At 60.7% G+C, this 57,671-nt stretch carries 51 protein-coding genes (1 of these 51 running past the window's edge); 24 read left to right on the forward strand and 27 right to left on the reverse strand.

Going from position 1 to position 57,671, the window contains the following annotated elements; all coding sequences use genetic code 11:
• Position 1: 1 nt before the first annotated feature.
• Positions 2–1,513, reverse strand: a complete 1,512-nt coding sequence (locus tag IG168_RS03105) for a dipeptidase (RefSeq protein ID WP_319024647.1) — start codon at positions 1,511–1,513, stop codon at positions 2–4.
• A 177-nt stretch (positions 1,514–1,690) separates the two neighbouring features.
• On the opposite strand from IG168_RS03105, the gene IG168_RS03110 reads away from it, so the two are divergent.
• The 3 genes from IG168_RS03110 (at position 1,691) to IG168_RS03120 (ending at position 3,792) form a co-directional block, all read left to right on the forward strand.
• Positions 1,691–2,362, forward strand: coding sequence for a hypothetical protein (locus IG168_RS03110; RefSeq protein WP_193161695.1), 672 nt, complete (start codon positions 1,691–1,693; stop codon positions 2,360–2,362).
• A 267-nt stretch (positions 2,363–2,629) separates the two neighbouring features.
• Positions 2,630–3,214, forward strand: a complete 585-nt coding sequence (locus tag IG168_RS03115; RefSeq protein ID WP_193161696.1) for a cytochrome b — start codon at positions 2,630–2,632, stop codon at positions 3,212–3,214.
• A gap of 11 nt (positions 3,215–3,225) precedes the next feature.
• Positions 3,226–3,792 (forward strand): YceI family protein, encoded by a 567-nt coding sequence (locus tag IG168_RS03120; protein WP_193161697.1) that lies wholly within the window; start codon positions 3,226–3,228, stop codon positions 3,790–3,792.
• Between the two features lie 81 nt (positions 3,793–3,873).
• On the opposite strand, the gene IG168_RS03125 is transcribed toward IG168_RS03120, so the two are convergent.
• From IG168_RS03125 to ectA, 6 genes are all read right to left on the reverse strand, one after another.
• Entirely contained in the window at positions 3,874–5,292 is a 1,419-nt protein-coding gene (locus tag IG168_RS03125) for a sodium/proline symporter (protein ID WP_193161698.1), read from the reverse strand.
• 75 nt (positions 5,293–5,367) lie between these two features.
• Complete coding sequence (locus IG168_RS03130) at positions 5,368–6,297, reverse strand: tetratricopeptide repeat protein (RefSeq protein ID WP_193161699.1); 930 nt, start codon at positions 6,295–6,297, stop codon at positions 5,368–5,370.
• Positions 6,285–7,730 carry an aspartate kinase gene (locus IG168_RS03135; RefSeq protein WP_193161700.1) on the reverse strand — a complete coding sequence of 482 codons (1,446 nt, stop codon included), beginning with the start codon at positions 7,728–7,730 and terminating at the stop codon, positions 6,285–6,287. The genes IG168_RS03130 and IG168_RS03135 overlap by 13 nt, the downstream gene beginning before the upstream one ends.
• A gap of 77 nt (positions 7,731–7,807) precedes the next feature.
• Complete coding sequence (locus IG168_RS03140) at positions 7,808–8,209, reverse strand: ectoine synthase (RefSeq protein ID WP_193161701.1); 402 nt, start codon at positions 8,207–8,209, stop codon at positions 7,808–7,810.
• 54 nt (positions 8,210–8,263) lie between these two features.
• Positions 8,264–9,604, reverse strand: a complete 1,341-nt coding sequence (ectB, locus tag IG168_RS03145; RefSeq protein WP_193161702.1) for a diaminobutyrate--2-oxoglutarate transaminase — start codon at positions 9,602–9,604, stop codon at positions 8,264–8,266.
• Between the two features lie 55 nt (positions 9,605–9,659).
• Complete coding sequence (gene ectA, locus IG168_RS03150) at positions 9,660–10,259, reverse strand: diaminobutyrate acetyltransferase (protein ID WP_226876487.1); 600 nt, start codon at positions 10,257–10,259, stop codon at positions 9,660–9,662.
• Between the two features lie 348 nt (positions 10,260–10,607).
• On the opposite strand from ectA, the gene IG168_RS03155 reads away from it, so the two are divergent.
• The 4 genes from IG168_RS03155 to IG168_RS03170 all read left to right on the forward strand — a co-directional run bounded on the left by IG168_RS03155 (position 10,608) and on the right by IG168_RS03170 (position 17,949).
• On the forward strand, positions 10,608–11,126 hold the full coding sequence (locus IG168_RS03155) for a MarR family winged helix-turn-helix transcriptional regulator (RefSeq protein ID WP_193161783.1): 519 nt from the start codon (positions 10,608–10,610) through the stop codon (positions 11,124–11,126).
• Between the two features lie 484 nt (positions 11,127–11,610).
• Positions 11,611–12,597: an FHA domain-containing protein gene (locus tag IG168_RS03160; protein ID WP_226876488.1), complete on the forward strand. Its 987-nt coding sequence runs from the start codon at positions 11,611–11,613 to the stop codon at positions 12,595–12,597.
• 100 nt (positions 12,598–12,697) lie between these two features.
• Positions 12,698–15,292, forward strand: a complete 2,595-nt coding sequence (locus IG168_RS03165; protein ID WP_193161704.1) for a serine/threonine-protein kinase — start codon at positions 12,698–12,700, stop codon at positions 15,290–15,292.
• 101 nt (positions 15,293–15,393) lie between these two features.
• On the forward strand, positions 15,394–17,949 hold the full coding sequence (locus IG168_RS03170) for a serine/threonine-protein kinase (RefSeq protein ID WP_193161705.1): 2,556 nt from the start codon (positions 15,394–15,396) through the stop codon (positions 17,947–17,949).
• Here IG168_RS03170 and IG168_RS03175 read toward each other — a convergent pair whose 3' ends face one another.
• Positions 17,950–18,447, reverse strand: coding sequence for a hypothetical protein (locus tag IG168_RS03175; RefSeq protein ID WP_193161706.1), 498 nt, complete (start codon positions 18,445–18,447; stop codon positions 17,950–17,952). It abuts the gene before it with no gap.
• Between the two features lie 618 nt (positions 18,448–19,065).
• On the opposite strand from IG168_RS03175, the gene IG168_RS03180 reads away from it, so the two are divergent.
• From IG168_RS03180 to IG168_RS03205, 6 genes are all read left to right on the forward strand, one after another.
• Positions 19,066–20,847: a trans-sulfuration enzyme family protein gene (locus IG168_RS03180; protein WP_193161707.1), complete on the forward strand. Its 1,782-nt coding sequence runs from the start codon at positions 19,066–19,068 to the stop codon at positions 20,845–20,847.
• A gap of 237 nt (positions 20,848–21,084) precedes the next feature.
• On the forward strand, positions 21,085–22,401 hold the full coding sequence (locus IG168_RS03185) for a S1C family serine protease (RefSeq protein ID WP_193161708.1): 1,317 nt from the start codon (positions 21,085–21,087) through the stop codon (positions 22,399–22,401).
• Entirely contained in the window at positions 22,392–23,468 is a 1,077-nt protein-coding gene (locus tag IG168_RS03190) for an FHA domain-containing protein (protein ID WP_193161709.1), read from the forward strand. Before IG168_RS03185 ends, IG168_RS03190 begins: the two co-directional genes overlap by 10 nt.
• Positions 23,465–24,568 (forward strand): histidinol-phosphate transaminase, encoded by a 1,104-nt coding sequence (gene hisC / locus IG168_RS03195; RefSeq protein WP_193161710.1) that lies wholly within the window; start codon positions 23,465–23,467, stop codon positions 24,566–24,568. Before IG168_RS03190 ends, hisC begins: the two co-directional genes overlap by 4 nt.
• A gap of 29 nt (positions 24,569–24,597) precedes the next feature.
• Positions 24,598–25,500: a penicillin-insensitive murein endopeptidase gene (gene mepA / locus IG168_RS03200; RefSeq protein ID WP_193161711.1), complete on the forward strand. Its 903-nt coding sequence runs from the start codon at positions 24,598–24,600 to the stop codon at positions 25,498–25,500.
• On the forward strand, positions 25,497–26,483 hold the full coding sequence (locus tag IG168_RS03205; protein ID WP_193161712.1) for a D-alanine--D-alanine ligase: 987 nt from the start codon (positions 25,497–25,499) through the stop codon (positions 26,481–26,483). Before mepA ends, IG168_RS03205 begins: the two co-directional genes overlap by 4 nt.
• 59 nt (positions 26,484–26,542) lie before the next feature.
• Here the strand turns inward: IG168_RS03205 and IG168_RS03210 are convergent, their stop codons facing one another.
• Both IG168_RS03210 and IG168_RS03215 read right to left on the reverse strand, forming a co-directional pair.
• The gene (locus tag IG168_RS03210; protein ID WP_193161713.1) at positions 26,543–27,115 is read right to left on the reverse strand and encodes an HNH endonuclease; all 573 of its coding nucleotides are present in this window, start codon (positions 27,113–27,115) and stop codon (positions 26,543–26,545) included.
• Positions 27,115–27,261 carry a hypothetical protein gene (locus IG168_RS03215; protein WP_193161714.1) on the reverse strand — a complete coding sequence of 49 codons (147 nt, stop codon included), beginning with the start codon at positions 27,259–27,261 and terminating at the stop codon, positions 27,115–27,117. Before IG168_RS03215 ends, IG168_RS03210 begins: the two co-directional genes overlap by 1 nt.
• A 933-nt stretch (positions 27,262–28,194) precedes the next feature.
• Here IG168_RS03215 and IG168_RS03220 point away from each other — a divergent pair.
• The 5 genes from IG168_RS03220 (at position 28,195) to IG168_RS03240 (ending at position 35,146) form a co-directional block, all read left to right on the forward strand.
• Complete coding sequence (locus tag IG168_RS03220; RefSeq protein ID WP_319024648.1) at positions 28,195–29,712, forward strand: PQQ-dependent sugar dehydrogenase; 1,518 nt, start codon at positions 28,195–28,197, stop codon at positions 29,710–29,712.
• Positions 29,713–29,800: 88 nt separating this feature from the next.
• Entirely contained in the window at positions 29,801–30,055 is a 255-nt protein-coding gene (xseB, locus tag IG168_RS03225) for an exodeoxyribonuclease VII small subunit (RefSeq protein WP_193161715.1), read from the forward strand.
• A 14-nt stretch (positions 30,056–30,069) separates the two neighbouring features.
• A complete protein-coding gene (locus IG168_RS03230) occupies positions 30,070–30,963 on the forward strand; it encodes a polyprenyl synthetase family protein (protein WP_193161786.1) in 894 nt (297 codons plus the stop codon).
• Between the two features lie 189 nt (positions 30,964–31,152).
• Positions 31,153–33,069, forward strand: a complete 1,917-nt coding sequence (dxs, locus tag IG168_RS03235; RefSeq protein WP_193161716.1) for a 1-deoxy-D-xylulose-5-phosphate synthase — start codon at positions 31,153–31,155, stop codon at positions 33,067–33,069.
• A gap of 205 nt (positions 33,070–33,274) precedes the next feature.
• The gene (locus IG168_RS03240) at positions 33,275–35,146 is read left to right on the forward strand and encodes a DUF885 domain-containing protein (protein ID WP_193161717.1); all 1,872 of its coding nucleotides are present in this window, start codon (positions 33,275–33,277) and stop codon (positions 35,144–35,146) included.
• A gap of 126 nt (positions 35,147–35,272) precedes the next feature.
• Here the strand turns inward: IG168_RS03240 and rsgA are convergent, their stop codons facing one another.
• Complete coding sequence (rsgA, locus tag IG168_RS03245) at positions 35,273–36,409, reverse strand: ribosome small subunit-dependent GTPase A (protein WP_226876489.1); 1,137 nt, start codon at positions 36,407–36,409, stop codon at positions 35,273–35,275.
• Between the two features lie 685 nt (positions 36,410–37,094).
• Between rsgA and pulA the strand changes: the two genes are divergently transcribed.
• Both pulA and IG168_RS03255 read left to right on the forward strand, forming a co-directional pair.
• Positions 37,095–40,433 (forward strand): pullulanase-type alpha-1,6-glucosidase, encoded by a 3,339-nt coding sequence (gene pulA / locus IG168_RS03250; protein ID WP_193161718.1) that lies wholly within the window; start codon positions 37,095–37,097, stop codon positions 40,431–40,433.
• A gap of 309 nt (positions 40,434–40,742) precedes the next feature.
• The gene (locus IG168_RS03255) at positions 40,743–41,798 is read left to right on the forward strand and encodes an L-dopachrome tautomerase-related protein (RefSeq protein ID WP_193161719.1); all 1,056 of its coding nucleotides are present in this window, start codon (positions 40,743–40,745) and stop codon (positions 41,796–41,798) included.
• A gap of 117 nt (positions 41,799–41,915) precedes the next feature.
• Here IG168_RS03255 and ribA read toward each other — a convergent pair whose 3' ends face one another.
• The 13 genes from ribA to IG168_RS03320 form a co-directional block, all read right to left on the reverse strand.
• Entirely contained in the window at positions 41,916–42,530 is a 615-nt protein-coding gene (gene ribA / locus IG168_RS03260; protein ID WP_193161720.1) for a GTP cyclohydrolase II, read from the reverse strand.
• 56 nt (positions 42,531–42,586) lie between these two features.
• Positions 42,587–43,219, reverse strand: a complete 633-nt coding sequence (locus tag IG168_RS03265) for a retropepsin-like aspartic protease family protein (RefSeq protein WP_193161721.1) — start codon at positions 43,217–43,219, stop codon at positions 42,587–42,589.
• A gap of 24 nt (positions 43,220–43,243) precedes the next feature.
• On the reverse strand, positions 43,244–43,723 hold the full coding sequence (locus IG168_RS03270; protein WP_193161722.1) for a phosphatidylglycerophosphatase A family protein: 480 nt from the start codon (positions 43,721–43,723) through the stop codon (positions 43,244–43,246).
• Positions 43,724–43,762: 39 nt separating this feature from the next.
• Positions 43,763–44,713, reverse strand: coding sequence for a thiamine-phosphate kinase (gene thiL, locus IG168_RS03275; RefSeq protein WP_193161723.1), 951 nt, complete (start codon positions 44,711–44,713; stop codon positions 43,763–43,765).
• A gap of 8 nt (positions 44,714–44,721) precedes the next feature.
• Positions 44,722–45,162, reverse strand: a complete 441-nt coding sequence (gene nusB, locus IG168_RS03280) for a transcription antitermination factor NusB (protein ID WP_193161724.1) — start codon at positions 45,160–45,162, stop codon at positions 44,722–44,724.
• A 72-nt stretch (positions 45,163–45,234) separates the two neighbouring features.
• Positions 45,235–45,705, reverse strand: a complete 471-nt coding sequence (gene ribH / locus IG168_RS03285) for a 6,7-dimethyl-8-ribityllumazine synthase (RefSeq protein WP_193161725.1) — start codon at positions 45,703–45,705, stop codon at positions 45,235–45,237.
• 13 nt (positions 45,706–45,718) lie between these two features.
• Positions 45,719–46,834, reverse strand: coding sequence for a bifunctional 3,4-dihydroxy-2-butanone-4-phosphate synthase/GTP cyclohydrolase II (ribBA, locus tag IG168_RS03290; protein ID WP_193161726.1), 1,116 nt, complete (start codon positions 46,832–46,834; stop codon positions 45,719–45,721).
• Positions 46,835–46,978: 144 nt separating this feature from the next.
• On the reverse strand, positions 46,979–47,641 hold the full coding sequence (locus IG168_RS03295; protein ID WP_193161727.1) for a riboflavin synthase: 663 nt from the start codon (positions 47,639–47,641) through the stop codon (positions 46,979–46,981).
• 11 nt (positions 47,642–47,652) lie between these two features.
• Entirely contained in the window at positions 47,653–48,783 is a 1,131-nt protein-coding gene (gene ribD / locus IG168_RS03300) for a bifunctional diaminohydroxyphosphoribosylaminopyrimidine deaminase/5-amino-6-(5-phosphoribosylamino)uracil reductase RibD (protein ID WP_193161791.1), read from the reverse strand.
• Positions 48,783–49,250, reverse strand: a complete 468-nt coding sequence (gene nrdR / locus IG168_RS03305) for a transcriptional regulator NrdR (RefSeq protein WP_193161728.1) — start codon at positions 49,248–49,250, stop codon at positions 48,783–48,785. The genes ribD and nrdR overlap by 1 nt, the downstream gene beginning before the upstream one ends.
• Before the next feature lie 94 nt (positions 49,251–49,344).
• Positions 49,345–50,442: an extracellular solute-binding protein gene (locus IG168_RS03310; protein WP_193161729.1), complete on the reverse strand. Its 1,098-nt coding sequence runs from the start codon at positions 50,440–50,442 to the stop codon at positions 49,345–49,347.
• Positions 50,443–50,757: 315 nt separating this feature from the next.
• On the reverse strand, positions 50,758–52,023 hold the full coding sequence (glyA, locus tag IG168_RS03315; RefSeq protein ID WP_193161730.1) for a serine hydroxymethyltransferase: 1,266 nt from the start codon (positions 52,021–52,023) through the stop codon (positions 50,758–50,760).
• A 191-nt stretch (positions 52,024–52,214) separates the two neighbouring features.
• Positions 52,215–52,694, reverse strand: coding sequence for an outer membrane beta-barrel protein (locus IG168_RS03320; protein ID WP_193161731.1), 480 nt, complete (start codon positions 52,692–52,694; stop codon positions 52,215–52,217).
• 342 nt (positions 52,695–53,036) lie between these two features.
• On the opposite strand from IG168_RS03320, the gene IG168_RS03325 reads away from it, so the two are divergent.
• The 3 genes from IG168_RS03325 (at position 53,037) to IG168_RS03335 (ending at position 54,708) form a co-directional block, all read left to right on the forward strand.
• A complete protein-coding gene (locus tag IG168_RS03325) occupies positions 53,037–53,435 on the forward strand; it encodes a hypothetical protein (protein ID WP_193161732.1) in 399 nt (132 codons plus the stop codon).
• Between the two features lie 210 nt (positions 53,436–53,645).
• The gene (locus IG168_RS03330; protein WP_193161733.1) at positions 53,646–54,218 is read left to right on the forward strand and encodes a hemerythrin domain-containing protein; all 573 of its coding nucleotides are present in this window, start codon (positions 53,646–53,648) and stop codon (positions 54,216–54,218) included.
• Positions 54,219–54,252: 34 nt separating this feature from the next.
• On the forward strand, positions 54,253–54,708 hold the full coding sequence (locus tag IG168_RS03335; protein ID WP_193161734.1) for a SpoIIAA family protein: 456 nt from the start codon (positions 54,253–54,255) through the stop codon (positions 54,706–54,708).
• A gap of 22 nt (positions 54,709–54,730) precedes the next feature.
• On the opposite strand, the gene fnr is transcribed toward IG168_RS03335, so the two are convergent.
• Together fnr and hemN are read right to left on the reverse strand one after the other, a co-directional pair.
• On the reverse strand, positions 54,731–55,471 hold the full coding sequence (gene fnr / locus IG168_RS03340; RefSeq protein ID WP_193161735.1) for a fumarate/nitrate reduction transcriptional regulator Fnr: 741 nt from the start codon (positions 55,469–55,471) through the stop codon (positions 54,731–54,733).
• A gap of 69 nt (positions 55,472–55,540) precedes the next feature.
• Positions 55,541–56,917, reverse strand: coding sequence for an oxygen-independent coproporphyrinogen III oxidase (hemN, locus tag IG168_RS03345; RefSeq protein WP_193161736.1), 1,377 nt, complete (start codon positions 56,915–56,917; stop codon positions 55,541–55,543).
• A gap of 126 nt (positions 56,918–57,043) precedes the next feature.
• Here hemN and IG168_RS03350 point away from each other — a divergent pair, with 126 nt between their 5' ends.
• Positions 57,044–57,259 (forward strand): hypothetical protein, encoded by a 216-nt coding sequence (locus tag IG168_RS03350; RefSeq protein ID WP_193161737.1) that lies wholly within the window; start codon positions 57,044–57,046, stop codon positions 57,257–57,259.
• Positions 57,260–57,270: 11 nt separating this feature from the next.
• Here the strand turns inward: IG168_RS03350 and mmsB are convergent, their stop codons facing one another.
• Positions 57,271–57,671, reverse strand: partial view of a 3-hydroxyisobutyrate dehydrogenase gene (gene mmsB, locus IG168_RS03355; RefSeq protein WP_193161738.1) — the 3' portion only. It continues 499 nt past the right edge of the window; 401 of the gene's 900 nt are visible here — the last part of the coding sequence; the start codon falls outside the window, past its right edge; its stop codon occupies positions 57,271–57,273.

Raw genomic sequence — 57,671 nt, forward strand, 5'->3', positions numbered from 1 at the left:
CTTACAGGTTGCCAATCTCGATCATCGCCGCAGTGTACATCTTCAGGTTCAGGCGCAGCTGATCGGCAGTGATGAACTCGTGCTCCGAGTGACCGGTATAGGCCTTGTCCGGCATGGAAGGCCCAAAGCTCACGGCATTCGGCAGCAGCTTGGCATTGGTGGAACCGCCGATGGCCACCGGACCCGCATCTTTAATACCGGTAAAGTGGCGGAACACGTCCAGCAGCGGCTCAACATGCTGCGCATTTTCCACGCGGTAGGGATCGCCGAGATCCACGCCGACATCGGCCAGTTCAATACCGGATTTCTTCTGCCAGTCACCGATGGCGGTGCGAATCTGCTTGTCCAGGCGAATAGCGCTCTTGCCGGTGGGGCGGCGCAGGTTCAGGTGAGTGGTGAGCCCCTTGTCGCCGGCCTTGACCATGGTGAGCGCCGCAGTCATCGGGCCCATAAAGTCGTCGCTGTAGGCGATATCGCCGTACTGCTCGGCGAGGATTCCGGTGCCGACCAGGTCGTTGATGTAGCGAACGGTGGCCCCGGCGGCGTTGGCCGGCCACTGGTGCACACTGAGGGCATCCGCCAGGTAGGCGATGGCATTGATGCCGTTTTGCGGCTCGGAACTGTGCGTGGCCACACCGTGCGCGGTGATTTCCAGCTTGCCGTCAGCCTCGCTGAAGTCGTACGTCACTTTCGGGTGAGTCGCAGCACGGGCGCGGATCGCCTTCACCAGTTCCGGGGTCGGGTTGACGAGGGTCGCATGGGCCTCGTCCGGCACCTGGCTGCGGAAATAGCCGCCGTGGAAGTCACTCAGGTAGGGCGCAGCCTGGTTCGCGACCGGGGCCTCGGCAAAGGTCGCGCGCACTTCGCTCCAGCCCTTCTCCGCGGTCACCACCGGGTAATCGGCGTCGATGGTGATGTTGTAGGCGGGCATTTCGTAATCTTTGAGGAAGGCCTTCAGCGGGCCCCAGTCGGACTCCTCGGCGAGATACACGATCAGCTCGATGCGCCGTTTCATGGGCACACCGCGGTCCTTGATCGCCTTCATCGCGTAGAGCGCCGTCGCAATCGGGCTCTTGTCGTCCTCGCTACCGCGGGCGATCAGCTTGCCCGGCTCGCTGTCCCGATCCAGCTCGAACGGGCTCTTTTTCCACTTGGCAGGGTTGGCCGGTTGCACATCGCCGTGGGTGACAATACCCATTTTCTCTTTCGAGTCACCGAGGGCGACGATCACCACATAGCCGTGATCCTGGAATTCCAGCCCCAGCTCGTCTGCCTTGTCGTGCAGCGCCTGCTTGAAACCGGTGAATTCCGGGTTTTTCTCCAGTGGCAGGTCCTTGCTGGCGACAGTCTTGAATTGCACCAGTTCGGCCAGCGTATCGGTCATCGCTGCCTCGTAGTGATCCACGGCGTATTGCGCGGTCTTGTCGGCAGCCGGCGATACATCGGCCGTGGCCGCCAGCGGGCACAGGAGCAGCGGAGCGGCAATCCGCGCGAGATTGGAACGGAATTTCACAGGTAACCCCATCGTTCGGAAAAAGACGCATTGTACCCGTGTACGGGCGCCAAATCCCCCCTTGCGCGTCGCACTGACCGGCGCCTGCGGCCAGTCGTGAGCCTCCCGCCAACTGCTACTATTGAAACGAACAGCCGTACAAGATTTGAATTGAATATCCGGTAGTCGGGAATTGCCATGGCCACGTCGCTTGCCAAACCCTTTCACCGCCGACAGTGGTTGAGCGTAGAACAGGCCGTCAGCCACCTCAGTGCAGTCACCGAAGAACCGCTCACCAGCGGGGATCTGGCCGACCTGGCGGAATCCTACCAGCTGGACCTCTACTGGTACCGGCCCGGCCAGCAGCTCGCCTACGTCGGTCGGCCGGAAACCCGCGAACTGAGCCAGCCCATGCGCCTGTGCGCGGAGAATCACAGCGACTGGCGTGCGATCGTCAACATCCTGCGCCACCGCCCTGCCCTGCCCGCCTACGAACAGGACACCCCATTACTGGAAGACAGCGAGGGCGACCGCCTGCGTATCACCTTTGACAACCGCCAGCGCCCGGAACCGTTCAGCAGCCGCTGGTACCCGAACTTTGCAGAACTGGTGCTCAAGCGCAGCGAACTCGAGCAGTTGGAACCCCAACTGTTCTCGGCGCAGGAGGGCGACGGCGAAATGGATTCCCACCTGCTGCTGAACGTAATCTGGCAACTGGAACAGCTGACCCTGGACAGTCTCGAACCCCGCCACAGCCCCGGCTGGCTCGCCGAGCAGTTGGCCCAGCGCTCGGACGCCCTCGATCGCGGCGCCCTCGAACGGGTACTGGCGGCCGCCGAACGCGAAAGCGTACGCGGCACACCACATTGAGAAGCCCGTCACAAACTCTCCTACTGCATTGACCCCGCCCTGCCAACGTCATTAGCGATCCTGCTAATTTTTTACTTACGACATCCATGTCGCTCGCCCCTGCGGGGCGCCTTCGGCGCGGAAATTAGCGATCCTGCTAATTTTTCGATACGTTGCCCCAGTTATTTGCGCTATTCGCTTTTCGCAAAGTTTTTATAATCCGAGTCATTGGACAGTGCGCCCGATAATTACAGCCACTGTTACAAAAAATAACCCTGGGGGAACCGAATGTCGGTCCGCGGCAGCAAAACACAATATGGATGGCTGGCGATTGTCCTGCACTGGCTGATGGCGCCGGCTATTATCGGCCTGTTTTTTCTCGGCTGGTGGATGCGCAGCCTGACCTATTACGATGCCTGGTACCGCGAAGGGCCGATTCTGCACAAGAGCATTGGCATATTGTTGCTGGCCGTTCTGCTGGTACGGTTGCTGTGGAAACTGATGGACCGAAGCCCGGCGGCAGAAGCCGGCACGCCGCGCTGGCAGGCACTGGCGGCGCGACTGACCCATGTCGCACTCTATGCGCTGCTGCTGGTCATCATGACTTCCGGCTACCTGATTTCCACGGCGGACGGACGGCCGATCGAAGTGTTCGACTGGTTCAGTGTGCCCGCCACTATTCAGGGCATCGTCCACCAGGAAGATATCGCCGGCCAGGTACACAAGTTTCTCGCCTGGAGCCTGATGGCCCTGGTGTCGCTGCACGCACTGGCGGCGCTGAAGCATCATTTTATCGACCGGGATGCAACGCTGCGCAGAATGCTCGGACTCGCCCCAAAACCGGATAATTCCACCACCCTTACGACACAATAAACGGAGCTACCATGAAAAAACTCGCCGTTCTTCTGTTCGCCTCACTGCTCGGGGCTACCGCCCATGCTGCCGAATACAAAATCGACACCAAGGGTTCACACGCCTTTATCCAGTTTCGCATCAAGCACCTGGGTTACAGCTGGTTGTATGGTCGCTTTGACGATTTCAACGGCACCTTCAACTACGATGATAAAGCGCCGGAAAAATCTTCCGTCAACGTCAATATCGACGTAACCAGCGTGGACAGCAATCACGCCGAGCGCGACAAGCACCTGCGCAGCGCCGACTTCCTGAATGTGGCCGAATTCCCCACTGCCACCTTCAAGAGCACCAGCTTCGAACCGCTGGGTGACGGCAAAGCCAAACTTACCGGCGACCTGACCCTGCACGGTGTCACCAAGCCGATCACCATCGACGTCACCAATATCGGCGGTGGCAATGATCCGTGGGGCGGTGTGCGCCAGGGCTTCAGCGGCAAGACCGAGTTTCCGCTTAAAGACTTCGGCATCGACTACAACCTGGGGCCGGCTTCCCAGACCGTGGAAATGCTGCTGGATATCGAAGGCGTTAAAATCTGATCCGCGCTTTCCCAACCGCAATAAAAAAGCCCGGCTGATCGCCGGGCTTTTTTGTTGTCCGTCTGTTGCGGTTCAATGCGTTCAGGCGTTGGCACCACTGGGTAGCGGCTCCCGCACGAACAGTCGCGCCAGACCGTAGACCATCAAGCCCGCCATGATTCCCGGCATCCCTTCGTAAATATTGTTGTGCCAGCCGAGCCAGCGCCAGACCAGCGCGGTGCCCAACCCGATCACACTCATGGCGATGTAGGTTTTCTGAGTCGGTCGCCCGCCCAGGGCCAGGACGATCAACAGCGGCGCGAAGGCGGAAGCCAGCGCCGACCAGGACATGACCACCAGGCTGAACACGCTCTGTTTGTTCAGCAGCGCCCAGCCCACAGCCGCGACAGTGATAACCAGTGTGGCCACCTTCAGCATCCAGGTTTTCTCGATGCGGTGCGGCAGTACATCGTGAGTCAGGGATGCGGAGCAGCTCAGCACCAGGGAGTCGGCGGTCGACATGGTCGCCGCGAAGACGCCGGCCAGAATCAGGCCCACAAATACCGGGGACAACAGCTTCATCGCCATCATCGGCAGTGCCAGTTCCGCATCAAAACTGCCCGCGTCCGGCAGCAGGATCCGCGCAAGCATACCCACGCTGGTGGCCATCAGGTAAAACGCGGTGAACCACAGGTAGTACCAGCAGCGCGCCTGGAACATGCGGTTTTCCGACTCCAGCGCCATAAAGCGCACCATGACATGGGGCTGGCCGATCACCGACAGGCCGGCAAACAGCCAGCCGAGTGCAAACAGGGCCCCGCCGGCGAGGCCGGGCAATAGCAGGTCCTGCGGATACCAGTTCATGAAACCGTCGATTTTTTCCATCGACGCGACCGCCGCACCGATACCGCCGACAGACTGGGTGGCTACCACGAGCAGCGTACCCATGGCCACGATCATCACCAGTGACTGGGCCGCGTCGGTCCAGATGGATGCGCGTATCCCGCCGGCCAGGCAGTAGGCCGCCACGATCACACCACCGATCACCGCACCACTCCAGACCGGCATATCCAGCAGCACGTACAGCGCCTTGCTGCCGGCAACCAGCTGGGCGCTGGCGTAGGCGAGCAGAAATACCAGCGAGAGCAAGCCGGCGATGCGCTGCCAGCCGCTGAAGCGCGAGCCAGCCCAGTACGCCATCACGCCCGCATAACTGGATTCACCGGTCTCCCGGGTCGCGCGGCACAGGGATTTGTGCACCCACAAGGAACCGAGAAAATCCCCGAGAATCCAGCCGATCATCATCCAGATGGAGGCCAGCCCGGTGGCGTAGGTGTAGCCGATCACGCCGATAAACATGTAGCCGCTATTGTTGGTGGCAACGGCGGAAAGCCCCACCAGGAAAGGCGGTACATCCTGGCTGGCCAGGTAGTAGTCCTTCTTGGTGCCCCGGCTTTTCAGGAAAGAGCTCATGCCGATAGCGGCAAACATCAACAGGAAAAACAGGAAACTGAGTAACAAGGGGCGCTCCTTTTATTTGTTATCGAACACTTCGGTCGTTTTGTGGAATTCTTCCCCGGAGTCGTATCCGCTCGATCAGGTCGCCGCCTCGGGCTCACCGACCGACTGTATGCCCATCAACTCGATGAACGGCGGATAGTCATAGAGCCCGTCCAGGGCGGCATCTTCCATCGCCTCGTCGCGGTATGCCGGAGACCTTTCCAGAGCCCGCGCCAGATAGCTGACGGCTTCCTCCCACTGCTCCAGATGCGCGTGGGCGCAGGCCAGCTGGTAGTAGGCGTTGCCATTTTCGCTATCGATTTCCAGCGCCTGCTGGCACAGGTTGATCGCCCACTGTGGCTCGTCCAGCTCCAGTACCGCGTCGGCCTTGTAGGTCAGCGCTTCGCCGTCGTCGCTGCGCAGTGCGAGGATCTGATCGTAAATGGCGATCTTGCTGGCCGGTGTCTGTTCGCGACCGGCTCGCAGCCACAGCGACTGCACTTCCTGGGTCAGCTCGATCTCATCGCGGTTGAGCTCGATATGGCGAGTCTTCTCGCTGAGCTGTTCCTCGATACTGCGCAGGCGCTCCTCGTACTGATTGACCAGCTTGGAAATTTCTTCGCTGGCCAGGCTGTGTACCTTTTCCTTGATATCGCGAATGGACGTCCAGCCCACCAGCACCAGCAGGGAACTGATTCCAGCAATCAGGTAGAAGAAATAAGTCACCGTATCGGTGGCATAGGTAATCGCCTTGTCGGCAGTGCTGACCTGGCGATCGACGATTTGCTCAGTGAGATTGACGCGCTGCGCGGCCATATCCGTGCGCAGCTGTTTGAGTTCGTCGAGGACGTAGCGCTCCACAAACGGCGTGTAGAGCGGCTTCTTCAGCTGGTCGACATGCTGCTGCCGCTGCTGTTCGGCCTGCCCGTCTTCCGCCGCTGTCGACGAATTCTGGGCGAGCGCGAACGGCGACAGCAGCAGTGTCAGCAGCAGAGCCGGAACAAGCGCCGTCGCTACGCGGCGCATATCGCTTCACCGTGGTCGTAGACTTCGACCAGGGCGTGGTGCAGGCTCTTCACCGCACTTTCGTAGTCACTCTCGTTAACCACGAACTGCATATCCACCTGGCGCATGGACTGGTGCACGGCCAGCACGCTGATGCCAGAGCGCGCCAGTGCCGCTACCGCACGGGACAGCATGCCCGGCACCTTCATGTCGCTGCCAATGGCCGAAACCACCGCGACCTTGCGCACCTGGATATCGCAGTCCGGAAACTGCTCGCAGATCACACTGCGAATCCGCTTTACGGTTTTCAGGTTGTTCGCCAGAAAGTGCGTGATGGTGTTGGCGTTGGTGTCCTTGGTGACCACATTGCCCTTGAAGCGCGCGATAATGTCATTGATCGAGCGGTCGTAGCTGGTCATCAGCCCCATCATGTCCTGGTCAAAACACTCGACCGCGTAGATGTTCTTGCGCCCGGCAATGATTTCCACGCAGGGTGTTTCACTGAAATAGTCGCCGGTCACCAGTGTGCCGCGGTGTTCCGGCTCAAAGGTATTCATGATCCGCAGCGGAATTTCCTGCTGGCGCAGCCCTTTGGCGGCGCGCGGGTGGATAGCTTCCATTCCCAGGTTGGCCAGCTGGTCCGCCACATCGTAATTGGTGCGGCCGATCGGCACGGCCTGGGCTTCGCCTACCAGGCGCGGATCCGCGCTGCTGAGGTGGTATTCCTTGTGAATGATGGCTTCGCAGGCCTCAGTGATTACGGCGATACGGCTGAACGTCATTTCGCTGTAGCCGCGCGCAAATGTGTTCATCAGGCCATCGCGGGTGTGCGCGTAGCCGGTGGCAATCGGCAGTTCCGTGGCTAGATCGATATCGCGGAAAGCGCGCTCGATGCGCTCGTCCAGGGTCAGGTGCTCACCGTCCCGCCAGCCGGTCAGGTCGACAAAGCGGGCATTGACGCCCTCCTGGCGCAGCAGCTCTGCGGTGTTCCAGGCGCTGTGCGCTTCACCCAGGCTGGCCAGCATTTCGCTGACGGTGTTCAGGTGTCCCTCGAGGGCAAAGTGGCCGTGCTGACAGACTCGTTCCAGATCGGCCAGACAGTTCTCTGCGTCCTCCAGGCGTTCGCTGATAAAACCATTGGCTTTCTTCAGCTGCTCTGGATCGGTGAACAGGGTGCCGTTGATTTCCTGCATGCGCTCACGCAGGCCGGTGACAGCCTCCGCCCAGCTGCGATCTTCGTCTGCGCCGGCAAACAGGGCAAAAATACCCGGGCGTCCGGACTTCTTGTGTTCCAGCAGCATATCCGTAATACCGCCATACGCGGATACGACGAAGATACGCTGGTAGACCCCCTCCGAATCGGCTTTGCCGTTTTTGAAAACGATATTGTCGCGAACCGCGGCATAGTCGCTCATGGACGTGCCGCCAATTTTTTCCACCGTGTGCTGTTTCATGGTCTTCCTATAGATGTATTTGTGAGCTTGTTAGTGAACCGGCGCCTTTGGCGCCGGTTCGACAACACAACATCTATTTACTTACCGGAAACCTCTTCCGCATCCAGCTCATAGGCGCCTTCGGCGTTGTGTACTTCCTTGCCGTGCAGCGGCGGGTTGAATACGCAGGCCATTTTCATTTCGGTCTTGCCGCGCAGGATGTGCTTGTCGTGCTGGTCGAGCACATAAATAGTGCCCGGCTTGATTTCGTACACTTTGCCATCGGCAACAGTCTCGACACTGCCTTCACCGGAGATGCAGTACACGGACTCCAGGTGGTTTTGGTAGTGCAGGTGCAGTTCGGCACCTTCAAAGATGGTAGTGATATGGAAGGAGAAGCCCATGTTGTCCTGTTTCAGCAGCAGGCGGGTGCTGTCCCAGCCCTCGGAAACAATTTTGCGGTCGGTTTTTTCGGCTTCTTGCAAACTTCTTACAATCATTACTGGTCTCTCATCTCACGGTAAATTCAATAGGGTTCAGATAGCGGGCAGCGATCAGGCTGCGCCGGCCAGCTCACTCTTGGCTTCAGAGGAAGCCGCAGTTTCGTCGTCGGCAAAGAAATCGTGCTCTTCCGGAACTTCAGAACCTTTCAGTACTTTTTCCACGGCAGCTTCGACGATATCCAGGCCGCGCTTCAGGTTTTCGTCGCTGATGGTCAGCGGACACAGGGTTTTCACTACCTGGTCGTCGGCACCGCTGGTCTCGATAACCAGGCCGTGTTTGAAGGCTTCGCGGGTAATCTGCCCGGCCAGGTCGCCGCTGATGCAGTTGAGTCCGCGGAACATGCCGCGGCCGCGGGTGGTCATGTTGCCATCGCCAAATTTCTCGACGATCTTTTCCAGGCGCGCACCGATGTAGTCGCCCTTGCGCTGCACTTCCTTGGCGAACTTGTCGTCGCTCCAGTAGTGGTTGATCGCCGCAGTGGCGGTTACGAAGGCCAGGTTGTTACCGCGGAAAGTGCCGTTGTGCTCACCCGGTTTCCACTGGTCCAGTTCCGGGCGCATCAGTACGACCGCGAACGGCAGGCCGTAGCCACTCAGGGATTTGGACATGGTCACGATATCAGGAACGATGCCGGCTTCCTCAAAGCTGAAAAAGGTACCGGTACGGCCACAGCCCGCCTGAATGTCGTCGACAATTAACAGTACGTCGTGCTTCTTGCACACGCTGTCGAGGTTGCGCAGCCACTCAATACTGGCCGCATTGATGCCGCCTTCGCCCTGTACGGTTTCCACCAGCACGGCCGCCGGGTGGTCGATGCCGCTGGAGGAGTCGGACAGTACCTTGTCCAGGTAGGCCGTGGTGTCGATATCGTCGCCCAGGTAACCGTCGTACGGGATGCGCGAAACACCGCTCATGCTGGTGCCGGCGGCGCCGCGGTGGTGGGAGTTACCGGTGGCGGCCAGCGCACCCATGCTGCAGCCGTGGAAGCCATTGGTGAAGGAGATGATGTTCTCGCGGCCCTTGTACTTGCGCGCGATCTTCAGCGCCGCTTCCACCGCGTTGGTGCCGGTGGGGCCGGTAAACTGCATGACGTAGTTCAGGTCACGCGGCTGCAGGATCTTCTCGTAGAAAGCCTCCAGGAACTCGCGCTTGGCCTTGGTGTGCAGGTCGAGACCGTGGGTAATGCCGTCCTGCTGGATGTATTCCATCAGGGCTTCCTTGAACAGCGGGTTGTTGTGACCGTAGTTCAGAGTGCCGGCGCCACCGAGAAAATCCAGGTACTGGGTGCCGTCCTCATCATAGAGGTGCTCGCCCTGAGCCTTGTTGAATACACGCGGGAAAGCGCGCGCATAGCTCTGTACTTCTGATTCGATCTCGTCAAAAACTTTCATGTTCGCAACCTTTGCTTGATTAATTGGTAATTCGCAGTAAATGAAAAGGGTGGGGTTACCCGCCGACCACCGGCGCAAATGGCCCGATGCGCAGCAACATTTCGCTGTCATGGCGCCCCTTGAAGTGGCGCTCGCGGTCAAACATCACTGATTCGGCGCAATCGGCTTCCAGCTTGCGGGCCAGGCCGCGGAACAACGCCCAGGAGGCGGCGTTATCCGGGGTAATGGTGGTTTCCACATAGCGCACTTCGGCGCAGGCCTCACGGCTCAGGATCTCGCGGATCATGCGACCGGCCAGGCCCTGTCCGCGGCCAGCCTCATCGACGGCGACCTGCCAGACAAACAGGGTGTCCGGGCGCTCCGGGACCAGGTAGCCGGAAACAAAGCCGGCGAGGGAACCGTCCACTTCCGCAGCGACACTGGTGCCGGCGAAATGACTGGCCTGCAGCAAATTGCAGTAGATGGAATTTTCATCCAGGGGTGGGCAACGGCTGATCAGGCGGTACACGTCGGCACCGTCTTCACTGACCGGGGTGCGCAGCAGGACCTCCCTTTTGGCGGTGTCCTGCCGCGCGTGAACCTTTTCTTCCGGAGACTCTTCAGTTTTGCTTTCCGAGCTCCCGCTCTGCGATTTCTCAACGCTTGTGGCGTTCAAATCAATACCTTTAGTCATCAAATTTTTGTTTAGCGCCCGTAAGTTGGCTTTTACGCCGCATTTTGGACTATTCAGGTCAAATTTGACCTTTTAGAGATAAAACTATTTACTGCTCTAAATAATTTTTTGCATAGTACTCTAAACAAATGCGACAACGCAAGGCGCGCCCCCATGCAGACTGATGAAAAACTAGCCAGTCCATACACCTCCGAGCGGCAGCGGGATAAGCCCGCCCGCGCGGAGAGGCGCAGGGATGCCAGGCCACAGGCAGTGATTGACAAACCGGAAGCAGAGCCTAAAGTCGGCCGCAGACACCTTTCCCGCCGCGAACTGCAGAGCCTGCTATTAATGGACAAGATTGAAGAAGTACTGATCACCCTGCGCCGCCTGATCCGCGCCACCGACCTGCACTCCAAACAGCTGGTGAAAACCGCCGGCCTGACCGCGCCACAGCTGTTGTTGCTGCAGGCAATTCGCGAGAAGGGCCAGGTCACCATCGGTGCGCTGGCCAAGGAAATCAGCCTGAGCCAGGCCACTGTCACTACGATTCTGGATCGACTGGAGAAGCGCGGACTCGTTTACCGGGAGCGCTCCTCCGAGGACAAGCGCAAGGTGCACGCCTATCTCACCGAAAAAGGCATGGACTTCATTCGCGACGCACCCACGCCACTGCAGGAACACTTCGTGCGTCAGTTCCGCGATCTGCGCGAATGGGAACAGTCCATGATCATCTCCTCACTGCAGCGCGTTGCGCTGATGATGGACGCCGAACATATCGACGCCTCCCCGGTACTGGATGTGGGCGACCTGGACCGCAAGGACAGCCGGCAACTGCCTCCGGAAAAGGAAGAAAAAGAGGAAGAGTAAAACGGCCATCCGAAAAAGAATGCACATTCGTCTCAGGTGAATTTTCTGCAGATTGCACTGGCAAATTGACAATAATCATCTCGATGCATTCTGCGCCAGCGCAACATCTTTGCGAAACGGGTTTGGTTCGCATTCAATCGTTGCAATCACCCGCAAGATCGGTATAAATGGTTTCACAACACTAAAGCACTCGAGAACCTTATGGTTAGCGCTTGCTTACTCAAGACAGGGCGTACAAAAAAAAGACCAAGGCGCCGCTGAAATTTGCTTTTTGCCACAGATTCAGGGGGCTCGATCTGTGGCGCTCCGACCGCAATTTCAGCAAGCGCAGGACGAACGCCTGGCGAAATGAAACCGATATCACGATATCGGCCCCACCGGTTTCCTTTAGCGAGCACAGCTTTCCGCGACGCCCTGTCCAGTGTCAGAACATTGACGTTGCTTTACGCAAATTCCCATCAATTGCGGGGAAAGGGACCAGAGCATGGCTTGTTTGCAACATCCAGACAGGGAACAGCCCGTCTATCTGATGGCGCACCACACAATTGGCAGACGCCAGGGCGCGGCAGATACGCGGATTACCAGCGCGGAAATTTCCGGCATTCACGCAGCAATACAGTGGACAGGCACCCACTGGAATATTCGCGACCTCAGCCGCAACGGAACCTGGCTCAACAAGCAGCAGATGGTACCGGCCAAAAATTATACTTTGCAGATCGGCGACCAGATCAATTTCGGCCGCGCCACTAACCCGGCGTGGGTCGTGGAGAATCTCGACGCACCGGAAAACCTGCTGGTCGATCTCGAAAGCGGCGAGGCGCAATCGCTGGAACAGTATCACCTGCTCCCCGATGAGCGCGACCCGCTCGCCAGCCTGCACTACAGTCCAATTACCGGCCAGTGGCTGTACGAACTCACCGCCAACTCCAACGACAGCGACAACGCCGTCGCGGTCAGGCATGGAGACCGCATCGACTGCGGGGTACACAGCTGGACCCTGTTTCTCGCCGACAACCAGGGCGCGACCAAAGAACTCTCCATGCAGCAGCTGTCGATTACCGATTTCGACCTGCGTTTTTCCGTGAGCCATCACGAAGAACACGTGCAGCTGCAATTGCGCCAGAATGACATCAAGCTGGCACTGCCGGCCCGCATCCACAATTACCTGCTACTGTACCTGGCCCGCGCCCGGGTGCAGGACATGCTGCGTGGCGCCGACATCGATGCACAGGGCTGGGTCTCCATTCAGGTGGCCACCCGCGAGCTCGGCATTACCGTCAATCACCTGAACACACAGATATTCCGCGCGCGCAAACAGATCGCCGAATCCCTGCCAGATGCGATTGATACCTCCGGCCTGGTTGAGCGCCGTTCCTGGGAAATTCGCCTCGGCTGCAGCCGCTTTGAAATTTACAAGGGCTCCCAGCTGGAATCCCTGAGTGACGACAGCATGGAAGAGCCGGTGGCATAATACCGCCGGCGTCGCGGCGCATGGCGCGCGACAAAAGAATCAATAACAATTTGTATGCTATGGACGGCAGAACGCAATAACGGGGTTTCCTCCGAGATTCATGACGTCAGAGCAACTACCTTCGTATATTGGGCGCTACCGGGTCACTGGCCAGCTCGGCGCCGGTGGCATGGGCGTGGTCTATCTCGCGATCGACGAGCGCCTGGATCGCCGCGTGGCGATCAAATGCCTGCTCAAAAATCCCACCAGTAATTCCGCGCATTTGCGTATCCGCAAGGAGGCGCTGCTGCTCGCCCAGCTGAACCACAACAATATCGTGCAGATTTACGATGTGGTGGAGAAGCAGAACGACGTCGCCCTGGTGATGGAATTTGTCGACGGCTGCTCACTGGAGCTGTGGCAGCGCGAACGCGCACCCAGCCTGCGCCAGAAAATCCAGCTGCTCAAACAGATCTGCAGCGGTCTCGCCCGCGCGCACAGCATGGGTATCATCCACCGGGACCTGAAAGCCGACAATATCCTGATCGACGACAGCGGCACCGCCAAGATCAGCGATTTTGGTATCGCCAAGAACTGGCGTGAAGACAGCGACCTGACCCGCGAACAGCACGTCGCCGGCAGCTGGGGCGCCATGTCTCCAGAGCAGGCGCTGGGCAAGCAACTGGACAATCGCTGCGATCTCTTCGCGCTGGGCGTACTCGCCTACAAACTGCTATGCGGCCAGAGCCCTTTCGGCGACAACGACAGCGCCTTCGTGATCATGGATCGCATCGTCAACAGCCAGCACCCGCCGGCGGCCAAGCTCAATCCGGAACTCCCCACTGCGTTGAGCCAACTGCTCGATCGCCTGCTCGCCAAATACCCGAACAAGCGCCCGGTCAATGCCACCGCAGTGGGTGCGGAACTGGACGCAATCCTACGGGAACTGGAAGCCCAGCCCCTGGATACCGCCAGCCGCACCGTCACCATTACCGCCGAGAATTTTCACCGGCAGCAGCGCCGCCGGATCCGCTGGGGCAAGTGGCTGGCCGGCGGCACTGTCACCATCGCCGTAGCGGCACTGGTCGGCACCATCGCCGCCGTATTGCCAGTCAAAGACAGCGGCGTAGATGGCAAATACATCGCCATTGTCGCCCCGTCCGATAGTGCGCTCACCAACCGCGATATCCGATTGCTGCGCAGCAATATGCTCAGTGCCATCAAGCAGGGCCTGTCCAACCGCGACGGCCTGTGGCTGATCCCCTATTCCGAATCCCAGCAGGTCACCGGCCAGAATCTGCACGAACAGGCCCGGGCCCTGAATGCTGACCTGCTGCTGCACCCGTCACTGTCCTGCCACGCGGAACACTGCGAGGCCTCGCTGGAACTGATCGAGACCGGCAAATTTTCCGTGGTCGCCAACCGCACCACCACGCTGGAACTGGACGAAAGCCTCGAGAGCCGCGCGCGCACCCTGCAACAACTGAATTATCTGCTCCCCGGGTACCCGCCACAGGACAGCGAGTCCCGCCTGGCGATCAGCGCCGAGGACTACCAGACCTACCTGGATCTGTTCGAACACCAGAACGATTTCGCCAATCTGGGAGAAATGCTGACGCAGCTCGAAGCCCTGCGCGACAAGACGCCGGACTTCCCGCCTTACTACGAACTCTATGGCGATATGGTCATCGACCAGCGCTTCAACACGCGCAGCGACGCCACCGTTGACCGCCTGGAGAGCTTTCTGCGCAAGGCACCGCCATCGATCGCCGATCACCCGGCGGTACTGACAGCCAAGCTGCAGCTCGCCCTCTCCCGCAACGACGAGAAACGCACCCACGACCTGCTCGAACAGCTGCGCGTGAAAGCACCGGACCAGGCCATCTATTATTTTTACGCCTCCGTCTATTACCAGGATCGCGACGACAACGAGCGGGCGATCGAGGCCATCGACCGGGCGCTGGCCCAGCGCGACAGCTATCGCTACCTGCTGCAGAAAGCGCTGATCCTGTCCCTCAGCGGGGATATGAATGGGGCCAAACCCATCCTGCTGCGGGCGATGCAGATGGTCGACGACAATATCGATGCCATCTCGCTGCTGGCGGGTAACGAACTGGACCAGGGCCGCCCCGCGGAAACCATCCGGCTGCTCAACAGCGCCAGGGTCAAGAAACTCGGCCCGATGGATACCTACAACCTGTGCCTGGCCAACTACATCGAGAAGCAGTTCGACCGCGCACTGAGCTGTTTCAGCGATGTCGCCGCGCGCGCGCCCCGCGACGCCGACCCGCTGCTCTACCAGGCGGAAATCGCCAACGCCCAGGGGCAGCCGGAAAAAGCACAGGCATTCGCAGAGAAAGCGCTGGCGCTGACGCGCGAACGCAAGGACTGGGAGGGCCAGCTGATGCAGGCCCGTGCCTACGCGGAACTGGGCCGCGCCGGCCGCGCCATCGACATGCTGCTGAAAATCCGCCGCACGGCCCCGGACGATCTCTACGTGAATTACGCGCGGGCGCAGGTCTATATCACCACTGGCGACCTGCTCTCCGCCAAGGCCCACGTGCGCAAGACGCTGGAACAGGGCGTCTCCCCGATCTGGTTCGACACCACCCCGTTCGCGCCGGTGTGTGCGGGGGACGACTTTGCCGACCTGCGCGCGGACTACCCAAACCTCTGCGCCCAAAAAGACAAAAGCGGACCAATTGCGCGAAAATAGTCGCGGCGCCGCGAAACGGGTAGACTGGACGCAATTCGCGAGATACAACGCGGGAAATTAGAAACAACCGGCTTTACAACGCCTAACAAGAATAAGTGGCTATGGACGTTGCCGAACCTGAACAGGGACAACTGGGTCGCTACCGCATAGGACGCACACTCGGCGCCGGCGGTATGGGCGTTGTTTACCTGGCCGAAGATACCCGCCTGCACCGCCAGGTAGCGATCAAGAAGCTGCGCCGGGATGCCACCAGTGCGTCCGCCGGCGCGCGCATCCAGTCCGAGGCGCAACTGCTCGCCCAGCTCAACCACCCCAATATCGTGCAGCTCCACGACGTACTGGAAGAAGACGACGGCATCGCCCTGGTGATGGAGTATGTCGAGGGCACCACGCTGAAAGAGTGGATGCGCGAACACAATGCACCGCTGCGGGACAAACTCGGCCTGCTGATCCAGATCTGCAGCGGTCTCAACGAGGCCCACTCGCTGGGCATCATCCACCGCGACCTCAAGCCAGACAATATCCTGATCACCTTTGGCGGCACCGCCAAGATCACCGATTTCGGCATCGCCAAATCCCTGCAGCAAAGCGCCGAACAGATCACCCGCGAGGACCATGTGGCCGGCACCGTGGACGCCATGTCCCCGGAACAGCTGCAGGGTTTCCCGCTGTGTCCGCGCAGCGACCTGTTCAGCCTCGGCGCCATCGCCTACGAACTGCTGTGTGGCAGCAAGCCGTTCACCATGGGCGAGGGCGGTTCCATGGCACTGGCGCAGCAAGTGGTCAACGAGCCCCATATTCCTCCGCAGCAGACCAACCCCGACCTGCCGGACCCGCTGGCCGCCCTGCTCGACCGGCTGCTGCTTAAGGATCCGGGCCAGCGTCCGGAATCTGCCCTGCAGGTGCACGAGGCGCTGGAATTCCTGCACCAGCACCTGTCCACCAACACGGGCACCCGCGAGTTTTCCGATACGGTCACCAAATTGCTGCGCAAACCACCGAGCGCCCGCCGCCGCACCCTGCGCGCCGTCGCCGGCGCCGCCGGACTCGCGGCAGTCGGCGTGGCCGGTTATTTCGGCTGGGAATACGCCACCCGCCTGGATCTGCAATATATCGCCGTGCTACCGGTGGAGATTCACGGCGAGGTGCGCGGCGAGGACAACGCCAAGGAACTAACCGCGACGATGGTGCGGCAGGCGCTGATGAATGCCGCTTCGCAGTTGAAAGCCAGTGCGCTGGTCAGCTTTACGCCGAAAGACGGGCAGGATTTCGATGCGCAGCTGCAGAAGCTGCGGGACAAGGGGGTGACCGATGCGCTATTTGCGCGGCTGGATTGTGCGCAGGTGCGCTGTGAGATCGAGCTGCAGCGCTTGAATCCGCTCAACAACCAGATCAAACAACAGAGCGGGTTTGCGTTTTTGTCCGACAAGCGACAGGAAGCGGAATACCGGATCACGAATAGCATGACCGCCCTATTCCCTCAAGTATATAAAAATAATGCATCTGAACGCGTGGCGATGTCGCCTAAGGATTACGACCGGTACATCAACATTCTTAGCCGCTTGGATCAAAAAGATCTAAGACCGTTGGACTTGGACACGCTCGAGACCTTAATCGAAGAATACCCGAAAAATACAAACCTTTACTCCGCCTATACCAGCGTCGTAGCCAAACTGTTTATTCAAACGGATTCCGAAGGTTACCTTAATCGCGGTCTAGCAATGCTCGAAAGGGCCAAACTCCAAAATATTGAAAAACAGCAACTGCTGGCTCAGGAGCTTTGGCTCCGCACCTACAGCACAGACAAATCGCAGTTTGACGCTTTGCTAAAAAAATTAAATAAACAGACTGCACCTTCTGCCACATTACTGGCCAAATATGCACGCTATTTATATATGCAGGGAGACTACAAGTCCGGCCAGGAGTATGCTGAACAAGCCGCCGCGCTAAACCCGTCGGCCGACAATCTGTATCTGATCGCAATCAACCAGACTGCCAGTGGTAATTACGCCGCCGCTAGAACGACCTTAAATCGAATCACAGATTCCTTTCCGGAACACTGGTCTTCCTATTCACTGCTAGGTGTAATCGAGCTTGAAAGTGGTAATTTTGCAACTGCGGAAATGGCCATTACTACAATCCCAGAGAATCTGCGTAGCTGGCGCACGAAATCCAATCTCGGCGTCGCCTACTTCTTACAGCAAAAATATCCGGATGCTTTGAAAGTACAGCAACAAATTCTAACGTCTGCACCCAACAGCATTGAAATCGTAGAGGAGATTGCAGCAACCTATCTAATGCTAGGACAAAAGGATCAGGCTAAAGCTCAATATGAGAGACTTTTGAAGCTGACTATAGAAAAAACAGACCTTGAACAAGCACGCTACCAAGCAATTGCGTTAGCGAACTTAGGAAAAAATTCTGAAGCTATAGCCCTAACTCATGAACTTCTAAAAAAAGCAGGAGATGACACATATATACAATATAATGCTGGACAAGTTTATGCTTTAGCCAGCGAATGGAGCTCGGCCAATTATTATATTGAACAGCTGCTAGATCAGGGCATGAGCGCAGAGTGGTTTAGTCTGCCTGCATTTCAGCAACTCTGCACCCATCCCCAAGCTTCTAACAGGGTAAAAACTGCTATCTGCAACTGATCACTCTGGATCGATCTTTGCCCGCGGATCACCGGAAATAAAGTCAGCCCCACCGGCTGTGGTGCACTGCCACAGGAAAGAATAAGTATCTTCTTCGGCGTCCTTGTTCTTTATCGTGACCTTCAGCTTGGTGTACTTGTGATCGTCATTCTTTTCCGCTTGCGCTTTGAACTCGTGCTTGAAGTTCTGGGTCAACCCCTTGATGCCGTCCTGGCCCTGTCCGGTTGACTTGGCAAACTGGAGATCCGGCACCTCGGACAGATCCAGAGTCAGATTGAGCACAAAAGTGCCCTTCTTGCCGTTGAACTTGAACAGCATATTGCCAAACTGTTCCGCTTCACTGCCGCTGTTAAACAGCGGCCAGTACTGGTCCACGCCGTCGATCGGGTTGACCGGCTTCAGTACCAGGTCGTAGCTGCGCTCGGTTTCGTCGCCTTCCAGCTCCGCGTTAAATACCGGCAGCTCCGCACATTTATCGGCCACACTTTGTGCACTCATAGTCCACTCCCATTGTTCTTATTCACGCCCCTGTAACCACACAGGGACTATTGGCTAGTCCTTGATGTTGTCCGGAACCCCGCTTCCGGGCGCATAACGCGCGACATAGCATAAGTCGAACCCACACCGGAACTCCATCACATTTTGGTACAAATCAGATTGCCAAAATAAAAAAAACCGGCAGTAACGCAGTTACTGCCGGTCCGAATGATGGTCCCAGCCATCGACGGTTACAACAACACTATCAAGAGCGAAAATTGGAGCATCCATGCCCCGGTCAAGTCCTTCCCCAAACCCCGGCAGACGATAGGCTCTGTGTTTGCCGGGCCCGACTTGACTATCAGCTTGCGCTGAGCGGGAGTCCCTCCCTCACTGTGTCACTGGGGACACAGAGATCCGTTCCTTCGGATTCGGTGTCGAAGAGTGCCTGTCCATAGCGGGGCGTCGAAACAGCTGCATGACACCCTCTCCCCTTCAACATGGTCGCCACTGTACGGATTGCCGGATTACAGGTCGATCACAGGCCATTACACGTCATTACGGCGCCGCGATATCTTCATCCCCCTCGGGCCTGACAGAGTGGCGCTATAACAATAGAGGGCAACCGGTGAGGCAGGCATGGCACAAAATCTCGATGACGCGAAAATCCTCTCCCCGCGGCGCAACAGCAGCTCGGCGCAGAGTATTGCGGCGCTGGCGCGGGAACAGCTGGCGCATTTCCAGATAGATCCGACCAGCAAACACGGCCTGCTGCTGCTGGATACCGCCGAACTGCTGTACAACACCCAGGGCAAGCTCAGCGAGCTGTGCGCGCAGAATGTGGAGATCCTCAACCGGCTCGACCGGTCGGATCGGGTGGCCTATTTCAATGCCAAGCGCTTTATGAGTTTCCAGCTGGCGAAACTGCTGCACACGCTGCAGACGCCGCTGCGCGCCAGCTACCAGAGCCTGCAGGGCGATGACTTCAATGCCGCGACCCGCGGTGGCTACCCGCTGTTCGACAATATCCCCGCGGTTTTTTCCGCCACGCCGGTGATCGCGCGCACCGCCACCTATATATATGCCTGTATCGAGTGGGTCGACGACGCCTTCCGCGGCCGCGAGCCGAGCCACGATATTTATTCCCGCCTGCTGAACCCCACGTCGATCGCCCTGGCCAATGCCATGGTGGAACTGGAGTGCGGGCCCGGCGCGGCGGACTATATGGCGTGGAACTTCAATTCCGGTATGGCGGCCATCGACGCACTGCTGGCCAACCAGCTGAAGCGCGACGATCTGCTGATCGTCTCGCGCAATGTCTACGGTGGGGTACACCAGCTGCTGCAGGATCACTACGCGCGCGACGACAAGCTGGGCATCCGGCTGGTGTGGTTCGACGGCAGCGGCGCGGACGAATTCAAGCAGCTGCTGCAACACACCCTGCAGGCGCACGCCGAGACCCTCGCCGGCGGCGCCACCGCGCACCTGTATCTGGAATCCCCCTGCAACCCCCACGGCACCATGCTGGATGTGCCGGCCATCTGCGCGGCGGCCCACCGCGAAGGTTTGCGCGTCACGCTGGATGCCACCCTGGCCACCCCCTTCCTGTACCAGCCTTTGCGGCGCGCGGACCGCAGCGAGCGGCCGGATTTTGTCGTGCATTCCTACACCAAGGATATCGGCGGCAGCGGCGCCGCCACGGCGGGAGTGGTAATCGGCGAAAACCACCGCATGTTTATCCCCAAGGGCGAAAGCGCCGGTGGCCTGCCGTGGGATGAGTGCCTGTTCTGGGACGTGTATTACATCAAGGGCGGCTTCCTCGACGCGGACAAGGCGTGGGAGGTACACAGCGGCATGCGCACGCTGGAGATGCGCATGCTGACCAAGTGCATCAATACCCTGTGCCTCAGCCACTTTCTCGCCAGCCACCCCCAGATCCGCGTCAACAGTCATGCGCTGGAGTGGGATGCCAACAGCGCGCTGCGGGAAAAACTGTTGCGTTACGGCCTGCCGGTGCCGCTGTTCACCATCGACATGGAGGCGGCGCAGCTGCCGGCGGAAGCATTCAAGCGTTTTTTTGATGCGCTGGAACCGGCGTTCGGGCAGATGGTGAGCCTCGGCCAGACCAACACCATGGTGCTGTGCCCGGCGCTGACCTCCCACTCGGAATTGTCGCCGCAGGCGCAGGCGGCAGCGGGTATCTACCCGACCACCATCCGCATTTCCGTGGGCGACGAAAATATGGCGCCGCTGGCGGCGCACATCCTGAGCTGCGCGCGCCTGCATTTGGATCCGGTGCAGCCGGGGTTCAGTGCGGGCTTTATGTCGGCGGACGACACAGACGCAATGTTTGCGCGCTTCTATCGGGAGGTGCACGAGAAGGTCGCGGCGGCCCTGCCGCGCGTCGGCGATTACCTGTAACCGCCGGATGTAACCAGCGACAGATCGTGTGGTACGACGACAAATGTATTTGGACGGCCCGGTAGCGATTGCACTGTAAAGTGTTCGCGATTTGTCGCGGCATTCATTTTTCTTCGTGGCGCCGCCGCAAAGCGCCAGCTGGTGACCAATGCGCCGGCAGCCCCGGTGCCGCGCTTGTTGCACTACTCTATATCCCGTAATATCGAGGCTCTTTTGCCCATAAATTAATCAAACACGATGTCGAATAATTGCATGCGCCTGCTGATCCTGCTGTTCTGCTGTTTTTCCGGTTTCGCCACGGCGCAGAGTTACGAAAAACTCTACAGCGACTATCGCGGCAGCCTGTACCAGATCCGGTTGATTGAAAAATCCTCCAACTCCAAGGCCGGCCTGGGCTCCGGCTTCCAGATTTCCGCCAACGGCCTGATCGCCACCAACTATCACGTGGTGGCGGAAGCCGTGGGCGACCCGGACAAGTACCAACTGGAATACCTGTCGGTGGACGGCAAGCAGGGCTCGCTGACACTGCTGGATATCGACGTCGTCAACGACCTGGCGATCCTGCGCCAGGACCAGCCCGGTCCGGAATACCTGCAGCTGGCGGAAGTAACGCCGCAAAAAGGCGAGACCATTTTCTCCCTCGGCAATCCGCTGGATCTGGGCATGACCCTGATCCCCGGCACTTACAACGGTATCGCCGGCGGCAGCTTTTACGACCGCATTCACTTCTCCGGCTCGATCAATCCCGGCATGAGCGGCGGCCCCGCCATCAATGCCCAGGGCAAGGTGGTCGGCATCAATGTGGCGACGGCGGGCAACCAGGTGAGCTTCCTCGTCCCCGTCGACAAGCTGGCGCGACTCTACAAGAGTTTTCTCGCGCAGGGCGACAAGAAGGTCGACCTGCAGGCGGTGACGCACCGGCAGCTGCTGGCCAACCAGAATGCCATTATCACGCAGATACTAAATGCCGAGTGGAAACCGCGCGCACTGGGCGAGGCGATGGTGGTGGGTGAAATCGTCCCGGCCATCCAGTGCTGGGGCAACACCCAGGAAGAGGACGACAACCCGGTAACCCGTATCGACAAGGGCTGCACCGGCCAGGATGTCGTCTACCTGTCGGAAGACTTCAATACCGGCCGGGTGGAATACGAGTTCTTCTGGCTGCAGGCGGAAAATCTGCAGCCGTCGCGTTTTTACAGCGAATACGAACAGCAGATGAGTAACTTCTATCCCGGCAACAACGCCGGCGAGGATGACGTCACCAACTACCACTGCAACCAGGCCTTTACCTCCCAGCCCCGCGTGCGCGGCCCCGCGACCAAAGTAGAGGAAGAGGAAAAACCACCGAAACAGCAGGGGCCGGTCATCGCCCGCACCAGCTACTGCGTGCGCCGCTACAAGGAATTCCCCGATCTGTACGACATCTTTTACCTGAGCCTGAGCGTGGATCAGAAAAACCGCGCACTGGTCAGCCACTTTACCCTGTCCGGATTTACCCAGGAATCTGCCGAAGCGTTTACCGAGAAGTTCACGAGCGAGATCCAATGGCACTGATTATCGAAGAACTGAACCGCGCCCAGCACGTGCAGGCGCGCTACCGCATGGACGGCCAGCGCTTTACCCTGGGCCGCGGTTACAGCAATGACATTATCCTCGAAGATGTCCATGCCGATCCGCAACACGCGGAGATCGTGCGCGGTGACGACGGCTGCTATTACCTGCGCGATCTGGAAACCGTCAACGGCACCCAGCTGCTCGGCAACCGGCGCGACAAGGCGATCAAGGGCGGCGACATCTGCGAGCGCATGATCCTGTCCGGCGACGAAGTCCAGTTCGGCATGACCCACTTCCGCCTGACCGACAGCGAGACGGCCATGGCGCCAGCAGTACCGCTGCACTCGATGGAAAACCTGTTCGAGCGCCTGTCACATCCGGCGCTGGGCATCGGCCTGCTGCTGGCGGTTATCGGTTCCTTCCTGCTGATCAGCTATTTCAGCTCCGCGCAGGACTTCCAGTGGAATATCGCCCTCAACCTGATTGCCGGCACTGCCGTGGGACTGCTGGGCTACGCGGCGGCCTGGGCGTTTATTGGCCGCGTCGTGCGCCATGAGACCCAGTTCTTCACCCATCTCACCATCGCCGCCCTGGCCGCACTGGTCTATCTCGGCTGGGAGCGCATCAGCAACCTGCTGGATTTCAATTTCTCCATGGGCAGCGCCATTCCACTGCTGAACCTGGCGGTGTTGATGGTGGTGCTGCCGACAATGCTGTGGTGCGCCTGTTACCTTGCCACCAATATGGCTCCGCGCTGGCGCTGGGCCGTGGCCTTGTTAGTGCCGATCGGTTTCCTCGGGCTGGAGCTGGCAGACCAGGTAGGCAATATCCGCGACTTCAACGAGTCGCCGCAGATCTCCACCACGCTCAAGCACGACAACTGGCTGTGGCGCAAACCGGTGGCGATGGAGCAGTTCATCGAGGAATCACCGCAGTTGTTCGATATCCCCATCGACAAAGACGAGGGACATAAATCCAGCGAGGAAGCGGAGGTGGCCGCGCCGCCGGAAGACGGCGACAGCGCAATAGACAGAGCCTACCGGCAGATCGCGGGGGCAGCATCTTGAGCAATCCATTCTGGAGCCCGGCACTGTCACAGCTCGAACCCTATGTGCCCGGCGAGCAGCCCCGCGGCCGCAAGCTGATCAAGCTGAACACCAACGAAAACCCCTACCGGCCCTCGCTGCGCGCGCTGGAGGTGCTGGCGGACCCGCAACTGGCCGACGCCCTGCGCCGCTACCCGGACCCGGAATCGACTGACCTGTGCGCGGTGATCGCCGAGCAGTTCGGTGTGGACACCGAGCAGGTGTTTGTCGGCAACGGTTCCGACGAGGTGCTGGCCCACAGTTTTTACAGTTTCTTCCGCCGTGACGAGCCACTGCTGTTCCCGGATATTACCTACAGCTTTTATCCGGTGTACTGCCAGCTGTACGGCATCGGCTACCGCACGCCCGCGCTGCGCGACGATTTCAGCATTGCGGTGGCCGACTACGCCGGCCCCGCCGCCGGCGTGATACTGCCGAACCCGAACGCACCGACAGGGCGCTATCTGCCCCTGGCAGAAATCGAACAGCTGCTGCAGCTGCAGCCGGAGCGCGTGGTGGCCATCGACGAGGCCTATATCGATTTCGGCGGCGACAGCGCCGTGTCCCTGATCGACCGCTACCCGAACCTGCTGGTAATCCGCACCCTGTCCAAGTCCCACGCGCTTGCCGGCCTGCGCCTCGGCTATGCACTGGGCCAGGCACACCTGATCGAAGGACTGGATCGCACCAAAAACTCGTTCAACTCCTACCCGATCGACAGTGTCGCCCAGCGCCTCGGCGCCGCGGCAATCAGCGATAGCGCCTGGCTCGAAGAGAGCAGCGGCAAAGTTATTGCGACGCGCGAGCGCACAGCAGAGGCGCTGCGCGCCCTGGATTTCGACGTGGTGCCGTCGAAGGCCAACTTCCTGCTGGCCCGGCCGCGTGCCATCGGTGCCAAGGCCCTGTATCTGGCGCTGCGCGAGCGCGGCATCCTGGTGCGCTATTTCGACAAGCCGCGCATCGGCGATTACCTGCGCATCAGTATCGGCACCGACGCGGAGATGGATCAGCTGCTGGCCAGCTGCCGGGAAATCCAGACGGCGCCGGATGCTTCACAGACGCGCGGACAGGAGCCTCTATAATTTGCTCTGAATTGAGTAGTAGAGCGATTATGTTCAGACCAGTCCTACAGACCCTGTTATGCAGTGCCGCCCTGTTTGTGGCGGCCAATGCCAGTGCCGATAATCCCTGGGAGCAGGTCAAGCGCCCGTCGTCCCAGCCTTCCGACAGTATCGGCAACTACAGCAACGGCTGCGTTGCCGGCGCCGCCGAGATGCCCCTGCGCGGCGCGGGCTTCCAGGTGATGCGCAGCGACCGCGACCGCCGCTACGGCAATCCGGAGCTGATTCAGTTCCTCGAGGATCTGTCCACGCGGGTGGCCAACCGCGGCCTCGGCCGGCTGCAGATCGGCGACATGTCATTGCCCCGCGGCGGCCCCTTTTCCCACAGCAGCCACAAGAGCCACCAGACCGGCCTGGATGTGGATATCTGGTATTCCCAGGACGCCCGCGCCCTCAAGCGCCCGCTGACGCCATGGGAGCGCGAGCACGTCTCGGCGATACCGCTGGCGGACGACGACAAGAACCAGCTGATCGAGAAGAACTGGGACGCGATGAGCGACACAGTGCCGCAGATCCTGCGTCTGGTTTCCGAGGATCCGCGCGTCGAGCGCATCTTCGTGCACCCCTCGATCAAGCGAAAACTGTGCGATATTAGTGGCAGTGACAACAACTGGCTGCGCAAGGTGCGGCCCTGGTGGGGACACAGCTACCACTTCCACGTGCGCCTGGCCTGCCCGGACGGCGACAGGAACTGCAAACCCCAGCACCCTGTTACCCAGGCTGCCTGCGGCGCCGATCTGAACTGGTGGTTCAGTGACGAGTTCCTGGCGCTGCTGCACGGCACCGCACCGAAGAGCAAAAAACCCAAGCGCGAGCCGCCACCGATGCCCGCGCAATGCAATAAGGTATTGAGCGCGCCCGGTGCGCGCTCCGGCACGGACAGACAACCATGATCAACACCCTGCTAATTTGCGGCGGCGGCGGCAGTGAACACGAGGTGTCACTGCGCACGGCGGACTTTATCGAGAACCAACTGATCGACGTTGACGATATCGACCTGCTACGCGTGGAGATGGACGGCAACGGCCAGCTGCGCGACCGCGTCGGCCGCGTGCACGAGCTGGACCATGACCGCAAGCTGCGCTGTGGCGCCGAAACCTGGGAAGTGCACTACGTGATTCCGTCAATCCACGGTTATCCGGGCGAAACCGGCGACCTGCAGTCGATGCTGGAACTCTACGGCATTCCGTATTACGGCTGCGGACCCGAAGCGAGCAAGCTGTGCTTCAACAAGGTCACCACCAAGCTGTGGCTCAGTGCGCTGGGCATCGACAATACGCCCTACCAGTTTCTGTACAGCAACCATCCCGAGGAAACCGTCAAGGCCACCATGGCGTTGGCGGAGTGGGGCCAGGTTTTCGTGAAGGCATCCAACCAGGGCTCGTCGGTGGGCTGCTACAAAGTGACCAGCGAGGAGGAACTGCAGCAGGCGCTGGACGAGGCGTTTGCGCTATCGCCCTACGTGCTTGTGGAGAAGTGCCTGAAGGTACGGGAGCTGGAAGTGGCCGCTTACCGCTACGACGGTGAACTGGCGACCACGCCCCCGGGCGAGGTCTGCGCGCCCCCGGATACCTTCTACAACTACGAAGAGAAATATGCCGAGGGCAGCCGCGCCGTCACCCACGTGGAGGCCCAGGGTCTCAGCGAAGCGCAGCTCAACTGGATCGACATCGCGGCGCGGCGCGCCTTTGTGGGACTGCAACTGAAAGACCTGTCGCGGATCGATTTCTTCCTGACCGATGAAGGCGATATCTATCTCAACGAGGTAAACACCTTCCCCGGTATGACCCCGATTTCCATGTTCCCGAAAATGCTGGCCAACGCCGGCCACGACTTCAGCCAGTACCTGACCGGCCTGATTCGCGAGGCGGTATAGTCTCGCGCTGCGCATGGCAGTGCAGGAACAACCGCCACTGTTGGGATTCCTCGGGTACCCTAGCCCGCCTGCAGCCACCCCTCCTGTCGCGGACGGGAGAACTGGCCGCGTAAAAATTCCATCTGGTCTCCGCGAATCCGCTCGCTGTTGATCAGCGCCAGGTATTCCGCCGCATTGGGACAGAATGGCAAGGCGAGCAACTCCAGCTCGATATCCTGCAGCAGGTGATTGCCCTTGTGTTGATTACAGCGACGACAGGCGGTCACTACGTTCTCCCAGGCGTCACGACCGCCCTTGGAAACCGGGTGCACGTGGTCGCGGGTTAAATCGGCCGTATGGAACGTATTACCGCAGTAGAGGCAGGTGTGTGCGTCGCGATAGAAGAGCGCGCGGTTGGTCAGCGGCGGCCGCTTGCGCGGACGCGCCATCCGCTCGCCACCGCAGGCGATAATTGCCGCCAGGTCGAGGTGGGAGCGCTCACCCTGGCGGTTGATTCCACCATACACCCGCTGCACCACACCGCCCAGGGACCAGGTCACCAGGTCCCGCACATAGAGACAGGCCGCCTCCTGCCAGTTCAACCACTCGAGAGGCTGGCCCGCCAGATTCAGGCGCAGTATTTTCGCTTGCATCACTCCACTTCCCCTTCAATGGCACCATAAATAACGGCACAGGTCACGGCAGCGACCACCGCACTGACCAAAATTCGGTCGCGCAGTCGCAAGACCACCTGCGCCGGATTCACGCACAACGCACGCACATCACGGTAAAAAGCCACACAAAAAAGCCCCACAGGCGAACCGGCGGGGCTTTCGTAAAAATTCAGGGGTGAAGAGGGTATTGCCCGCCAATGCATTGGAGGCTGGATGGCTGCGGGCATGTCTGGCACTGACTTACTGAATGCGTCACCCTCCGCCGGCACGGTAAAAATTTGGCCGGATTGCAGTGATTAAAGCGGATAATTGTTTCAATTTCCAGACAGACAGTGTGACCCAGGCTTTGTTAGCGTTACCCGGAAACTGACGAAACATTCAATCGTGACGAGAATCCCGACGCGGAAGTATTCCGGTGGTGACAAAAACAGAATTTGCAGAATTTGAACGGGGCGGGAAGGTACAGCCAAAATATGTCCGTACCGCATATAAAACATCGCCCGGGCGATCCAGCCCGGGCGGTGCGTCTCACAGGATGTTGCCAATTTCCTTTTGGCGAGCGGCGCAATCCCTTTCTCCCTTGCCGCTTTGGTGCAGTCCCTTGTGCGTCCTTGCAATTTAATTATGGCAATTCACGGGAGAATGGCTATAGGCAATTGGCTGAAAATCGTGTGCGAGATAACGCACATGGAAAGGCGGCAGGCAGGTGGGATCAGATAATTTCCGTACCCCATTTAAAACACCGCCCAGGCAATCCGGCCCGGGCGGTGCGTCTCACAGGATGGTGCCAAATTCCTTTTGGCGAGCGGCGCAGTCCCTTTATCCCTTGCCGCTTTAGTGCAGTCCCTTGTGCGTCCTTGCAATTTCATTATGGCAATTCACGGAAAAATGGCTAGGGGGAATCGGCTGAATTTCGTGTGCGAGATATCTCACAGGGTTGCGAAATATCCCACGTCGTGAGCACGACCGGGACGGGAGGCACCGCATGTGGTAAAACTGGCGCCTGTAATTAGGACGCGACCACTATAGCCACTTTTGTTACGGGATCAATCTCCATCGTGAAAAGCCTGTTGAAATACACGCTAATTTTTTTACTTGCCCTCGGTGCGGGTATCACGACAGTCATCATTTTCGCGCCGGGCATCAGCGTGCCCTGGAAACAATTGACCGGTGGCGCGAGGACGGACATTGAAACTGTAGACAACCAACTGCACACCGTTCCGGGATATCACGTGCAACTGTTTGCCGACAAGGTACCCAATGCGCGCTGGCTGGCGGTCACCCGCCACGGCGACCTGATCGTGTCTCAACCCAAGCGCGGCCAGGTAACGCTGCTCAAAGCCGACGAAAATCGCGACGGGCGCGCCGACGGCCAGCGCGTGCTCATCGATGGCCTGCGCCGCCCGCACGGACTCTTCCTGTACGAGGACTGGCTGTATATCGCCGAGAGTGACGGCGTCGGCCGCGTGCCTTTCGACCACTCCGACGGCCGACTCGCCGGCAGCTACCAGAAAATTGTCAGCGGCCTCGGCGACGAGGGAAATCACTGGACCAAGACCATCGCCATGGGCCCCGACGGCTGGGTTTACCTGAGCAGTGGCTCCACCTGCAACGTGTGTATCGAGAAGGATCCGAGGCGCGCCACCATCATGCGTTTCCGCCCCGACGGCAGCGACCTGCAGATTTACGCTACCGGGCTGCGCAACAGCGTCGGCTTCGACTGGTCGCCCAAGGACGGCAATCTCTACGCCACTGACAACGGCCGCGACTGGCTCGGTGACGACTTCCCGCCGTGCGAACTCAACCGCATCGAAAAAGGCGGCTTTTACGGATGGCCGTACGCCAATGGCAATCGTGTACCGGATCCGGATTTCGGCGTCGACGCGAGTGCGGATATCCGGCAAAAGATCGCCGATTCGATCCCGCCGGTGCACGACTTCCCGGCGCACAATGCACCGCTCGGCATCACTTTCCTGCGCAGCCCCGCCCAGCCCGACGCGTACCGCGACGCCGCACTGGTGGCGCTGCACGGCTCCTGGAACCGCACCACCAAGGACGGCTACAAGGTTGTCTCGCTACATTGGGACGGGCGCGGCAATATCCACCAGAAGGACTTCCTGTGGGGCTTCCTCGGGGCTGACCGCAAAGAGGTATACGGCCGGCCAGTAGCTATCGCCGAAGACGCCAGTGGCAATATCTATATTTCCGACGACTACGCCGGTGCCATTTACCGGGTCTCCCCCGGCGAGGGCGAATCGACCACGGCCGCCCCGGATAAACCCCGTATACAGGCTCCGCACAAGCCCCTCGCCATCGACAGTGGCGCTGCCCGGCGCGGCGAGGAACTGTACCAGCGCTACGGCTGCGCCCGCTGCCACGCCGAACAGGTGAAGCTGCGGGACCTGGCGGACAAATACAGCCTGCAGGGCCTGGCGGACTACTTCGATACACCGACGCCGCCGATGCCCAACTACGGCTTCAGCGCAGCGCAGAAGCGCGCCCTGGCGCATTACCTGATGTCCCGTGAGGTCGGCGCCGCGGCGCCGCTGAAAGACGCAGGGCTCCAACGCAATTGACCCCTTACCCGCCAGCGGCTAAGGTTGCCGCGCGCGGCGGCAGTCGACGATCTACAGTGAGCGTCGCGATAAACAGAGGCAGGAACTCATGGCAGCAAAAAAGCAATCGGCAACCTTCGAGCAGGCACTGGAAGAACTGGAGCAACTGGTCGACCGACTGGAGGCCGGTGATCTGCCGCTGGAAGAGGCTCTGGCCGACTTTGAGCGCGGCGTGAAACTCACTCGCGAATGCCAGCAGAAACTCGCCAGCGCCGAACAGAAGGTCAAGGTATTGATGGAAGAGAGCGGCCAGGTACGCGAACTGCCCTTCGATAGTGACGACAGCGCGGAAGACGCCGAGTGACAGACCGCCCCACCATGTCTCCGCAACTGCGGGAATTCCTGCAGCAGGCCGCCGGCCGCGTGGAAGAAACCCTGAACGCGGCGCTCGCCGAGCGTATCGCCGGCGCCGAGGCCCTGCTCGCCGCCATGCACTACGCCGCCCTCGGCCCGGGCAAGCGCCTGCGCCCGGCCCTGGTCTATGCCTGTGCGCGTACCCTGCGCGGTGACCGGTTCGACCCGGCGCACTGCGATGCGGCCGCCGCTGCGCTCGAATGCGTGCACGCCTATTCACTGGTGCATGACGACCTGCCCGCCATGGACGACGACGACCTGCGCCGCGGCCGCCCCACCTGCCATATCAAGTTCGACGAGGCCACGGCGATTCTCGCCGGCGATGCGCTGCAGACCCGCGCCTTTGAACTGCTGCTGGACAGCGACGCCGACAGCGCGCTCAAGCTGCAGCTGCTGGGCGAACTCGCCCACGCCTCCGGTGCCCGCGGGATGGTCGCCGGCCAGGCAATCGACCTGGCCGCGGTGGACCACACGCTGGCCCCGGCACAACTGGAGCAGATGCACCGCCTCAAGACCGGTGCCCTGATTCGCGCCAGCGCCCGTATGGGTGCACTCCTCGGCGGTGCCGACGACAGCCAGCTTGCCGCGATCAGCCGCTATGCGGAGGCCATCGGCCTGGCGTTCCAGGTCCAGGATGACATCCTCGATGTCACCGCCGACACCGCCACCCTGGGCAAGACCCAGGGCGCCGACGCGGCCCGCAACAAGCCGACCTACGTCTCGCTGCTCGGCCTCGACGGCGCGCGCGACAAGCTCGCCGGGCTGCACCGCGAAGCGCTCGATGCACTGGCAGAGCTCCACGGCGACAGCGACCTGCTGTGCCAGCTGGCGGACTATATTGTCCAGCGCAGCCACTGACGGCGGCGAATCGTCGGTAACGGCAGTCAGCCGCGAATACATTTGTCCGCCTGGTCACACCCAGCCGGCAGCAACCAGAGGCGGACAGCGGCGCTCACCAGTCGCGCGCTTCTGCCCAACCGGGATGCAATCTGCCCGTCACAGGCATACAATCCCTTTTCTATCGATCAGTTGCACTTGATACGTTTGATGTTCGACGAAATTCCACGCACACGCCCGCAGACACCGCTGCTGGACACCATCGACGAGCCGGCGCAACTGCGCGCCCTCGATGAACGGCAGCTGCCGGAGCTCGCCAGCCAGCTGCGCGAGTACCTGCTGTACTGCGTCGGCCAGACCGGCGGGCACTTTGGCGCCGGCCTGGGTGTCGTGGAGCTGACCATTGCCCTGCACTACATCTATAACACGCCGGAAGACCGGCTGGTGTGGGATGTGGGGCACCAGACCTATCCGCACAAGATCCTTACCGGACGCCGCGAGCAGATGCTGACGATGCGCCAGCAGGGCGGCCTGTCCGGCTTTCCCAAGCGCAGCGAGAGCCCCTACGACACCTTCGGCGTCGGGCACTCCAGTACCTCCATCAGCGCGGCGCTGGGCATGGCGCTGGGATCCCCGGACGAGCGCAAGACTGTCGCCGTGATCGGCGATGGCGCCATGACCGCGGGTATGGCCTTCGAGGCGCTGAACCACGCCGCACACACCGGCAAGGACATGGTCGTCGTCCTCAATGACAACCGTATGTCGATCTCCAAGAATGTCGGTGGCCTGGCGACCTATTTCGCCAAGATCCTCGCCAGCAAGACCTACCTGAGCATGCGCGAGGGCAGCCGCAAGATCCTGTCGGCGATCCCCAAGGCCTGGCAGCTGGCGCGGCGCACCGAGGAACACGTCAAGGGCATGATCACCCCCGGCACCCTGTTCGAGGAGCTGGGCTTCAATTACGTCGGCCCGCTGGACGGTCACAATGTGCACGACCTGGTGCACACGCTGCGCAACCTGCGCAACCAGCGCGGCCCACAGCTGCTGCACATCGTCACCACCAAGGGCAAGGGCTTCGGCCCCGCCGAAGCGGATCCCGTGGGTTACCACGCGTTGAACAAGCTCGAGCCGGAACCCAAGGTGCAGGTCGCAGTGCCCAGTGAGAAGAAACTGCCCAAATACCAGGATATTTTCGGCCAGTGGCTGTGCGACACCGCCGAGCAGGACGACAAGCTGATCGCCATTACCCCCGCCATGTGCGAGGGCTCCGGCATGGTGGAATTTGCCGAGCGCTTCCCCGAGCGATTCCACGACGTGGCTATCGCCGAACAGCACGCGGTGACCCTGGCCGCCGGCCTCGCCTGCGAGGACCAGAAGCCGGTCGTGGCCATCTACTCCACCTTCCTGCAGCGCGGTTACGACCAGCTGGTGCACGACGTGGCCATCCAGGACCTGGACGTGACCTTTGCCATCGACCGCGCCGGACTCGTCGGCGAGGACGGCCCTACCCACGCCGGCAGCTTCGACCTGACCTATATGCGCTGCCTGCCGAACATGGTGATTGCAGCACCGAGCGACGAGAACGAGTGCCGCCAGCTGCTCTATACCGCCTATGAACACAAGGGCCCCGCCGCGGTACGCTACCCGCGCGGCACCGGCACCGGCGCGAAAATTGAACAAGAAATGAGCGTCCTGCCCCTGGGCAAGGGCCGCCCGATACGCGACGGCGCCGACGTGGCCATCCTGAATTTCGGTACCCTGCTGGCCCCGGCCCTCGAAGCCGCGGAACAGCTCGGCGCCACGGTGGTGGATATGCGCTGGGTCAAACCTCTGGACGAAGCGCTGATCGATCAGCTCGCCACCAACCACCGGCTGCTGGTGACCCTCGAGGAAAATACCGTGGCCGGCGGCGCCGGCAGTGCCGTTATGGAATATCTCAACAGCACCGGTACCCTGGTGCCGCTGTTGCAGCTGGGCCTGCCCGACAAGACCATCGAGCACGGCAAGCACAAAGATCTGCTCGCGGCCATCGGCCTCGACGCCGCCGGTATCGAGGAGCAGATCCGCAAGCGCCTGCTACTGCTCGACGGCAAGCACTTCAACGGACAGGCTGCCGCCTCCTGCTGACCCCGTTCAGCCGGCCGCCCCGGCACACTGTCCGACCGCGGGTGACCGGCGCAGTTGCGCGGTTGTACCGGTGACTCGCGACGTACCGGCCGAGGGCCGGCAGCGGCATTTCTCCGCGCCGCACTCCCTATCCGGGTGGGCGACCTCCCGGAAATACAATAACCCGCGCCAACGCTTGAACCCGACTTCGACCAAGGGGGGACGCATGTCCTTGTTCAATAAATTCCTGCTGGCCGGCCTCGGCCTGGCAGCCGCCACCGGCGCCTCGGCCATGGATGAAAAAGCCTTCAACCAGGCCATCGATGCCCTGCCCAAGAAAAGCCACGCCAGTGAGGACCTGAAAGCCCTGCAGGACCTGCGCTACCGCTGGATCATGGAAAGTTTTCCGGAAAGAGCCACTTACGAGGGCTATGCCGGCGTCAACGATCGCTGGACCGACTATTCGAAGGAAGGCATCAAGCGCCGCCAGGATCAGACCCGCCGACTGCTCGCTGCCAGCCGTCATATCCACGACGCGCAACTGCCGGAATCCGAGCACCTGGACTACCAGCTGCTGTACCAGGACCTGCTTTCCGACGTTAAGGGCTTCCAGTTCCCCGACCAGCTGTTACCGCTCAACCATATGGACGGCATCCAGCGCAATGTACCCTCGGTACTGGAGAGCATGCCGCACCGCACCGTCGCGGACTACGAGATCATCCTGGCGCGCCTGGAAAAGCTGCCGGCACTGGTGGAACAGACCGAAACGCTGATGCGCAAGGGCCTGAAAAAGAAAATCACCCCGCCGCAGATTACCCTGCGAGAACTGCCGGAGCAGATCCGCGCCCTGATCCCCGAAGACCCCAAGCAGAGCCCGCTGCTGAAAGTCTTCCATGAAATGCCCGCTTCCATTGCCCCGGCCCGCCGCCAGCGCCTGCAACAGCGCGCCTACGCCGTCTACCACAAGTCCCTGGTACCGGCCTGGCGCGCCATGGCGGAGTTTGTCGAGCGCGATTACATTCCCGGCGCCCGCGTGGATATCGCCTTTACCAGTATGCCCGACGGCATGCGCTGGTATGCACACAAGGTGCGCGTTGCCACGACGACCTCACTGAGCCCGGAGCAGATCCACGAAATTGGCCTCGCCGAGGTAAAGCGCATTCGCGCTGAAATGGACAAAGTGATTGCCAGCACCGGTTTCCAGGGAGACTTCAAGGCATTCACCGACTTCCTGCGCACGGATCCGCGCTTTTATTACACCGACAAGGAAGAGCTACTGCGCGGTTACCGCGATATCGCCAAGCGCATCGACGGCGAACTACCAAGCGAGTTTGGCAAGCTGCCGCGCCTGCCCTACGGCGTGAAGCCGATCCCCGCCTACTCGGAGAAATCCCAGACCACCGCCTACTACATGCCCGGCTCCAATGAGGCCGGCCGCGCCGGAACCTTCTACGCCAATACCTACGATCTCGCCAGCCGCCCGAAATGGGAAATGGAAGCGCTGACGATGCATGAGGCGGTACCCGGTCACCACCTGCAAATCGCCCTGGCCCAGGAGCAGTCGGACCTGCACCCGTTGCGCCGCATCGGCGGTTACACCGCGTTTGTCGAAGGCTGGGCCCTCTATTCGGAAAGCCTGGGCAAGAACCTGGGCATGTACCGGGATCCCTACAGCGAATTCGGTGCACTCAGCTACGATATGTGGCGCGCCGTGCGCCTGGTGGTGGATACCGGCATGAACCAGTTGGGCTGGAGCCGCGAGCAGGCGATCGATTACTTCATGGACAACAGTCCCAAGCCCAAACACGACATCGTCGTCGAGATCGATCGCTACCTGGCCTGGCCGGGCCAGGCGCTGGCCTACAAACTCGGGCAGCTGAAGATCAAGGAACTGCGCTCGAAAACGGAACAGGCGCTGGGTAGCCGTTTCAACGTGCGCACCTTTCACGACGAACTGCTGAGTGCCGGTGCACTGCCACTGAACCTGCTGGAAACCCGTATGAACAACTGGATCGCAACGCAGGAAAACGACGCGGCCCAGACCAAACCGCAACCCGCACCCGTACCGGCCCCAACGAGCGAAATCACATCGAGCTGATCGCGGAGTATTGGAAAAGGCTATCCATGCCTTTTCCAAGCGGTCTTGCACAGCACCTTCACAACAGATGAAGCAATGGTCCGCTTCACTTGCTGCCCGAACATTTCTGTTCGGGTTGGCAGCCAGCTAATCCCCTCGCACCTTGCGTTGCCGCGCGTGTTCCTGCACGCCGCGGTAGAACTGCCCCAGCGCGCGGCTATCGGCGCGACGCTGTGCCAGGGTGCGATTGTTGCGCACGACTTCCCGCGATAGCTTTTGCCAGTTGAGCAGGCGCCGCTCATCGATTTTGCCGGCGTCGATCGCCGCCCGCACCGCACAGCCGGGTTCGGATGCGTGGCCACAGTCGGCGAAGCGGCACTGCATTGCCAGATCACCGATTTCATCAAAGGTCTCATCCAGGCCCCGCTCCACCGCAGCCAGGCCCAGTTCGCGCATACCCGGACTATCCAGCAGCAAAGCGCCACCAGGCAGCGGGTAGAGCGCGCGGTGACGCGTGGTATGGCGACCCTTGTCGTCCGCTGCGCGGATCGCCCCGGTCACAGCCACGTCGGCGCCGCCGAGCGTATTCAGCAGCGTCGATTTACCCACGCCGGAGGAGCCGAGCAGTGCCAAGGTCTCACCGGCACCGTACCACTGGCGCAAGGGGGCGACGCTGGCGGGATCCAGCGCGTTGACCAGCACCACCGGCAACTCGCGCAGGGACTGCAATGCATCCAGGTATTCGGCCGGATCCGCACATAGATCCGCCTTGGTCAGTACCAGGTGCGGGCGGCAACCCGCCTCCTGCACCAGGGCCAGGTAGCGCTCGATACGCGACAGGTTGAAATCCTGGTTGCAGGAAGTGACGATCAACACGCTGTCGACGTTGGCCGCAATCAGCTGCAGCCGGCCAGCGCCTGGGGCCATGCGCTGGAAGCGGCTACTGCGCGTCAGGCGCCGCAGCGGTTTGCGACTTTCCCGCTCCAGCAGTAGCCAGTCCCCCACCGTGGGACGCCGATCCACTTCACTGGCGAGCAGCGCGCCGGACAGCGGCAGGACTTCCTCCCCTCTCTCCCCGGCAACTTCCAGTTGGCTGCGGTGCACGGCCATGACGCGGACCGGGACACAGTCGGTCAGTTCTTCCAGTGTCAGCTGTTGCTGGAAAAAAGGTTTCCAGCCCAGCTGCTGCATTGGCGCCTGCGCGCGATCGGCGGTGCTACCGACAACAGGTACAGTGGTGCCGCGCCCGATGCGGGGCCGGCGTGATACGAGTGATTTACTCAAGGTTTTACACCCTCTGGGCGCCTATGGCGCAAAACAACCGCTCCTCTTAGAGCGATCAACAGGGCTTCCGGTAGTGGGGAAACCCGACGGTTAGGAGAGATCCTGGTTGCCGGGCAAAAAGCGTTTAGCTTTGAGAGGCCCGGCGAAGGCTGACTACAATCATGTGCGTTCCTCCGCTGGTAGTTGGTGAATAATTGCCCGAAATTTAGCACTGCCATCAGACCCGCGCAAGCGGCATCCGACAGGAAATGGCAAAGATTTTCACGGCCGCGCCGATGGTATCCGGGCATGGGATTCGGAGAGTGAATCGAGTGAAACAGGGAAAAGAAAAACCCCAAAAAAGAAAAGCCGGCGTAAGCCGGCCTTCACATCCGATTGCAACCAGTGCATCACCTTTCTCGACTCGCAACAATCTGATGTTTCGAGTATAGACCCCCGGGGAATTTCCGCTGGCGCCTAACTCGAGTGAAAGCATCGCTCGAGCAGATTGCTACGCCGTTACGTTTTTATAAATTTTTTGTGACAGCTGTCACCACCTATTCGGCCCTCCATCACACACGTTCTCCGCCCCCCGGGGTGGGAGGCCGCCACACCATCCCCTGGGTTTCAATAGCATTCGGGGAAAGGTGCAGTACCCCGCGCCACCGCCTGTGAGCGAATAACAATAATCCAGGGGTCACATACCATGCGATCGATGAATCCGATGGCCGCATCACTGCGCGCCCAACTACTACTCTCCGGCCTGCTGATGGCCGTCAATCTTCCGGCGCTCAGCGCCGACACCCCCGACCCGCTCGCGGTCAATATACCCGGCACTGTCCAGAGTCCGATCGGCTGTCCCGGTGACTGGCAACCGGAATGTGCCGCGAGCATGCTCGACTACGACAGTACCGACGACAAATGGCAGGGCCATTTCTTTATTCCGGCGGGCAACTGGGAATACAAGGCGGCACTGAATAACAGCTGGGACGAAAACTACGGCCAGGGCGCCTGGCGCAACGGTGCCAATATCCCGCTCAGTCTCGCCGGCGGTCGCGAGGTGAAGTTTTACTACGACCACGAAAGCCACTGGATTACCGATAACGTCAACAGCACCATCGCCACCGTGGCCGGCAATTTCCAATCGCAGCTCGGCTGCCCCGGCGACTGGCAGCCGGACTGCCTGCGCAGCTGGATGCAGGATACCGACGGCGACGGCATCTACACCTTTGTCACCAGCGCGCTGCGCGCCGGCAACTACGAGTTCAAGGTAGCGCTGAACGAGGGCTGGAGTGAAAGCTACGGCCTTGGCGGTGCCAATGTCCCGTTTACCGTGGCTGCCGACGGCGATGAAATTTATTTCGCGTTCAATACGGCCACCAAACAGGTCAGCGCCAGTGCGGATGGTATTCCCCACGGCGACCTGACCCAGCAACGCGCGCACTGGATCGATAGTGCCACCTTCGCCTGGAACATCACGCTGCAACCCGGCGACACGGTCAAACTGCATTACAGTGCCACCGCCGACCTGCAACTGGGCAGCGACAATGTCAGCGGCGACGGTGAAGTGGAGCTGCAAGCCTCCGCCCTGCCCGCTGCCGCACAGGAAAAATTTCCCCATCTCGCCGGTTACACGGCGCTGCAACTGCCTGCGGATGCACCGCCGATAGAGACACTGGCGCGCGACCAGCTGGCCCTGGCGCTCTATGACAGCGAGGGCAAGGTGCGCGACGCCACCGGCATTCAACTCGCCGGCATGCTGGACGACCGTTTTTCCTACGGCGGCAGCCTTGGCGCCCAGGTCGAAAGCGGTAGTATCCATCTGGGCCTGTGGGCGCCGACCGCGCGCTCGGTCAAACTGCACCTGTACAATGACGCCGCACAGTCGCAGGCCGATGCCATCGTGCCGATGCATTTCGACGCGGATACCGGTGTCTGGTCCGCCGACGTCGGCAGCGAGTGGAACCGACGCTTCTACCTGTACGAAGTCGAGGTCTACTCCTACTTCAGCCAAGCAGTGGAAACCAACCTGGTCACCGACCCCTATTCCCTCAGCCTGTCGACCAACAGCCGCAAGAGCCAGATCGTCAATCTCGACGACCGCGACCTGAAACCCCGCGGCTGGGACCACCTGCACAAGCCGAAGCTGCGCCAACCCGAAGACATGGCGATTTATGAACTGCACGTGCGCGACTTCAGTATCCGCGATGACAGTGTGCCGGCGGACGAGCGCGGCACCTTCGCCGCATTTGCCGAACGCAACAGCCGCGGCATGCACCACCTCGCCTCCCTGGCCCACGCCGGCCTTACCCATGTGCACCTGCTGCCGGCCTTCGACTTCGCCACCGTGGACGAAGACCGCACAAAACAACAGCAGACACAGGACCTCTCGCTCTACGCACCGGACAGCTCTGAGCAGCAGGCCGCCGTCAATGCCGTGCGCGACAGCGATGGTTTCAACTGGGGCTATGACCCGCTGCATTACACAGTGCCCGAGGGCAGCTACAGCACCAACCCCGATGGCACAGCGCGCATCCGCGAGTTCCGCGAGATGGTGCAGGGACTGTCGCGCGCAGGACTGCGGGTGGTGATGGATGTGGTCTACAACCACACCAGTTCCTACGGCCAGTACGACAATTCCATTCTCGATAAAATCGTGCCTGGCTATTACCACCGCCGCAATGCCGACGGCGGCGTGGAGATGAGCAGCTGCTGCGCCAACACCGCCAGCGAACACACGATGATGGAAAAGCTGATGCTCGATTCCATGCTGACCTGGGCGCACGCCTACAAGGTGGACAGCTTCCGCTTCGACCTGATGGGTCACCACAGCCGCGCCAACCTTCTCAGGGCCCAGGCAGCGCTACAGGCACTGACAGAAGCCGCAGACGGCGTCGATGGCAGTGCGATCTATCTGTACGGCGAGGGCTGGAATTTCGGTGAAGTTGCTGACGATGCGCGCTTTGTACAGGCGCGCCAGGCCAACATGGCCGGCACTGGCATCGGTACCTTCAACGATCGCCTGCGCGACAGCGTGCGCGGTGGCAATCCGTTCGGCGGTTACGCTGAACAGGGCTTCGGCAACGGCCTGTTTACAGACAGCAATGGCAACTTTGGTTTAGACGGGGGAGGTTCAGACGAACGCGCGACCCTGCTGACGCTGGCCGACAAGGTACGCATCTCCCTGGCCGGCAACCTGGCGGACTACCCTTTGACCGACTCCCACGGCAATGCGATCACCGGCGCCCAGCTGATCTACAACGGCCAGCCCACCGGCTACACCGCGGACCCGCAGGAGTCGATCAATTATATTGCTGCCCACGACAACGAAACCCTGTTCGACGCCATTCAGGTCAAGGCCAACACCAGCGCCTCACTGGCCGAAAGGGTGCGCATGCAGGTATTCAGCAACTCGCTGGTTCTCTTCGGACAGGGCATTCCGTTTATCCACGCCGGGCAGGATTTCCTGCGCTCCAAGTCCATGGACCGCGACAGCTACAACTCCGGCGACTGGTTCAATGCGCTGGACTTCAGTTTCGCTGGCGGCAACTGGGGCGCGGGTCTGCCGATTGCAGACAAGAACGAGGACAAGTGGCCGCTGATGGCCCCGCTGCTGGCCAATCCGGCGCTGGCGCCGCAGCGCGCCCACCGCCTCTGGTCGACCGCGCTGTTCCACGAACAACTGGCGATCCGCCACAGCTCCCCGCTGTTCCGCCTGCCGACGGCAGAGGCGATCGAAAAACACCTGAGCTTTCTCAATACCGGTCCGGAACAGGTGCCGGGCCTGATCGCCATGCAGCTCGAAGATCCGAACGGCGAATATGACCGCCGCTACGAGCGCATCCTTGTGCTGTTCAACGGCGATGACGACGCCGTCGAATTTACCAGCGATGCGCTGCGCGGCGTGCGTCTCCAGCAACATCCTCTGCAACGTGGCTCTGCAGACGCGCGACTACGCAATGTGCGTTTCGATCGCGATAGCGGCAGCTTCACTTTGCCCGGGCGGACCACCGCAGTAATGGTCAAGTACCGCGGCTCGCACTGACCAGGCAACAGCCCCTCCCCCCCACTGGGCCGGCTTTGCGCCGGCCCTTTTTTATTTGGCTGTTTCTATTGGCGCCTCTCAACGCCTCCCGTTGCCACGCAGCCCCAAGGCGACAACGCTGGATCGCTGCCCGGAGCCCCTCGTCGATTCGTGGCGCTCTTACCGTATCCGATCACACTGTGCTGTAATTCAGTCGACCGCGTCGTCCGGCAGTTACCCGGCGCGTCAAAAGCGGCAGGCAATTGCTGGCGCCATCCTGATACTCACAGGACCCGTTTTCCACTGGCTAAAGACCCGGAGAACTCACGGATGAACCTATTGTTAAAACTCCTTTTTGGTGGCGTTTTCACTCTGCTTTGCGCTGCCAATGGTCACGGCGCCGATGCCGGCCCAACGGAGGCGGAAAAGGTCAGTGCCATCCAGGGAGTTCAGACGACTGGCGTTACTGTTAGCAGTTCCGGCAGGATATTCACCAACGCACCCAACTGGCGGGAAGGTGTGCCGTTTGCGGTAGCGGAGGTCCATCCGGACACCGGCGAGTACCGCCCCTATCCCGATGCCTCAATGAACCGCTGTGTGGCCAATAGCAAGGCCCTGGACAATTGCTTTCTGGCAGTGCAGTCCGTGGTGGCCGATGGTGGCAGGCTCTACGTCCTCGACACGCGCAACCCGAGATTTCGGGGCGTGATAGACGCACCGCGTATTTTTGTTTTCGACCTCAGCAGCAACAAACTGGAGCGCGTGCTACTACTCAGCGACGCTGCCTTTCACCCCGATTCCTATATCAATGATCTGCGCATCGACAAATCGGCGAGCCGGATATACATGACGGATTCCAACCACCCGGGACTGGTGATTTACAACCTGGCGAACGGGGAGAGTTATCGGGCGCTCAACAATCACAAGAGCACAAGGGCGGAGCGAGATCACCTGGTCATTGATGGCAAGCCCTGGCGGAATACGGTGCACAGCGACGGCATTGCCCTTGACCGCAAAAACCAGGTGCTCTACTTCCATGCACTGACCGGTTACACCCTATATGCGATCGACACCCGCTACCTGGAGCCGGGTCGCGACGCCGCCGAGCACGTGCGCAAGGTGGCAACGACCAGCGCTCCTGATGGCATGATCCTGGACCAGCGGGGCAACCTCTACTTTGCCGACCTGGAAAATCACAAGGTCCTCTACCGCGATCCCAAGGGCGAGACCCATGTCCTCGTGCAAGGCGACAAGGTCCGCTGGGCCGACTCGTTCAGCATCCACGACGGCATGCTGTATTACACCAATAGCCACATCAACGAAGCCAAGGGCCCTATCGATGATATGGAATTTGAGATCTATCGCGTGCCCTTACCGGGCCGATGAGCGGCCCGCCCAAACCTTGCGCTCATTCAGGACGGTTAAGTCCGCAGCGACGTTGATTGTCTCTGCGGCTCATTGACGGCGATAGGGAGGGGTTCGCCGAAAAGAAAAAGGAATGGCTCACGACTCGGAGCCATCGTCCTCCTCATCCTGGAGCAGGTGTCCGAGTTTGCCTTTTTTGGTAGACAGGTATTTGACGTTGTGGGGGTTGCGCCCGGTCTGGTGCGGAAGACGCTCGGCGACCTCGATACCCAGTTGTTCCAGCGCGGTAACCTTGCGCGGATTGTTTGTCATCAGGCGCACGGATTTGATATGCAGGTGATCGAGCATGGCTTTCAAAATCGAGTAGTCGCGCATGTCGGCACCGAAGCCCAATTGTTCATTGGCCTCCACGGTGTCCGCACCACAGTCCTGCAAGTGGTAGGCGCGGATCTTGTTCAACAGGCCGATGCCGCGGCCTTCCTGGCGCAGGTAAAAAATCGCCCCGCGCCCTTCCACGGCAATGCGGTGTAGCGCGTGCTGTAACTGGGCGCCGCAGTCGCAACGCAGGGAGAATAGCGCGTCGCCGGTCAGGCACTCGGAGTGGATGCGGGACAGCACCGGCTCATCGGTATCCACGTCCCCCATGGTAAGCACCAGGTGCTCTTTGCCGGTTTCCACTTCCTCGAAACCGTGCATCGCAAACATGCCCCAGGGAGTGGGCAGTTTTGAGGATTCCACGTAGCGAATGGTCAAGTTGTTACCTCTGCTTCCTACGGGCGGCGGCAGTATTTGCCGTGCACCCGGTCAAATCAGTCGCGCGCGCGCAGGATCAGAACGCCGCGCTGCTGTTCCATATCCACCCGGCTGAGAAAACTGTTGCCGAGCAGTGTGATCTGGGGAAAGTCGCTGCCCTGTACCGTTGCCTCCACATTGTGCAGCTTGATGCCACCGATGGTGACGGTATCCAGGGTCAAGCGGTAAGCCTGGGTCACGCCGTTGGCCGTGGACACCTGGATCGGCCGCGCGCGATCGAGATTCAATCCCAGCCTGCGCGCCGTCGGATAGTTGAAGGCGATACTGGTCGCGCCGGTATCGACCATCATCGGCACGCGCCGGCCGTTCACCCAGGCGCTGGTACTGTAATGTCCGCGGCTATCCGGCGTCAGGCGCACTTCGGCGCGCTCGCTGCGGGAGTAGTTGCTCGCGATCGGCGCATCCAGCGTCAGCTTCTGTACCTTGCCGTTGACACTGATGCGTGCGTAATGGGTGGTGGTTTCCAGCAATCGGACGCCCTCGGGAGATTTCTGCCCGGCTCTCAGCAGGCGCTGCTCCCCATCGATCTCGAGCATTGCGCTGCTGCCGAACAACCCCTTGAGCTGGACCTGTTGCGCCACCGCTGCCAGCGGTATCAGGCACAACAGCGCGATCAGAATTTTCCGCATTGATTGCCTACCCTTTCCGAGTCCCTACCCCATCCATAGAGCGGTCAGCTGCAGTATCACAGCCGCATATACGGCAGCCAGTATATCGTCGAGCATAATTCCCACACCACCGTGCACCCGCCGGTCCACCCAGCCAATCGGCTGCGGCTTGGCGATATCAAACAGGCGGAACAGCACGAACCCGTACAGGGCCCAGCCCCAGCCAGCCGGCGCCATGAACATGGTGAGCCAGTAGCCCACCATTTCGTCCCAGACGATCCCACCGTGATCGTGCACCCCCAGCGCACGCGAGGCCGCGCCACACAGGTAAAACCCGACCACGGCGGCAACCGCCACCACGGCCAGATACCAGAGCGGCGGCAGCGGCTGCAGCAGCCACCAGAACGGCAGCGCCATCAGCGTACCAAAGGTTCCGGGCGCCTTCGGCGACAGGCCAGAACCGAAGCCAAAAGCCAGCAACAATGTTGGGCTGCGTAGCAGCTGGTTGACGCTCGGGTTTTGCATTATCGGTATCTGTTCAGTTCTGTCGGCGCGCGGCCGTGATCAAAAATGCTGGTAACCGGCTGCTGCCGGCGTCCAGGTCTCACCGCGCAACTGCGCGCGCACTTCCGGCGTTCCCTCTGCCGCCACCAGCGTGCCGATCCGCACCGCGTCGAGTCCCAGCGCTTCCAGCGCCGCAATCTGCGCCTGCGGTACCGTAAAGCACAGCTGGTAATCGTCACCGCCAGTCGCGGCCAGTTCCAGTGCCCGCGCTTCATCCAATTCCCGCGCTAGCCCGGCCACAGGTACGGCTTCGAGGTCGACCTCGGCGGTCACGCCACTGGCGCGGCAGATATGCCCCAGATCCGCCAGCAGGCCGTCGGAAATATCCACCGCGCTGCTGGCGATGACGCCGATAGCGGCGGCGGTCTTCAGCTGGGGCTCCGGACAAAAATAGGCGGTCTCCGCCCGCTGCCGGTCAGCATTGCTTACCGATCGCTGCCCCAGTATCACCGGCAGCGATGCCGCGGCGGCACCTAGGGGGCCACTCACGTAGATGGCATCGCCGGCGCCAGCGCCGTCGCGGCGCAGGGGGGCACCGCTGCTGCCGGTCACCTGGATGGTGATCGACAGGGGACCGCGGGTAGTATCACCCCCAACGAGGGCGACACCGTATTCCCGTGCCGTCTCCAGCAAGCCGTCGGCGAATGCCTGCAGCCAGTCGGCATCGCTTTCTGGCAGCGTCAGCGCCAGGGTAAACCACAAGGGCCGCGCGTTCATCGCCGCCAGATCACTCACGTTGACCCGCAGCGCGCGGCTCGCAATCAGCCCTGCATTGGCGCCGGCGGGAAAGTGCCGGTCCGCTACCAGCGTATCCACGCTGGTGGCGAGCAACTCACCGGCGGGCGGCTGCAGCAGGGCGCAGTCGTCGCCAATCCCGAGCACCACCCCTTCGCCGCTCGGGGCGCGACTGAAGTAGTTGCGGATAATGTCGAATTCGCCGGGACCGGGCACGCTTGCACTTACTTCTTGTCGGCAGCCACTTCCGCAGCGCGGAGATCCGCCGCGGTTTTGTCGAGAATGCCGTTAATAAATTTATACGCGTCGGTGGGGCCAAACTTCTTGGCCAACGCCACGGACTCGTTGATCACCACTTTATAGGGTACGTCGATACGGTTTTTCAGTTCGTAACTGGCCATGCGCAGCAGCGCGCGGGACACCGGGTCCAGCTCATCGACACCGCGGTCCAGGTGCGGGGTGAATGCGCCCTCCACGTCGTCGAGGTTTTTCGCCACGCCGTGGAACAGGTCGCGGAAGTACTCGACGTCTGTTTTGCTCATATCGTTGTCGGCGTGAAATTCGGCCTCGATTGCATTGAGGCTGGCGCCGGCCATCTGCCACTGGTAGAGCGCCTGCATGGCGTAGTGGCGCGCCTTGCGGCGCGCGGATGCGGTAACGGTCATTGGTTAATCCGATGATTACCTCAAGGGCACCATTAACATTGGCACCCTGAAGTGTTTTTCAAAATCCAAAAATTAAATCTTGCCCAGCAGGGAAACCATCTCCAGTGCGGTTTCCGCCGCTTCACAGCCCTTGTTGCCGGCCTTGGTGCCAGAGCGCTCGATCGCCTGCTCGATGGAGTCGACAGTCAGCACACCGAAGGTTACCGGGATGCCGGTATTCAGGGATACCTGTGCCAGCCCCTTGGTGCATTCGCCGGCCACGTACTCGAAGTGCGGCGTGCCGCCGCGGATCACTGCGCCGAGGGCAATGATCGCGTCGAACTTCTTGCTCTCGGCCAGCTTCTGCGCTGCCAGCGGGAATTCAAAGGCACCCGGCGCGTAGTAAATGGTGATGTCCTCGTCCTTGATACCCTTGCGGCGCAGGGTGTCGAGGGCGCCGTCCTTCAGGCTCTCTACGACAAAGCTGTTCCAGCGGCTGACCAGCAGCGCGAACTTTCCCTTGCTGTTGACGAAATCGCCTTCGATTACCTGGATGTTGCTCATGTGATTTCCTTGATTAGTCCTGGTCAGCGTTGAGGTATTCATCCACTTCCAGATCAAAACCGGAAATGGCGCTGAATTTAAACGGTGCGCTCATCAGGCGCATTTTGCGCACTTTCAGATCGCGCAGAATCTGCGAGCCGGTGCCCACCTGTTTGTATACGAGGTCCTGGCTCGGGCGCTGCTGCTTGCCGCTGATCAGCCAGTCGATGCTCTCCTCGATTTCCTCGGTGGTCTCGTTGTGGCAAATGAGCACCACTACGCCCTTGCCTTCCTGGGCGACGCGTTTCATCGCAGTACGGAAAGTCCAGGGTGTGAATTTCTCATCGCCACGGCGGATGGTGAGGACATCGCGCAGTGTATTCCCCACATGCACGCGCACCAGCGTCGGTTCTTCCGGCGTCGGGTTGCCCAGTACGAAGGCAAAGTGGCGTTCGCGGCGGGCTTTGTCGAGATAGGTGCGCAGCGTGAATTCGCCGAATTCGGTGTGAACCTGGCGCTCGTTGGTGCACTCCACGGTTTTCTCGTTCAGCGCGCGGTAGTTGATCAGGTCGGCGATGGTGCCGATCTTCAGCTTGTGTTCCTTGGCGAACTTCTCGAGATCCGGGCGGCGCGACATGGTGCCGTCTTCGTTCATGATTTCGACGATCACGGCGGCCTGCTCGAAGCCGGCCAGGCGCGCCAGGTCGCAGCTCGCCTCGGTGTGGCCGGCGCGGCTCAACACGCCGCCGGGCTGGGCCATGATCGGAAAAATATGGCCCGGCTGGACGATATCGCTGGGTTTGGCATTGCGCGCGACGGCGGCGCGGATTGTGCGTGCGCGGTCTGCGGCGGAAATGCCGGTGGTCACGCCTTCGGCAGCCTCGATCGACACGGTGAAGTTGGTGCTGAACTGGGCACCGTTGTCGCGGGACATCAGCGGCAGGTCGAGCTGCTCGCAGCGCTCGCGCGACATGGGCATACAGATCAGTCCGCGCGCATGGGTGGCCATGAAGTTGATGTCCTCGGCGCGCACCTGCTCCGCCGCCATCACCAGGTCGCCCTCGTTCTCGCGGTCCTCGTCATCCATCAGGATCACCATCTTGCCCTGGCGGATGTCGTCGATCAGTTCTTCAACCGTATTCAGTTCCATAACACTCTCTTTTTGATCGCCGGTCAGCAAGCTCCACAACGGGATGTGAAGGCCCTGATGCCGGGTGATTCCCTGCAGGCAAGCCTGCAGGGATACTGCGTGTCCAGTGAGGGCGCCCCGCTAGCAGGGCCGCCCCCAAGCTAACTACGCCTTATAAAAACCGTGCTTGGCGAGAAACTCCACCGTCAGGCCCTCGCTGTCGGGCTTGGCGGCGGCATCGCCCAGCAGTAGCCGCTCGAGGTAACGCGCAATCAGGTCCACTTCCAGGTTGACCCGCGTACCGGCGGTATAGCCCCCCATTATGGTTTCCTGCAGCGTGTGCGGCACGATCGTCAGCTCGAACTCGGCGCCATCCACAGCGTTGACCGTTAGGCTGGTGCCGTCGACGGTAATCGAGCCCTTGTGGGCGATATATTTGGCGAGGTTCTCCGGCGCGCGCACGCGGAAGCGTTCGGCGCGGGCCTCTTTCCGGCGCCACACCACCTCGCCGATGCCGTCCACATGGCCGCTAACGATATGGCCGCCGAGGCGGGTCTGCGGCGTCAGCGCCTTTTCCAGGTTGACCCGGTCGCCGGTTTTCCAGCTCTTCACACTGGTGACATCCAGGGTTTCGGCGGAGACATCGGCCCAGTAACCATCGCCGGGCAGCTCCACCACCGTCAGGCAGACGCCGTTGGTGGCGATACTGTCGCCCAGCTGCACATCGGACAGGTCGAGCTTGCCGCTTTTTACGCGCACGCGCAGGTCGCCGCCCAGGGGCTTCAACTCAGTGACTTCGCCGATGGCTTCGATAATTCCAGTGAACATTCTCTGTACGCCTAGCGCTCAATATCTGTGGTGGCGGTAATCCGCCAGTCGTGCCCGACTGCGCGCATGTCGGTAATCGTGATGGGCAGCACCGAGCCCATGCGTTCGATCGGCAGTTCAAACAGCGGCCGCGCCGTGCTGCCCAGCAATTTGGGCGCCACATAGACGATCAGTTCGTCCACGTGCCCCCGGTACAGAAACTCGCCAGACAGGGTGGCACCGCTTTCCACAAGCACTTCGTTACACTCGCGCCGCGCCAGTTCCCGCAGCAGTGCCAGCAGGTCCACGCGGCCGGCGGGATCGGCAGGCAGCGTCACGACTTCGGCGCCGGCCTTTTCCAGCCGCTCGCGCCGCGATTGGTCCGCCTGTGCCGTTGTGACCACCAATGTGGGGGCGTCGCCCTGCAAAATAAAGGCGCGCGCCGGCGTGCGCAGCTTGCTGTCGACGATGACCCGCAACGGCTGCACTTCGGCCGCAGCTTCCGCGGCGAGCAGTTCCAGCGCGATTTCGTCGGCGCGCACATTCATGTTCGGGTTGTCGAAACGCACGGTTTCCACCCCAGTGACGATGGCACAGCTGCGCGCGCGCAGGCGCTGCACGTCAGCGCGTGCGGCGGGGCCGGTGACCCACTTGGATTCGCCACTGGCCATGGCGGTGCGGCCGTCCAGGCTCATGGCGGACTTGCTGCGCACCAGCGGCAGCCCCAGTGTCATGCGCTTGATAAAGCCGGGATTCAGCGCGCGACAGGCCTCTTCCAGAACCGGTCCGGCCACTTCAATGCCGGCCTCTTTCAGTTTGCGCAGACCGTCGCCGCCAACCGAGGGATTCGGGTCTTCCATGCCGTACACCACCTTTGCCACGCCGGCGGCCACCAGGGCGTCGGCGCAGGGACCGGTACGGCCGGTATGACTGCAGGGTTCCAGAGTCACGTAGACAGTGGCTCCGCGCGCACGCTCGCCGGCCGCGTTGAGCGCTTCAATTTCGGCGTGGGGCATACCGGCCCGCTGGTGCCAGCCTTCACCGACGACGGTGCCGTCAGCAGCAGTAATCACGCAGCCGACACGGGGATTGGGCATGGTGGTGTAGAGACCGCGTTCCGCCAGCTGGATCGCGCGGGCCATATGCGCCTGGGCGTTCTGCATCACGGCGTCTCCGGGCGCTTGCTGGTCAGCCGCTCGATCTCTTCACTGAAATCGCTGACATCCTCAAAACGCCGGTAAACCGATGCAAAGCGCACATAGGCCACCTGGTCGAGCTCGCGCAACTGTTCCATGACCAGCTCGCCAATGGCGCGGGCGGGCAGTTCGCGCTCGCCGGTGGCCTGCAACGCGTGCTTGATCTGGGATACCGCGGATTCCACCCGCTCGGTGCTGACCGGGCGTTTCTCGACGGCGCGCTGGATACCCGCGCGCAGCTTGTCCTCGTTGAAGGGTTCACGCTGGCCGTTCTGCTTGATTACCCGCGGCAACAACAGCTCGGCAGTTTCGAATGTGGTAAAGCGCTCGTGGCAGTCTAGACACTCGCGGCGGCGGCGCACCTGATCGCCCTCCGCCACCAGGCGAGAGTCGACGACCTTGGTTTCTTCCGCGCTGCAGAAAGGACAGTGCATGGGGAAATCGGCCCTGGGGGTTGGAAAACGGGCCGCAGTCTACCACAAGCCGAGCGCCGGGGCGCCACACGGCGACGCCCCAGGGACCGCACTGCTACAGGGCTTCCCGCTCTATGATGCGGTTCCAGAGCTTGTGGCGCAGCGCCAACACGCCCGGGTCTGTGGCTTCGGGGATCCAGGTGTTGCCCAGGGCCTCCTGGGCCGGATAGACGATCGGATTGGCACGCAGGGCCTCATCGACGAAGGGGCCCGCCTCGATATTGGCATTGGCGAACTGGGTCTCGTTACTGATCTCAGCGATGACCTGCGGGCGCAGCAGGTAGCTCATCAGCTTATAAGCGGCGTCCTTGTTGGGCGCATTGGCGGGCATGGCCACCGTATCGATCCACAGCGGGAAGCCCTCTTTTGGCATGATGTAGCGGATATCGAACGGCTTGCCGGCGCGGCGCGCCTGCTGCTGTGCCTGCAGAATATCACCGCTCCAACCGTGCACCATGCAGCGCTTGCCACTGGCCAGCTCCTCGACATAGTCGCCGGAGTCGAAATCGGTGACGTAGAGGCGCACCTTGGCCAGCAGATTGGCGACCATCAGCTGGTGTGCCGTTTTCGTGCTGCCGGGCTTCTTGCCCAGGTACTTGAGGCCGACGTCGAAGATTTCCTCTGGCGAGCGCAGCAGGGTCACACCGCAGTGGGCCAGCTTGGCCAGGTTGTCCGGGTCGAACAGCAGGTCCCAGCTGTCGGCAGGCAGCTGACCGCCATAAGCCTCGCGCACAGCTTGCACGTTGTAGCCGATACCGACGGTGCCCCACAGATAGGGGAAGGCGTACTCGTTGTGCGGATCCGAACTCTGCAGACGCTGCATAAACAGCGGATCGTTGTTCGACCAGCCCGGCAACCGACTGCGGTCCAGCTTGGCGAGCATGCCGCCGGCGATATAGCCGGGCAGATTCTCTGAGCTGGGCACGATCACATCGAACTTCTGGCCCTCGTCGATCCACTTGTGCTCGAGTTCCTCGATATCGTCGAACTCGTAGTAATGCACCTTGATACCCGTCTCTTTCTCGAAATTGGCGAGGGTATCTTTGGCAATGTAGTGGGACCAGTTGGCAAAATACAGATCCTCTGCGGCGGCGCCCTGCACGAGGCTGGTTACCAGCAGCAGGGCGCCCAGGATTATTTTTATGGTGCGCATGCTCTTCCCCTTGTTGCAGCCAGGCTGCAGGAATTTCTGGGTTCCGACAGCGACAGCCTCCCAGCCATCAAAGACGGAATTGGATTCCGGTGTCGCTCTCGCAGTTACGGAAGCGGATGCAACCGCTCCCTGTACTGCAAAATGCCGGCCAAAACCCTAAGCCGAACATTTATTCGGCTTTCTGGTCGCGGCTATTAAAGCAGAAAAATGCGCGAGACTCACGGATAGGTGGGAAAAATTGCGGGGAAGGTCGTCAGGCATAAAAAAAGCGACTCGTCGGGAGCCGCTTTTCGGAAGACTTCTACACGAAATAGATCAGTCTTTGTACACCGGGTATTTGGCGCAGATATCCAATACCTTCTGTTTCACTTCGGCGATAGTCGCTTCGGCGTCACCCTTTTCAAGGGCGTCCAGGACATCGCAGATCCAGTGGGTCAGCTGCTGGGTTTCCTCGACGCCGAATCCGCGGGTGGTAATGGCCGGGGTGCCGACGCGCAGACCGCTGGTGATGAACGGCGAGCGCGGATCGTTCGGTACCGCGTTCTTGTTCACGGTGATATTGGCGTTGCCCAGGGCCGCATCCGCATCCTTACCGGTGTATTCCTTGCCAATCAGGTCCACCAGCATCAGGTGGTCGTCGGTGCCACCGGACACGATATTGATACCGCGGTCGAGGAAGGTTTCGGCCATGGCGCGGGCATTTTCCACCACTTTTTTCTGGTAGGCCTTGTACTCCGGGCTCATGGCTTCCTTGAAGGACACCGCCTTGGCCGCGATCACGTGCATCAGCGGACCGCCCTGGCCACCCGGGAATACGGCGCTGTTCAGCTTCTTCTCGATCTCTTCGTTGGCCTTGGCCAGGATAATGCCGCCGCGCGGGCCGCGCAGGGTCTTGTGGGTAGTGGAGGTCACCACATCGGCGTGGGGGATCGGTGACGGGTATTCACCGGCGGCAACCAGGCCGGCCACGTGCGCCATATCGACGAACAGGTAGGCACCGACCTTGTCGGCGATCTCGCGGAAGCGGGCCCAGTCCATCACGCGGCTGTAGGCGGAGAAACCGGCCACGATCATCTTCGGCTTGTGCTCCAGCGCCAGGCGCTCGACTTCCTCGTAATCCACCTCGCCGGTTTCCGGGTTCAGGCCGTACTGCACCGCGTTGTAGATCTTGCCGGAGAAGTTCACCCGCGCACCGTGGGTCAGGTGACCGCCGTGGGCCAGGCTCATGCCCAGTACGGTGTCGCCCGGGGCGCAGAGGGCCATGTAGACCGCAGAATTGGCCTGGGAGCCGGAGTGCGGCTGCACGTTGGCGTAATCGGCGCCAAACAGCTTCTTGGCGCGCTCGATGGCCAGCTCTTCCACCTTGTCGACATACTCGCAGCCACCGTAGTAGCGCTTGCCCGGATAGCCTTCCGCGTACTTGTTGGTCAGGCTGGAGCCCTGGGCTTCCATCACCAGCGGGCTGGTGTAGTTCTCGGAAGCAATCAGCTCGATATGCTCTTCCTGGCGGCGATCCTCATCCTGGATGGCCTTCCAGAGATCCGGATCATAGGAGGCAAGAGTGACAGATGAATCAAACATGGTGTTCCCTCGGTAATGCGGGCTGAGTACAGACTGGGTGAAACTATAGAAAGGCGCGCATTGTACACCAAGGAAATCGGCACTGCGCGAATATGACGACGCGGTCAGAAAGACCGCGTCGTCGGGCCCACTCACACTAAAACCGCAACGCGATTATCAAATGTAGTGTGAACAGGCGCTTGGCAGGAAAATCAGAAGTTCAGCGTCATGGTGCCGGACCAGAAGCCGATATCTTCATCGATCATGGTGTATTCCAGTTCGACGTTGGTATTGGGGCTGACATTGAGGCCCACACCACCACCGAGGGAGATACCGGTGTCGCTGCCGAAATAGTCGACGTCTTCATGCACCACGCCCAGGCGGCCCTTGAAGTAGATATCGCCATAGGAGCGGTAAGTGCCATAAGCGCCGAGGGTCTCGACGTCGATATCCACATCGCGGCTAAACACGTCGGCATCGCCGCTGATCAGCGAGTTGGTGTACTCAGCCTCGAAGCCCCAGCCGGACGGCAGGGTGTAACCGCCGCGCAGGCCGACATTGAGCGGGCTGTCGGCGTGGTTCAAATCGATATCCATCAGGCCCACAGTGCCTCCCCAGTATGCACCCTCGGCGTAGGCGGCAGAAGAACCGACCAGTGCCAGCGCGGCGATGCCTTTGACAATATTACGCATTGGAAACCCCCAATATTGATGTTCCGAAAAGTTGCGCGGATTCTAACCAGCTTTATCCCTGCGAAACATTACCCGGGTCACACAAGTGCGAGGTATTTTCCGCAAGGCACACTCTGACCATTGCTGGTTGAGATTTGTTCCATTCCCACTGCAGGCAACAGCATCGCACGATTGTCCGCGACCACCCGACCACAACCGATCAAAAAACAACCACCTCTTCCGCTGCAGCTGCAACAGAAACGTCACCAATCCTTAACTGCGCAGCAGTAGTCTCTGGTGCCAGTCGCGAACGCCCGCCGCCGTTGCGACCATAATAATTAACGAACAAAAAAGGAGTACGCCGTGCGCTCACCTCTCATCCTGCTCGCAGTCCTGCTTTCCGGTTGTGCCGCCACCCTGCCCGCGCCGGAAATTACCATCACCGGTACCGTCGTCCAGGACGACGGAAAATTCTATCTGCAGGGAGACAATTCAAAATATCACCTGAACTCCATGCCACAGCTTCACTATGACAACTACCTGGGTCGCGAACTGGTCGTAAAAGGCCAGGTTCCAGAGCAGTGCAATCAAGTGTGGCAGGACGCCATCGTCAAAGTTGGCGACGATGCGGAGATGGTTGATATGAACCGGGTGGACTGGTCCCCGTGTATCGAACCGCAGAAAGTCAGCCTGGTTACCGACATGGGCAATGAGCTGGTTTACGACTGGCAAAAAATTGATCTGCAGGACTACTACTTCTAAGCAAAACCGAAACCGGCGCGCCAATCCGCGCGCCCGGTTTGCAACGGACTCCTAACCCCTGGATTCCGTGAATTTGCACGCCTCGCGGCGGCACGTTTGCGTCCCTTTCATCACTTCTGCCCCACCTACCCCGTGCTACTTGATCCAGGTCAATTCGCCAAGTGACCGACCAGCAACAATGGTAATACCGGAAACCGAAGGAGATGGGCAATGAACCGTATCTACCGGCAGCTCTGCCGCGATCACAAACATATGCAACAACTGCTCGACGCCTTCGAACACCTGCTGCAGGAACTCGGAAGGCGTGACCGCGATCCCTCGACACTCGGCCTGATTCTCGACGCCCTCGATTACATCTCGGTTTACCCCGATCGCTGGCATCACCCAGTAGAAGACCTGGTGTTCGAGTGCCTGCTGGAGAAGCCCATCGATAATCGCGCTGCAGTGATGGGCACCATGGCCGAGCACCGCAAGATCGCCTCCGCGACGCGGCACATGAACACCCTGTTTTACGCCGTCGCCAACGACGCAGCTGTCGTGCGCGAGAAACTGTTGGGAGCAGCGCGGGATTACCTGAAGCTGCAGCGCGACCACATGCAGCGGGAAAACTGCGTGATCTTTCCTCTGGTCGAGCAGCATTTAACCAAAAACGACTGGGCCACGATTCAGGAAAACCTGCAACTGCAGCGGGATCCTCTGTTTAATCCCGGCCTGAAACGGATGTACGACGCACTGCACGAGCATCTTATTGAACCGGCTTGCCCATTGGTCGCCACGGCCTGAGCACCACTAACAAACCACTGACAAGGAGATCACCATGAGTAAATGCAGTCGCCACGGCATTTCCATTGGCGTCGAGAGAATCGACAGCGAGTTCTTTCTCTATTTCAAAGCCATCGGTCGCTTAACTCACGACGATTACGCGCAGATCACGCCCCTGATCGACTTCGCGCTGCAGGAAGTGAAAGCGCCTCAGGTAAAGGCACTGATGGACATCAGGGAATTCGAGGGCTGGGAACTGCGCGCAGCCTGGGATGACTTTAAGTTGGGACTCAAGCACGGCAACGAATTCATACGGGTTGCGCTGCTCGGTGACGAGAAATGGCAAAAAACGGCTGCGCGGATTGCCAACTGGTTTATCGCCGGCGAAGTCCGCTATTTCGAAGATCACGACGAAGCGCTGGATTGGCTATCAGAACCACAGGCAGAAGACGCGGACAAGACCGAAACCGCGAGTCTGTGGCAGTACCCGACCTTTCCCCCTTATCAGTGATCGCTGCTGGCGGGAATGTGGGTCAGTTGTCGTAACTGCAGTGCGTACCCGCCAGTTCACTCAAACCGATAAGGTCGAGGATAGTGACCTCGCGGCCACTGACGCGGATCAGCTGCTCTTTCTGAAAACGGGAAAACAGCCGGCTGACAGTTTCCGCCGTGAGCCCGAGGTAGTTGGCAATATCCGTGCGCGGCATCGATAGCACGAACTGATTGGCGGAATAGCCGCGGCGCGCGTAACGGCTGGAGATATTGATCAGCAGCGCCGCCAGCCGCGTGTCCGCAGAGCGCTTGCCCAGCAGCATTAGTATCTCGTTTTCCTGACGCAACTCATCGGAAAAGATGCTGTAGATCTGCTGCTGCAGCGCCGGTACCTGCTGCGCCAGGGTCTCGAGCAGGGAAAAAGGCAGCACGCAGACGCTGCTGTCCTCCAGTGCCTCGGCATAACTGGGATGGGATTTGCTGCTGTAGGCATCGAGCCCCAGCAGCTCACCAGGCAGGGCGAAGTGCGTGACCTGAGTGTTGCCGTCGGCGGCGATGACCGCGGATTTGAAACTGCCGGAGCGGATGGCATACAGATTGTCGAACGGATCCCCGGCGTGAAACAGGGCTTCGCCGGCCTTGATGACCTTCTTGCGGCGGGTAACCTGTTCGAGCCGGTCGATATCCTCCCGCGACAGGCCGCCTGGCAGGCACAGGCGCCGCACCGAACAGCTGCCGCAACTGACCGCTACCGATGAATCTGCCGACCCGGACTTCGCCATGGAAATCTCCGCCCTACAATCTCATTGAACCTTGGTACGGAAGTGACTCCGTCCCCGCATAGTACACCTTCACAACACGCGGGAATAGCGTGCCCCTGTGGCCTCGGCTCCGTGCAGGTAGCGGTCGAAAGCGGCGGCAGCATTGCGCAGGAACCAGCGACCACGTGGAGTGACCTCCAACGTCGCATCATCCTCGCGCAACAGGCCATCGGAGAACATCGGCTGCAGGCGGCGGCGCTCGGCAAGAAAATACTCATCGAACGGCGCACCCGCGCGGCGCGCGGCCTCCGCCTTGTCGACCCGCAACCGGCACATCAGCTCTGCGATCAGCCACTGGCGCAGGCGGTCGTCGCTGTCGAGCAGCCAGCCGCGGCTGACTGCCGAGCCCCGAGCGGCAATCTCCCGGGCATAGTCCTTCAGGCCGTGCTGGTTCTGCCAGAAACCGTCGCGACTGGCACTGATTGCGGAAGCCCCCAGCCCCACCAGCGCATCCGCCGGCATCAGCGTATAGCCCTGGAAATTGCGCGCCAGCCCGCCGGTGCGCGCCGCCGCGGCCAGAGGGTCTGTCGGCAGGGCGAAGTGGTCCATACCGATAAACTCGTACCCTGCCGCACCCAGACGGGATACCGCCGCCAGCTGCATTTCGACCTTTTCCTGCGGCCCCGGAATCAGGTCGGTTTCGATCAGCCGCTGCGCCTTGAAGCGGTGTGGCAGGTGCGCATAGTGGTACAGCGCAATGCGATCTGGCGCCAGCGCGATCACGCGGTCCAGCGTCCGCTCGAGACCGGCGACATCTTGCCGCGGCAGCCCGTAGATCAGGTCGTAGGAAATCGACGTGAAGCCGCGCTCGCGCGCCGCCTCGGTCAATTCTGCCACCGCCTCGGCGCTGCAGATGCGATTGACCGCGTGCTGCACATCGATATTGAAATCCTGGATGCCCATGCTGAGCCGGTTGAACCCCAGCTCGCGCAGGGTATCCAGGGTATCGAGCTCCAGCGTGCGCGGATCTGCCTCGATGCTGTATTCCACATCGTCGCCGGTACGCAAATCGAAGACCTCGCCCAGTCCGTGCACCAGCCGGCGCAGGTCGCCGTCGTTCAGGTAGGTGGGGGTCCCTCCGCCCAGATGCAGTTGCACCACCGGCGCCGTCAGGCGCCCGCGGTAACCGCGCGCTTCCTGCAGCAACTGGTCCAGGTAGCTGGCAGCGAGCCCGTACTGGTGGGTGATCACCTTGTTGCAGGCGCAGAAATAGCACAGCGAACGACAGAAGGGGACGTGCACATAGAGCGACAGGCTGCGCGCATCTTCCAGCGCGCGCCAGGGCTCCGCCCCCTGCAACGGCGCAAAGCGATCCGCCGTGGGATAGGACGTATAGCGGGGACAGGGCCCGGCATAACGGGATAACAATTTCGCGGAAAGCCCCGCGCGCTGGGTGGTTTGTACCATGCTTGGTTACCTCTGCTGATGCGCAGAGGCTAACCGCGGCCGGATATCCCGCTCTTGATGCAGATCAACTTATCGCTGTACGAGCCGCATACGCTGACCCTATCAACCGGAAATAAAGCAAATAAGATGAACGAAACAGTTGAACAGGCCCCGCAAAGGTTTGAAGCCTGCATTTTCTTCGATGGCAAACTACTGGAACAGCGGCGCGGCAATGACGCACAAGAACTGGAAGTCTGGATGCTCAGTGCAGCCGGCGACAGTGGCAATTTCAGCGGCAACATCGTCGACCGCCAGAACAACGGCAAGCTGGTCAAAGCCTTCCGCCGCACGGCGCCCGACTAGGTACCCGGCCCTCAGTCTCCCGCCGGGCGGCGAAACAGGTTCTGGATACTGGAAAAGTCCAGCCGCTGGTTTTTCTCGTCGCCGCCGTGCAGCTGGTAGAGGTTCTTCGCCAGTGCACCGAGCGGCGTCGACGACGCGCTGCCGGCGGCGGTGTCCATCGCCAGCCCCAGGTCCTTGAGCATCAGCGCCACGGCAAAGCCGCCGGTGTAATCCCGCGATGCCGGCACGCTGTCCATAACGCCGGGATAGGGATTGTATTTCTCCAGCGACCAGTTACCGCCGGAACTGGCCCTCATGATGTCCGACAGCACTTTCGGATCCAGGCCGTTGTCCACACCCAGTTGCAGCGCCTCTGCCGTCCCGATCATATGGATGGCGAGCAGCATGTTGTTGCAGATCTTGGCCACCTGGC

This window comes from Microbulbifer hainanensis, from assembly GCF_014904735.1.
GTDB lineage: Bacteria > Pseudomonadota > Gammaproteobacteria > Pseudomonadales > Cellvibrionaceae > Microbulbifer > Microbulbifer hainanensis.

Coding starts and splice junctions, on each gene's coding strand:
- IG168_RS03160 (WP_226876488.1), top strand. CDS start 11,611: ATGGCTTGTTTGCAACATCCAGACAGGGAACAGCCCGTCTATCTGATG.
- IG168_RS03130 (WP_193161699.1), bottom strand. CDS start 6,297: ATGCGCCGCGTAGCGACGGCGCTTGTTCCGGCTCTGCTGCTGACACTG.
- IG168_RS03110 (WP_193161695.1), top strand. CDS start 1,691: ATGGCCACGTCGCTTGCCAAACCCTTTCACCGCCGACAGTGGTTGAGC.
- IG168_RS03135 (WP_193161700.1), bottom strand. CDS start 7,730: ATGAAACAGCACACGGTGGAAAAAATTGGCGGCACGTCCATGAGCGAC.
- IG168_RS03175 (WP_193161706.1), bottom strand. CDS start 18,447: ATGAGTGCACAAAGTGTGGCCGATAAATGTGCGGAGCTGCCGGTATTT.
- IG168_RS03210 (WP_193161713.1), bottom strand. CDS start 27,115: ATGCAAGCGAAAATACTGCGCCTGAATCTGGCGGGCCAGCCTCTCGAG.
- hemN (WP_193161736.1), bottom strand. CDS start 56,917: ATGGTACAAACCACCCAGCGCGCGGGGCTTTCCGCGAAATTGTTATCC.
- IG168_RS03330 (WP_193161733.1), top strand. CDS start 53,646: ATGAACCGTATCTACCGGCAGCTCTGCCGCGATCACAAACATATGCAA.
- IG168_RS03310 (WP_193161729.1), bottom strand. CDS start 50,442: ATGCGCACCATAAAAATAATCCTGGGCGCCCTGCTGCTGGTAACCAGC.
- IG168_RS03335 (WP_193161734.1), top strand. CDS start 54,253: ATGAGTAAATGCAGTCGCCACGGCATTTCCATTGGCGTCGAGAGAATC.
- glyA (WP_193161730.1), bottom strand. CDS start 52,023: ATGTTTGATTCATCTGTCACTCTTGCCTCCTATGATCCGGATCTCTGG.
- nrdR (WP_193161728.1), bottom strand. CDS start 49,250: ATGCACTGTCCTTTCTGCAGCGCGGAAGAAACCAAGGTCGTCGACTCT.
- fnr (WP_193161735.1), bottom strand. CDS start 55,471: ATGGCGAAGTCCGGGTCGGCAGATTCATCGGTAGCGGTCAGTTGCGGC.
- dxs (WP_193161716.1), top strand. CDS start 31,153: ATGTTCGACGAAATTCCACGCACACGCCCGCAGACACCGCTGCTGGAC.
- IG168_RS03350 (WP_193161737.1), top strand. CDS start 57,044: ATGAACGAAACAGTTGAACAGGCCCCGCAAAGGTTTGAAGCCTGCATT.
- IG168_RS03185 (WP_193161708.1), top strand. CDS start 21,085: ATGTCGAATAATTGCATGCGCCTGCTGATCCTGCTGTTCTGCTGTTTT.
- IG168_RS03230 (WP_193161786.1), top strand. CDS start 30,070: ATGTCTCCGCAACTGCGGGAATTCCTGCAGCAGGCCGCCGGCCGCGTG.
- IG168_RS03265 (WP_193161721.1), bottom strand. CDS start 43,219: ATGCGGAAAATTCTGATCGCGCTGTTGTGCCTGATACCGCTGGCAGCG.
- IG168_RS03170 (WP_193161705.1), top strand. CDS start 15,394: ATGGACGTTGCCGAACCTGAACAGGGACAACTGGGTCGCTACCGCATA.
- IG168_RS03205 (WP_193161712.1), top strand. CDS start 25,497: ATGATCAACACCCTGCTAATTTGCGGCGGCGGCGGCAGTGAACACGAG.
- IG168_RS03320 (WP_193161731.1), bottom strand. CDS start 52,694: ATGCGTAATATTGTCAAAGGCATCGCCGCGCTGGCACTGGTCGGTTCT.
- IG168_RS03270 (WP_193161722.1), bottom strand. CDS start 43,723: ATGCAAAACCCGAGCGTCAACCAGCTGCTACGCAGCCCAACATTGTTG.
- IG168_RS03120 (WP_193161697.1), top strand. CDS start 3,226: ATGAAAAAACTCGCCGTTCTTCTGTTCGCCTCACTGCTCGGGGCTACC.
- IG168_RS03115 (WP_193161696.1), top strand. CDS start 2,630: ATGTCGGTCCGCGGCAGCAAAACACAATATGGATGGCTGGCGATTGTC.
- IG168_RS03255 (WP_193161719.1), top strand. CDS start 40,743: ATGAACCTATTGTTAAAACTCCTTTTTGGTGGCGTTTTCACTCTGCTT.
- IG168_RS03140 (WP_193161701.1), bottom strand. CDS start 8,209: ATGATTGTAAGAAGTTTGCAAGAAGCCGAAAAAACCGACCGCAAAATT.
- mepA (WP_193161711.1), top strand. CDS start 24,598: ATGTTCAGACCAGTCCTACAGACCCTGTTATGCAGTGCCGCCCTGTTT.
- pulA (WP_193161718.1), top strand. CDS start 37,095: ATGCGATCGATGAATCCGATGGCCGCATCACTGCGCGCCCAACTACTA.
- ribBA (WP_193161726.1), bottom strand. CDS start 46,834: ATGGAACTGAATACGGTTGAAGAACTGATCGACGACATCCGCCAGGGC.
- IG168_RS03165 (WP_193161704.1), top strand. CDS start 12,698: ATGACGTCAGAGCAACTACCTTCGTATATTGGGCGCTACCGGGTCACT.
- ectB (WP_193161702.1), bottom strand. CDS start 9,604: ATGAAAGTTTTTGACGAGATCGAATCAGAAGTACAGAGCTATGCGCGC.
- IG168_RS03240 (WP_193161717.1), top strand. CDS start 33,275: ATGTCCTTGTTCAATAAATTCCTGCTGGCCGGCCTCGGCCTGGCAGCC.
- ribD (WP_193161791.1), bottom strand. CDS start 48,783: ATGCAGAACGCCCAGGCGCATATGGCCCGCGCGATCCAGCTGGCGGAA.
- xseB (WP_193161715.1), top strand. CDS start 29,801: ATGGCAGCAAAAAAGCAATCGGCAACCTTCGAGCAGGCACTGGAAGAA.
- IG168_RS03155 (WP_193161783.1), top strand. CDS start 10,608: ATGGACAAGATTGAAGAAGTACTGATCACCCTGCGCCGCCTGATCCGC.
- IG168_RS03295 (WP_193161727.1), bottom strand. CDS start 47,641: ATGTTCACTGGAATTATCGAAGCCATCGGCGAAGTCACTGAGTTGAAG.
- ribH (WP_193161725.1), bottom strand. CDS start 45,705: ATGAGCAACATCCAGGTAATCGAAGGCGATTTCGTCAACAGCAAGGGA.
- IG168_RS03190 (WP_193161709.1), top strand. CDS start 22,392: ATGGCACTGATTATCGAAGAACTGAACCGCGCCCAGCACGTGCAGGCG.
- IG168_RS03180 (WP_193161707.1), top strand. CDS start 19,066: ATGGCACAAAATCTCGATGACGCGAAAATCCTCTCCCCGCGGCGCAAC.
- nusB (WP_193161724.1), bottom strand. CDS start 45,162: ATGACCGTTACCGCATCCGCGCGCCGCAAGGCGCGCCACTACGCCATG.